The sequence below is a fragment of the Acinetobacter lwoffii genome (genome assembly GCF_024129735.1).
GTDB classification, from domain to species: Bacteria; Pseudomonadota; Gammaproteobacteria; order Pseudomonadales; family Moraxellaceae; genus Acinetobacter; species Acinetobacter lwoffii_H.
In genome coordinates this window covers 1-52,768 of sequence record NZ_JAMXXK010000020.1, presented here as the reverse complement: position 1 = coordinate 52,768, position 52,768 = coordinate 1, and the positions used below count along the sequence as shown (strand labels likewise).

At 42.9% G+C, this 52,768-nt stretch carries 51 protein-coding genes, 2 tRNA genes and 3 pseudogenes; 26 read left to right on the top strand and 30 right to left on the bottom strand.

What is annotated here, in order from left to right; all coding sequences use genetic code 11:
* Positions 1 to 673 precede the first annotated feature (673 nt).
* From NI469_RS07665 to def, 3 genes are all read right to left on the bottom strand, one after another.
* A complete protein-coding gene (locus tag NI469_RS07665; protein WP_253174767.1) occupies positions 674 to 2,689 on the bottom strand; it encodes a TonB-dependent copper receptor in 2,016 nt (671 codons plus the stop codon).
* A 72-nt stretch (positions 2,690 to 2,761) separates the two neighbouring features.
* Positions 2,762 to 3,172: a DUF2946 family protein gene (locus tag NI469_RS07660; protein WP_253174766.1), complete on the bottom strand. Its 411-nt coding sequence runs from the start codon at positions 3,170 to 3,172 to the stop codon at positions 2,762 to 2,764.
* A gap of 92 nt (positions 3,173 to 3,264) precedes the next feature.
* On the bottom strand, positions 3,265 to 3,795 hold the full coding sequence (gene def / locus NI469_RS07655) for a peptide deformylase (RefSeq protein ID WP_004644875.1): 531 nt from the start codon (positions 3,793 to 3,795) through the stop codon (positions 3,265 to 3,267).
* A 120-nt stretch (positions 3,796 to 3,915) separates the two neighbouring features.
* On the opposite strand from def, the gene NI469_RS07650 reads away from it, so the two are divergent.
* From NI469_RS07650 to tsaC, 3 genes are read left to right on the top strand one after another with little or no spacing between them, the layout of a single operon-like run.
* Positions 3,916 to 5,070 (top strand): LysM peptidoglycan-binding domain-containing protein, encoded by a 1,155-nt coding sequence (locus NI469_RS07650; protein ID WP_253174765.1) that lies wholly within the window; start codon positions 3,916 to 3,918, stop codon positions 5,068 to 5,070.
* 55 nt (positions 5,071 to 5,125) lie between these two features.
* A complete protein-coding gene (dprA, locus tag NI469_RS07645; protein ID WP_253174764.1) occupies positions 5,126 to 6,265 on the top strand; it encodes a DNA-processing protein DprA in 1,140 nt (379 codons plus the stop codon).
* A gap of 41 nt (positions 6,266 to 6,306) precedes the next feature.
* The gene (gene tsaC / locus NI469_RS07640; protein ID WP_005108415.1) at positions 6,307 to 6,876 is read left to right on the top strand and encodes an L-threonylcarbamoyladenylate synthase type 1 TsaC; all 570 of its coding nucleotides are present in this window, start codon (positions 6,307 to 6,309) and stop codon (positions 6,874 to 6,876) included.
* Between the two features lie 445 nt (positions 6,877 to 7,321).
* On the opposite strand, the gene NI469_RS07635 is transcribed toward tsaC, so the two are convergent.
* Positions 7,322 to 8,218: a DMT family transporter gene (locus NI469_RS07635; RefSeq protein WP_004644871.1), complete on the bottom strand. Its 897-nt coding sequence runs from the start codon at positions 8,216 to 8,218 to the stop codon at positions 7,322 to 7,324.
* Between the two features lie 190 nt (positions 8,219 to 8,408).
* On the opposite strand from NI469_RS07635, the gene NI469_RS07630 reads away from it, so the two are divergent.
* From NI469_RS07630 to NI469_RS07620, 3 genes and pseudogenes are all read left to right on the top strand, one after another.
* Entirely contained in the window at positions 8,409 to 8,954 is a 546-nt protein-coding gene (locus tag NI469_RS07630) for a glutathione peroxidase (protein ID WP_148334824.1), read from the top strand.
* Positions 8,955 to 9,282: 328 nt separating this feature from the next.
* Positions 9,283 to 9,882 (top strand): hypothetical protein, encoded by a 600-nt coding sequence (locus NI469_RS07625; RefSeq protein ID WP_253174763.1) that lies wholly within the window; start codon positions 9,283 to 9,285, stop codon positions 9,880 to 9,882.
* Positions 9,883 to 10,011: 129 nt separating this feature from the next.
* Positions 10,012 to 11,011, top strand: a pseudogene (locus NI469_RS07620) (pirin family protein).
* Between the two features lie 24 nt (positions 11,012 to 11,035).
* Here the strand turns inward: NI469_RS07620 and NI469_RS07615 are convergent.
* Positions 11,036 to 12,412 carry an NAD-dependent succinate-semialdehyde dehydrogenase gene (locus NI469_RS07615; protein ID WP_253174762.1) on the bottom strand — a complete coding sequence of 459 codons (1,377 nt, stop codon included), beginning with the start codon at positions 12,410 to 12,412 and terminating at the stop codon, positions 11,036 to 11,038.
* A gap of 362 nt (positions 12,413 to 12,774) precedes the next feature.
* On the opposite strand from NI469_RS07615, the gene NI469_RS07610 reads away from it, so the two are divergent.
* Positions 12,775 to 12,945 (top strand): hypothetical protein, encoded by a 171-nt coding sequence (locus NI469_RS07610; RefSeq protein ID WP_253174761.1) that lies wholly within the window; start codon positions 12,775 to 12,777, stop codon positions 12,943 to 12,945.
* 517 nt (positions 12,946 to 13,462) lie between these two features.
* On the opposite strand, the gene NI469_RS07605 is transcribed toward NI469_RS07610, so the two are convergent.
* From NI469_RS07605 to NI469_RS07560, 10 genes are all read right to left on the bottom strand, one after another.
* Positions 13,463 to 13,882 carry a F0F1 ATP synthase subunit epsilon gene (locus NI469_RS07605; RefSeq protein WP_004644865.1) on the bottom strand — a complete coding sequence of 140 codons (420 nt, stop codon included), beginning with the start codon at positions 13,880 to 13,882 and terminating at the stop codon, positions 13,463 to 13,465.
* A 27-nt stretch (positions 13,883 to 13,909) separates the two neighbouring features.
* A complete protein-coding gene (atpD, locus tag NI469_RS07600) occupies positions 13,910 to 15,304 on the bottom strand; it encodes a F0F1 ATP synthase subunit beta (protein WP_004644863.1) in 1,395 nt (464 codons plus the stop codon).
* A 26-nt stretch (positions 15,305 to 15,330) separates the two neighbouring features.
* On the bottom strand, positions 15,331 to 16,200 hold the full coding sequence (atpG, locus tag NI469_RS07595; RefSeq protein WP_004644862.1) for a F0F1 ATP synthase subunit gamma: 870 nt from the start codon (positions 16,198 to 16,200) through the stop codon (positions 15,331 to 15,333).
* Positions 16,201 to 16,289: 89 nt separating this feature from the next.
* Complete coding sequence (gene atpA / locus NI469_RS07590) at positions 16,290 to 17,834, bottom strand: F0F1 ATP synthase subunit alpha (RefSeq protein ID WP_004644861.1); 1,545 nt, start codon at positions 17,832 to 17,834, stop codon at positions 16,290 to 16,292.
* Between the two features lie 45 nt (positions 17,835 to 17,879).
* Positions 17,880 to 18,416, bottom strand: coding sequence for a F0F1 ATP synthase subunit delta (locus NI469_RS07585; protein ID WP_004644860.1), 537 nt, complete (start codon positions 18,414 to 18,416; stop codon positions 17,880 to 17,882).
* A 12-nt stretch (positions 18,417 to 18,428) separates the two neighbouring features.
* Positions 18,429 to 18,899: a F0F1 ATP synthase subunit B gene (locus tag NI469_RS07580; protein ID WP_004280990.1), complete on the bottom strand. Its 471-nt coding sequence runs from the start codon at positions 18,897 to 18,899 to the stop codon at positions 18,429 to 18,431.
* Between the two features lie 39 nt (positions 18,900 to 18,938).
* A complete protein-coding gene (gene atpE / locus NI469_RS07575) occupies positions 18,939 to 19,184 on the bottom strand; it encodes a F0F1 ATP synthase subunit C (RefSeq protein ID WP_000424060.1) in 246 nt (81 codons plus the stop codon).
* A gap of 85 nt (positions 19,185 to 19,269) precedes the next feature.
* Complete coding sequence (gene atpB / locus NI469_RS07570) at positions 19,270 to 20,145, bottom strand: F0F1 ATP synthase subunit A (protein WP_004644859.1); 876 nt, start codon at positions 20,143 to 20,145, stop codon at positions 19,270 to 19,272.
* Positions 20,146 to 20,255: 110 nt separating this feature from the next.
* Complete coding sequence (locus tag NI469_RS07565; protein ID WP_004280982.1) at positions 20,256 to 20,648, bottom strand: ATP synthase subunit I; 393 nt, start codon at positions 20,646 to 20,648, stop codon at positions 20,256 to 20,258.
* A 174-nt stretch (positions 20,649 to 20,822) separates the two neighbouring features.
* Complete coding sequence (locus NI469_RS07560) at positions 20,823 to 21,659, bottom strand: metal ABC transporter solute-binding protein, Zn/Mn family (RefSeq protein WP_253146606.1); 837 nt, start codon at positions 21,657 to 21,659, stop codon at positions 20,823 to 20,825.
* Between the two features lie 146 nt (positions 21,660 to 21,805).
* Here NI469_RS07560 and NI469_RS07555 point away from each other — a divergent pair, with 146 nt between their 5' ends.
* From NI469_RS07555 to znuB, 3 genes are read left to right on the top strand one after another with little or no spacing between them, the layout of a single operon-like run.
* A complete protein-coding gene (locus NI469_RS07555) occupies positions 21,806 to 22,303 on the top strand; it encodes a transcriptional repressor (RefSeq protein WP_004280980.1) in 498 nt (165 codons plus the stop codon).
* Positions 22,285 to 23,067 (top strand): zinc ABC transporter ATP-binding protein ZnuC, encoded by a 783-nt coding sequence (gene znuC, locus NI469_RS07550; RefSeq protein WP_004644858.1) that lies wholly within the window; start codon positions 22,285 to 22,287, stop codon positions 23,065 to 23,067. The genes NI469_RS07555 and znuC overlap by 19 nt, the downstream gene beginning before the upstream one ends.
* 3 nt (positions 23,068 to 23,070) lie before the next feature.
* Entirely contained in the window at positions 23,071 to 23,871 is an 801-nt protein-coding gene (gene znuB, locus NI469_RS07545) for a zinc ABC transporter permease subunit ZnuB (protein WP_004644857.1), read from the top strand.
* Positions 23,872 to 23,945: 74 nt separating this feature from the next.
* On the opposite strand, the gene NI469_RS07540 is transcribed toward znuB, so the two are convergent.
* On the bottom strand, positions 23,946 to 24,566 hold the full coding sequence (locus NI469_RS07540) for a LysE family transporter (protein WP_253174760.1): 621 nt from the start codon (positions 24,564 to 24,566) through the stop codon (positions 23,946 to 23,948).
* Positions 24,567 to 24,727: 161 nt separating this feature from the next.
* Between NI469_RS07540 and NI469_RS07535 the strand changes: the two genes are divergently transcribed.
* The gene (locus NI469_RS07535) at positions 24,728 to 25,648 is read left to right on the top strand and encodes a Dyp-type peroxidase (RefSeq protein ID WP_253174759.1); all 921 of its coding nucleotides are present in this window, start codon (positions 24,728 to 24,730) and stop codon (positions 25,646 to 25,648) included.
* Positions 25,649 to 25,691: 43 nt separating this feature from the next.
* Here the strand turns inward: NI469_RS07535 and NI469_RS07530 are convergent, their stop codons facing one another.
* The 3 genes from NI469_RS07530 to NI469_RS07520 are packed head-to-tail and all read right to left on the bottom strand — an operon-like array spanning position 25,692 to position 30,503.
* Positions 25,692 to 26,090, bottom strand: coding sequence for a lysozyme inhibitor LprI family protein (locus NI469_RS07530; RefSeq protein ID WP_222110670.1), 399 nt, complete (start codon positions 26,088 to 26,090; stop codon positions 25,692 to 25,694).
* Positions 26,074 to 27,642, bottom strand: coding sequence for a pesticin C-terminus-like muramidase (locus NI469_RS07525; protein WP_253174758.1), 1,569 nt, complete (start codon positions 27,640 to 27,642; stop codon positions 26,074 to 26,076). Before NI469_RS07525 ends, NI469_RS07530 begins: the two co-directional genes overlap by 17 nt.
* The gene (locus NI469_RS07520) at positions 27,642 to 30,503 is read right to left on the bottom strand and encodes a type VI secretion system Vgr family protein (protein ID WP_253174757.1); all 2,862 of its coding nucleotides are present in this window, start codon (positions 30,501 to 30,503) and stop codon (positions 27,642 to 27,644) included. The genes NI469_RS07525 and NI469_RS07520 overlap by 1 nt, the downstream gene beginning before the upstream one ends.
* A gap of 246 nt (positions 30,504 to 30,749) precedes the next feature.
* Between NI469_RS07520 and NI469_RS07515 the strand changes: the two genes are divergently transcribed.
* Together NI469_RS07515 and NI469_RS07510 are read left to right on the top strand one after the other, a co-directional pair.
* A complete protein-coding gene (locus tag NI469_RS07515) occupies positions 30,750 to 31,904 on the top strand; it encodes a methionine aminotransferase (protein WP_253174756.1) in 1,155 nt (384 codons plus the stop codon).
* A 128-nt stretch (positions 31,905 to 32,032) separates the two neighbouring features.
* Positions 32,033 to 33,397 carry an MATE family efflux transporter gene (locus NI469_RS07510; protein ID WP_253174755.1) on the top strand — a complete coding sequence of 455 codons (1,365 nt, stop codon included), beginning with the start codon at positions 32,033 to 32,035 and terminating at the stop codon, positions 33,395 to 33,397.
* Between the two features lie 115 nt (positions 33,398 to 33,512).
* Here NI469_RS07510 and NI469_RS07505 read toward each other — a convergent pair whose 3' ends face one another.
* Positions 33,513 to 34,361 carry an SDR family NAD(P)-dependent oxidoreductase gene (locus tag NI469_RS07505; protein ID WP_253174754.1) on the bottom strand — a complete coding sequence of 283 codons (849 nt, stop codon included), beginning with the start codon at positions 34,359 to 34,361 and terminating at the stop codon, positions 33,513 to 33,515.
* A gap of 223 nt (positions 34,362 to 34,584) precedes the next feature.
* Between NI469_RS07505 and NI469_RS07500 the strand changes: the two genes are divergently transcribed.
* From NI469_RS07500 to phoR, 3 genes are all read left to right on the top strand, one after another.
* The gene (locus NI469_RS07500; RefSeq protein WP_004732638.1) at positions 34,585 to 35,262 is read left to right on the top strand and encodes a TetR/AcrR family transcriptional regulator; all 678 of its coding nucleotides are present in this window, start codon (positions 34,585 to 34,587) and stop codon (positions 35,260 to 35,262) included.
* Positions 35,263 to 35,511: 249 nt separating this feature from the next.
* Entirely contained in the window at positions 35,512 to 36,222 is a 711-nt protein-coding gene (phoB, locus tag NI469_RS07495) for a phosphate regulon transcriptional regulator PhoB (RefSeq protein WP_004280972.1), read from the top strand.
* Positions 36,223 to 36,247: 25 nt separating this feature from the next.
* Positions 36,248 to 37,606 carry a phosphate regulon sensor histidine kinase PhoR gene (gene phoR, locus NI469_RS07490; RefSeq protein ID WP_004732640.1) on the top strand — a complete coding sequence of 453 codons (1,359 nt, stop codon included), beginning with the start codon at positions 36,248 to 36,250 and terminating at the stop codon, positions 37,604 to 37,606.
* Between the two features lie 48 nt (positions 37,607 to 37,654).
* On the opposite strand, the gene NI469_RS07485 is transcribed toward phoR, so the two are convergent.
* Positions 37,655 to 38,305 (bottom strand): glutathione S-transferase family protein, encoded by a 651-nt coding sequence (locus NI469_RS07485; RefSeq protein ID WP_005265446.1) that lies wholly within the window; start codon positions 38,303 to 38,305, stop codon positions 37,655 to 37,657.
* A 160-nt stretch (positions 38,306 to 38,465) separates the two neighbouring features.
* Positions 38,466 to 39,414: pseudogene (locus tag NI469_RS07480) on the bottom strand (pirin family protein).
* Positions 39,415 to 39,917: 503 nt separating this feature from the next.
* Between NI469_RS07480 and NI469_RS07475 the strand changes: the two are divergent.
* On the top strand, positions 39,918 to 41,240 hold the full coding sequence (locus NI469_RS07475) for a GGDEF domain-containing protein (protein WP_148334841.1): 1,323 nt from the start codon (positions 39,918 to 39,920) through the stop codon (positions 41,238 to 41,240).
* A gap of 190 nt (positions 41,241 to 41,430) precedes the next feature.
* A complete protein-coding gene (locus tag NI469_RS07470; RefSeq protein ID WP_253146598.1) occupies positions 41,431 to 42,654 on the top strand; it encodes a GGDEF domain-containing protein in 1,224 nt (407 codons plus the stop codon).
* Between the two features lie 8 nt (positions 42,655 to 42,662).
* Here the strand turns inward: NI469_RS07470 and NI469_RS07465 are convergent, their stop codons facing one another.
* Positions 42,663 to 43,595 carry a restriction endonuclease gene (locus NI469_RS07465; protein WP_004280964.1) on the bottom strand — a complete coding sequence of 311 codons (933 nt, stop codon included), beginning with the start codon at positions 43,593 to 43,595 and terminating at the stop codon, positions 42,663 to 42,665.
* A 159-nt stretch (positions 43,596 to 43,754) separates the two neighbouring features.
* Positions 43,755 to 45,323, bottom strand: coding sequence for a glutamine-hydrolyzing GMP synthase (gene guaA / locus NI469_RS07460; protein ID WP_005245345.1), 1,569 nt, complete (start codon positions 45,321 to 45,323; stop codon positions 43,755 to 43,757).
* Positions 45,324 to 45,667: 344 nt separating this feature from the next.
* Here guaA and NI469_RS07455 point away from each other — a divergent pair, with 344 nt between their 5' ends.
* A complete protein-coding gene (locus NI469_RS07455; RefSeq protein ID WP_004644839.1) occupies positions 45,668 to 46,306 on the top strand; it encodes a DedA family protein in 639 nt (212 codons plus the stop codon).
* 38 nt (positions 46,307 to 46,344) lie between these two features.
* On the opposite strand, the gene NI469_RS07450 is transcribed toward NI469_RS07455, so the two are convergent.
* From NI469_RS07450 to NI469_RS07430, 5 genes are all read right to left on the bottom strand, one after another.
* Complete coding sequence (locus NI469_RS07450; RefSeq protein ID WP_005249589.1) at positions 46,345 to 46,938, bottom strand: hypothetical protein; 594 nt, start codon at positions 46,936 to 46,938, stop codon at positions 46,345 to 46,347.
* A gap of 197 nt (positions 46,939 to 47,135) precedes the next feature.
* Complete coding sequence (locus NI469_RS07445; protein WP_005249588.1) at positions 47,136 to 47,528, bottom strand: hypothetical protein; 393 nt, start codon at positions 47,526 to 47,528, stop codon at positions 47,136 to 47,138.
* 13 nt (positions 47,529 to 47,541) lie between these two features.
* The gene (locus NI469_RS07440) at positions 47,542 to 48,378 is read right to left on the bottom strand and encodes a ParA family protein (protein ID WP_219307696.1); all 837 of its coding nucleotides are present in this window, start codon (positions 48,376 to 48,378) and stop codon (positions 47,542 to 47,544) included.
* 96 nt (positions 48,379 to 48,474) lie between these two features.
* Positions 48,475 to 48,867 (bottom strand): SirB2 family protein, encoded by a 393-nt coding sequence (locus tag NI469_RS07435; RefSeq protein ID WP_005245348.1) that lies wholly within the window; start codon positions 48,865 to 48,867, stop codon positions 48,475 to 48,477.
* 9 nt (positions 48,868 to 48,876) lie between these two features.
* Positions 48,877 to 49,185 (bottom strand): BolA family protein, encoded by a 309-nt coding sequence (locus NI469_RS07430; protein WP_004280957.1) that lies wholly within the window; start codon positions 49,183 to 49,185, stop codon positions 48,877 to 48,879.
* A gap of 233 nt (positions 49,186 to 49,418) precedes the next feature.
* On the opposite strand from NI469_RS07430, the gene NI469_RS07425 reads away from it, so the two are divergent.
* Together NI469_RS07425 and NI469_RS07420 are read left to right on the top strand one after the other, a co-directional pair.
* Positions 49,419 to 49,491 (top strand) — tRNA-Gly (locus tag NI469_RS07425).
* A gap of 48 nt (positions 49,492 to 49,539) precedes the next feature.
* Positions 49,540 to 49,615 (top strand) — tRNA-Gly (locus NI469_RS07420).
* 388 nt (positions 49,616 to 50,003) lie between these two features.
* On the opposite strand, the gene NI469_RS07415 is transcribed toward NI469_RS07420, so the two are convergent.
* A complete protein-coding gene (locus tag NI469_RS07415) occupies positions 50,004 to 50,222 on the bottom strand; it encodes a helix-turn-helix domain-containing protein (protein ID WP_010588955.1) in 219 nt (72 codons plus the stop codon).
* Between the two features lie 110 nt (positions 50,223 to 50,332).
* Here NI469_RS07415 and NI469_RS07410 point away from each other — a divergent pair, with 110 nt between their 5' ends.
* The 5 genes and pseudogenes from NI469_RS07410 to NI469_RS07390 form a co-directional block, all read left to right on the top strand.
* A complete protein-coding gene (locus NI469_RS07410; protein WP_129717387.1) occupies positions 50,333 to 50,548 on the top strand; it encodes a hypothetical protein in 216 nt (71 codons plus the stop codon).
* Positions 50,549 to 50,561: 13 nt separating this feature from the next.
* A complete protein-coding gene (locus NI469_RS07405; protein ID WP_253174753.1) occupies positions 50,562 to 51,743 on the top strand; it encodes a site-specific integrase in 1,182 nt (393 codons plus the stop codon).
* Entirely contained in the window at positions 51,736 to 51,987 is a 252-nt protein-coding gene (locus NI469_RS07400; protein ID WP_004835501.1) for a hypothetical protein, read from the top strand. Before NI469_RS07405 ends, NI469_RS07400 begins: the two co-directional genes overlap by 8 nt.
* A 65-nt stretch (positions 51,988 to 52,052) precedes the next feature.
* Positions 52,053 to 52,601, top strand: a complete 549-nt coding sequence (locus NI469_RS07395) for a DUF1376 domain-containing protein (protein ID WP_253174752.1) — start codon at positions 52,053 to 52,055, stop codon at positions 52,599 to 52,601.
* Between the two features lie 10 nt (positions 52,602 to 52,611).
* Positions 52,612 to 52,768, top strand: a pseudogene (locus NI469_RS07390) (ATP-binding protein); the annotation flags it as partial.

The window sequence follows — 52,768 nt, the reverse complement described above, 5'->3', positions numbered from 1 at the left end:
TTCTACCATCAATCAATGAAAATAATTTCGATCAATCAACCAGTAAAAATCCACACAAGTTGTTCTTCATAATCTCTTAATGATCTTCTTGTTGGTTCGTCACCAGCAAGCTAGGTCGGCTATATTACTCTCTATCTCTAGAAAGTCAACCAGTAATTTAGATTATTTCTGAACTTTCTTTCTAAAACTCAACTCAATCAAATTCAACTAAGTTACTGTTTTATCAGAAGTTTTAATCTTCATCACCGCCGATGGATGTGCATTCTACAGCATTTCAGAGCCCGTGCAACACTTCTTGCAAAGATTTTTTATCGTGTGTTTATTTTTCAAACCAATGAAAACATAAGACACTGTTATATATAGTTAATTTATTTTCATTATTTTTAAATTTTATTGAGCACATCCAACGAAACCAACCTGTAAATACCATAAGATATTGTTTTATTTGAATTTAAATTATAATAATCTTTATCACATGACTTATATCGTTCAATTCACATTCTATTCTTGTTTGATTTTTCATCAACCTGGCGTTTATATACACAAAACTTGTTTTATCCGGTCTTCTTCCAAGATACATAGGCCCTATTTAAATATGGAAAAATTGATTGCAACGCTAAAAATTAAAAAGCCATCGCTATTGAGCAATGGCTTTTGGAGTACTGAGTAACAATTAGAATTTCATACTGACACGTGCCCAGTAATTACGTCCCATATTATTAAACTGCTCGGTTGTTGGTAAACCTGTCCCGGAAGCACCCATTTTATTTAAGTGCTCGGTATAAGTCCGGTCTAGGACATTATCGACTCCGACTGATATATCCACGCTATCCATGACATGGTAGCTACCGTTTAAAGACAAAGTGCCAAAGCCTGCGCTCTGCTTATTGTCATAACCCACAATATTACCTTCGTTAAGACTGATCCGGTTTTGACCATCTACTACACGCCATAGCAATCCAAAATTATATTTGTCTTGAACATAGCGCAAGTTAACACGGGCTTCTAAAGGAGAGATTTGTGGTAACGGCGTATTATCTGTGGTGTTTTCACCCCAGGCATACATGGCGCTGATATCGGCCTGCAGGCGGTCAGTAAACTGGTAACCAATTCCAGCTTCTGCACCAGCGATAGTGGCATCGACATTACGGGTATGTGCTTCAAGCATTCCCATCATGCCAGTAGGTTTATAGGTTGTTAACACATAATCATTAATCAAACCTGCGTATGCGGATGCCCATGAGTTGAAATGACCATGCTCATGTTGATAACCAAAATCAAACTGTAATGTCTTTTCAATATCAATATTGGCAAAAGTATTAACGTTATCATTTCCCGTTTTAGGACTAAACAATTCCCAGTAATCCGGCATACGCTCGACATAACCCAGACCAATATAGGTCTTGCCATCGTCATGATCGGGATGATGATTTTCAAAACGAATAAAGGCACTCGGTAAAGTCTCTTTACGATCAATACCACGCTTAACTGAATCAATATTGACTTGATCAATACGCAAGCCTGAAACGACTTTATTATCATCTCCTAGATCATAGCTCAATTCACCAAAACCACCAATGGATTGAAACTCCATATCTGTTGTTACATGAGAGTTCATCATGGGTTTAGTCGAATGGTACATACCGCCCGCATGTTTATTTAATTGAGAATCTACACCACTGACTAACTGTAGCTTATCCCACTCATGAGTCATTGATAGTCGTGAATTTAAAGTTCGACGTGTAACGGTCATGGCTTTATTAGGTTCATCAACTTGACGTAAGCTAAAATTATCCATGACATGGTCATTAAAATTGTAGTTGACCTGCGCTTCTACTTTCTTAAGTATCTCTGTTAGGTTTTGTTTTTGTACACGCAAACCTAAACTTTCACGTGCAAATTGAGAGCCATCCATCGTACGGCCAGCATAAACTGCTTCACCATCTGCCTTACCGCCACTTAGCTCGACCCAAGTATCTTCATCTGGTGTCCAGCCAATCGCCAAATCAGTATTCCAGCGTTCCCAGTCTGAAGGAACTGTATTTCCATCCCCATCTTGATAACTATTCGATACCGAACGATTGGTATTCAGACGGATATATTTCTGTTCATCGCCTGCTGCGACTTCGACATTATGATCAAGGCGCCCGAAAGATCCCATCAAGACACTGGCCTGACCGTGATAGTTTTGATCTTGATCAAACTGTTCCGGTGTACGTTCGAAAATCACTGTGGCCGCAGAGCCAGTATTGGCATACTGAACCGTTTGCGGTCCTTTAATCACCGAAATACGGTCATAGCTTTCCGGAGAAATATAAGAGGTCGGCGAATCCATACGACTTGGACAGGCGCCCAGGTTTTCGGTGCCATCAGTTAGGATCTTAATTCGTGAACCAAACATGCCGCGGAACGTCACATCACCATTGGTGCCGGCACCGCTATTGATCGAACTAAAGCCGACAATACTTTGCAAATAATCCGCACCATCACTGGCAGGAATCGGTTGAATCGGCTGTTTTGGATCAGCGCGGACAATCAGCCCATTGGCATCATTACCTGATGCTGACGTCACCACAATCGGGGCAAATGTCTGAACCGGCAGGGCGTCATTGGCCATCACTATCGAAGAATAACAAGCAACACAAATCGCAGCCGCAAGTGGCTGTAAAGAAAATTTAGGCTGAGCCATTTCTCTATCTCACTAAATACATAAATTAGGCATGGCTTGAGTCAATAACAACCCAAGCTGAAAAATGCAGATTTATGCAGGCAGTGGTGGCGCTCGCCCCTGAGGAATTAAGAAGAGTTGCTGAAGGACAAACCAGACATGCTTAAAGGTTTTTTGATAAGCAATTAAACGCACATGAATCCGGTCAACTACCTGTTTGATGTCCAGATCAGGCGGTAAGACTAAATTGGCATGAACCTTACAGTACTGACACTGATGATTGGCATCATGATGATCATGTTGAAGATGATCAGATTGGATAAGGTGACTATGCTCGCCAGCGCTATGCTGCGCATGAGCATCTGTGGCAATAAAAAGCGCACGCGTGATGGTTTCACAGACCGGAGCAACCTGATATTGCTTCGGTAATAAAGGCTGTAAAAATACAGCAATCTGTAGAAACACAGCTGCAAATGCAAATAGCAGCCCCGCGCGTAAAAACACAGGCTATTCCTAAAACATGCTTATGTTGATTATAACAAAGCCCAATCAGAATTGGGCTTTGCTAGACCATTTAAATAAACTTTAAAATGATCCTAGCGTTTCACTGCCACCTTGTCTTTATTACGCTGGCGAACCAGTTTTTCCACTTTTTCACGTGCACGTTGACGTTTTAATGGCGATAAATAATCGACAAATAATTTGCCATTTAAGTGATCCATTTCATGTTGGATACACACAGCGAGAAGTCCGTCAGCATCGAGCTCAAATGCTTGACCTTCCAGATTAATTGCCTCAATTTTTACGCGTGACGGACGATCAACTTTATCGTATATTTGAGGAACTGATAGACAGCCTTCTTCGTAAGGCTGCGTTTCTTCAGTCAATGGTGTGATTTTGGGGTTAATAAACACCATCGGTTGATCTTTATTTTCAGACAGATCCATAACAATCAGCTGAATATGACGATCCACCTGAGTCGCGGCAAGTCCGATACCTGGTGCTTCATACATGGTTTCAAACATATCCGCAGCGAGCTGACGAATTTCATCAGTCACTTCTTCGACAGGTTGTGCAATGGTACGAAGACGGGGATCCGGGAAACTTAAAATAGGTAATAAGGCCATACTGCGTCCTCAATTATGCCATTGATCAAAAAACCAAATGAAGGGAATGCTTCATCAAAAAAATGTGTGTAAGATCGTTATTATAACGCAACTACGCACATAATTTTAGGAATTATGATAATGAAAAAGGTTTTGAAGGGCATGCCATTTTTTAGTGCCTTGGGGTTTAAAAATCAGATGCTGGCACTTGCCGTCTGTGTTGGCGTCAGTATGGGGACCATTCATTCTGCCGAGGCAGCACCTGCACGCAACGTCAATCCACCGGCATTAAAAGCCAATGCACCGAATGTTTATGTGGTGAAAAAAGGCGATACACTTTGGGATATCTCGAAACGCTTCCTGAAAAATCCGGTACGTTGGCCGGAAATCTGGGCGAGTAATAAGCACGTGAAAAATCCACACTGGATTTTCCCGGGTGACCGCCTGTTGATGTGTGATTACCAGGGCCGTCCAATTATTGGTAAAGACGAAGGTGATGGCTGTGAAGGTATTATCAGCCGCTATCTTGGCAGTACTTCTCTGCAACCTCAGATTCGCGTTGAATCTTTAAATAACACCATTCCAGTAATTCCGCTTGAGCATATCAAGCAGTGGCTGGAACGCTATACCCTTCTGGCACCAGATTCAGTTCAGGGCACACCCTACATTCTTGGAACTGCAGATCAGCGCGTACTGGCTGGCAAAGGCCAGAAAGTCTATGCACGTGGTCACGGTCTGGTAGTGGGTCAGCGCTATGCGGTGTATCGTGAAGCGGAACCGTATGTCTTTACGGATGCGAATGGCAAGAAATATACCGCTGCACTTGAGCTGCAACAGGTGGCCTCTGGTATTGCAGTTCGTGGCGAAGGTGATGTGACCACACTTGAACTGACAGATAGTTACAATGCTGAAGTCCGTCGCGGTGACCGCGTCTTACCTGAATACGATCCAATGTTACCGACCCTGTTCTATCCGACCAATGCAGAAAATATTGCTGCCGGTGGCCAGATTGTGCGTGTATTGGGGTCGATTGGTACAGCAGCACGTCATAGTGTGGTCACCATTGACCGTGGTACGGCACATGGGGTTCAGACGGGTCATGTCTTTAGTGTGAATCAAAAAGGTGAAGTCGTGACTGATCCTAAAACTAAAGAACGTGTGCAATTGCCGGGTGAGCACATTGGACAAGTGATGGTATTTAAAACCTTCGATCAATTAAGCTATGCCTATGTGCTGGAAAGTGAATTACCCATCAAGATGGGTGCAGGGATTCAAGCGCCCCTTTTAGATGAATAAATATTTATCTAAGTAAAAAACTTAATAATAAGAAGACAACCCTATAGGTCTCAATATGCTGAATCCGTTATCACGCGCGCAACTGGAAACAATTACGTTATGGTATCTGGTTCAGCATTCCCTTTCGAGTTTCTATAAAATCAGTCAACATTATGCTGAACTGGCCCATGCCCTTCAGCCGGATCAGGTCCCTGTCTGGCAAGCACTGGGTATTCATGCCAATCATGTACAGCGCTTAAAAGAGTTCCATCTACCAGAAGCGCAACAGAAATTTCAGTGTTGTCTGCAGCAGATCCAGCAGGATAGCGATTTTATTTTGCTGCACAGTGACCCGCATTATCCGCAACAATTACATCCTTATGCAGATAAACCCCCAATCATTTTTGGTCAAGGCAGGCCTGACACCTTGCTTCAGGCACAGATTGCCATTGTGGGCAGCCGCAAGCCGAGTCCACACGGCCGGCAAGTGGCTTACGATTTTGCTTTTTATTTGAGTGAACAGGGTTTTTATATCAATAGCGGTCTGGCACACGGTATTGATGAAGCAGCACATCGGGCTGCCTTACAACATCAAGGGACGATAGCAGTGATGGCGACTGGACTGGATCAAACCTATCCAGCACAACATCAGTCACTACGTCAGCAAATCATTGAGCATGGCGGTGCCGTCATCAGTGAGTTTCTGCCAGATACATTGCCTTTGCAACACCATTTTCCACGGCGTAACCGAATCGTCAGTGGTTTAAGCCTAGGTGTCATTGTGGCAGAGGCTGCTTTAAAAAGCGGCTCCCTCATTACGGCTAAACTGGCAGCCGAGCAAGGCAAAACCGTTTTTGCCATTCCGGGACATATTTACAGTGAACATCACCAGGGCTGTCACCAACTGATTCGTGAAGGTGCGATTCTGATTGACCATCCACAGCAGGTCATCGAAGAACTGGCGCTGGCCACGCAATGGCAAGCTTTGGAAAACACCACCAAAACGAAAGTTACTGAAGCAACATCACAGCAAATTCCACCGCATCTGCTCAGTCTGTATAATCAGCTGGACTGGGTGGGACAGAGTTTGGATCAACTGGGAACGCAGGTTCAGCAAGAGGTATCTGCTTTGACCAGCCAACTCATGGAACTGGAGTTACTCGGTTTTTGTACCCAGCAAGCCGGCCTCTATCTACGTTGTCGGATTCTCAAATAAGGTTCACAATAGCGCTTTGTTGTTTGATATAAGGTATCCACATGATCACTACCTCTGTTGCCGAAGCAGCAGCATGGCTTAAAGATGGACAAGTCTTGGCATATCCTACAGAGGCTGTTTGGGGCTTGGGTTGCGACCCCTATAATGAACAGGCATTTCATCAGATTTTAGAATTAAAACAGCGCCCGATTGAAAAAGGCGTGATTCTGCTGGCAGCTCATCTTTCACAGGTAGAACATCTGTTGCAGGATTTAAGCGAAGAAATGCGTGAAAAAGTGATTGAATCCTGGAACCATGACAGACCTGCTGATCGCGCGACCACCTGGTTACTTCCTGCAAATAAAGACATTCCTGACTGGATTAAAGGTCATCATCCTAAAGTAGCCGTCCGCGTGACCACTCACCCGCTCTGTGTCGCATTGTGTCAGGCCTTTGGCGGTTTTATCGTTTCTACCAGTGCCAACCCTGCCGGTATGGAACCTGCCCGCTCACTGCAGGATGCGATCCGCTATTTTGACCAGAATCTAAATTATCTGAATGGTGACCTCGGTTTAAGTCAGCAACCAAGCCGGATCATTGATGCAGTGACTGGCGCAATTATTCGTGACTGAGTCCTGTCTGATTTAGTCGGGACACTCAAGCCCGACTAAAGTTTTAAGACAAAAAAAAGCTCAGCCATATAGGGATGGCTGAGCATAAAAAAGGATGTGCATAAATCACATCCAGAGGGTTCATAAAATCTCTGGGAGTCTGATAAAACAAGGATTTTCTTGCTTGATCATTCTCGATGGGCGCATTATGAAAGAAACTGAATACAACGACAAGTACAATAAAACAATCAAACAATACATATTTTCTATTAATAGCAAACAATTTTTGACCAATATTCAAAATATCTTGCTCTTTCTATTCTCTTTTTAAAATAAAACGATATTTTTCTATTTGTTTTAACATTTGAAAATTAGCATTTAAAAGGGGATTTCAATTAAAAAAGTTTTGATCAACCGCTCAATATTTAATCAGACAAAATTCTTAATTAGCTCTTTTAATTCCTGATTAAGCGGATCTTCCGGGATATTGAGCCCAGAGGATTCCAAGTAAAATGATGCCACCGCCGATACTGTGATACATGGTCCACGCTTCACCCAGCCACAAATATGCGACTACTGCAGTAAAAACCGGCATCAGATTCATAAAAATACTGCTGCGATTGGGACCAAGTTGCTGCACAGCCATCATCCAGAATAACGGCGCGGCAATGGATGGGAAAATTCCGGCATAGATAATGCTGGCTGCATTAGCGTGATTGATGCTGTCCAGACCTAAAATCAATACCAAAGGAATATGATATAGAAAGGCCATAAAAATCTGAATATACAGGCTCACTAAGAGTGGAATCTGAATCTGCCATTTTTTCAGAAACACGCCATAACAGGCATAGAAAAATACTGCGATCAACATCAACAGATCGCCAATATAACTTTCACCAACAGTTAAAAACTGCAGGCCCTGCCCTTGTGCCATGACATACATCAAGCCAATAAAAGACAGAAGACTCCCCAGCACTGCAGCCTGTGTTGGGCGAATCCTTAAAACAAAAATACCCACGATAATGGTAAAAATAGGAATAAAGGCATTGATCAGGCCCATATTGGTTGCAGTGGTATAGTGTGCCGAACTATAAGCCAACCCCTGATAAAGCACCATTCCCAGCGCACTCAAAACAGCAAAATGCCCGAGATATGGACGGATCTCCGGCCACGCTGCTTTGACTTTGGGCAACATGAATGGAGTTAAAATCAGTAAGGCCAAGGCCCAGCGGTAGAAACTGATACTGATGGGAGAAATATAATCTGCCACATAGCGGGTGACAGTCATATTCAGAGACCAAATCAAAACTGCGGCCAGTGGTAAGGCCATGGCCCACCAGACTGCCTTTTGTTGCTGTGTCATACTTTCATCCATGAGTCGCTGGTCTTGTTATTAAGCTATGCGTATTCGCGCATCCTAGCATAATAGATTTTTCACATAATATTGAGGCAATTTGCAGCTTTAAGTAACTGAGCTCACCTGTTTTTACTTGTACTGAAAGCGAATACCCGTTAAAACAAATACCGTTCAGTCGCAATAAACAGGAAATCTAATGACTCGCTCTGTATATGACATTCCAGTCAAAACCATTGAAGGAACAGAAACCACTTTAAACCAGTACCAAGGTAAGGTTTTGCTGGTGGTTAACGTCGCATCTAAATGTGGCCTGACGCCGCAATATGAAGGCTTACAAAAACTGTATCAGGAAAAAAAAGCGGAAGGTCTGGAAATTCTAGGCTTCCCTGCCAATAACTTTTTGGAACAGGAACCGGGTAGCGAAGCCGAGATTCAGGAATTCTGTTCAGTGAATTATAAAGTCGACTTCCCTCTATTTGCTAAAATCTCTGTTGCGGGCAAAGACAAGCATCCTTTATATGCCACCCTTACGCAAGCGATCCCGGAACGCATCGGTGAAGGCCCTTGGTGGAAAGATCTGGTCGATTATGGCCTAACGCCAAACCAGCCACCAGAAGTACTCTGGAACTTTGAAAAATTCCTGATCAATAAAAATGGCGAAGTAGTGGCACGTTTTGCACCAGACCTCACTGCGGATGATCCACGGATTGTTGATGCAGTGAATGCAGAACTTGCAAAATAATTCTCGATTATTCTCATAAGCCTCAAGCTTGAAATAAGTATCTATTTTCTTGATAGATACTTATTTTTTTATTTAAAAACGGTTGTTTAATTGCATTGAAATTCACCTAAAATATTTTCAAAATGATTGCAGGCCAAAAAAGCCAATTCGGTGAGAACAAAGTACTTCTTTACTAGCTTTTAATAACCTATTTCCTATTTTTAAATAAGGAAACATTCGGAACCCAGAAGAATTGTTATGAGTTTGCAACAATCTTTTTTATCTCCATAGTTTGTCCTTATATTAGATACTAATAAAATTCCATCACCTGTATCGAGACCCTGATTCCATGTCCAAGATTCTTGCCAATGCTGTCCTTCCTTTCGCATTATTTAGCTCGGGAATTTTACTGATGGGCTGTGAACAGGCCGTCGAAGCACCGGCTGAACAGGCAGATACCACGACCTCAGATCTGGAACCAGCCTCTCAGCAACAGAGCTCAACAGCGCAAACCGAGCTTAAATCGGGCAATATGTTTTATATGGTTCGTGATGTCGCCGACTTGCAGCTCAAGGCCGGCAGTTATGTGGAACAGTTAAAACACACCCAGACCGAACTGCAAACGGCGGTCGAAGCCAAGGATACCCAGCAACTGCAGTCCACTGCGACCCAGCTTCAACAGCAACTCAACAGTTTTAATCAGGTGTTGGGCAACCTGAACTTGAAAAGTCAGGAAATTGACCAGATTCGTGACAACATTATGACCGCTAATCAGCAAGTTCTGGCTTCTCCCCTCTTAAATGGTCAGGTGGATTTCAGCCAGATCGACCTGAAAAAAATTGAATCGCAAATGGTCAATGTACAAGCTGAAATGGTCAAACTGGCGGGTCTGCTGATCCAGAATCCGGAACAAAAATCAAACAGCCAGACTGAGCAGGAAAATACCTAAACTCTCATTCAGGGCGATTGATCGGAAAGTTTCTTCCTCAATCGCCTTTCTCGCTTTACACTGTTATTTATTATAAAAATCAATTTAAATTAAAAACTTATATTTAAAAAAGTGATCAGGAGTTCAACCATGTCGAATTCAGTACTCTATGCTATTGTTCCGGTCGAATCCCGACTTGACCTGAAAGATCCTTTTATTTTTACCGCACATCATCAGGATCATTATCCGCAGGGCAATTCCGAATTAGGGCCTGTGACACCGCCGCATCAGCATGAATATGACATGTATTATGGCGAAAGTATTCCCGGCTTTCCCGAACATCCACATACCGGTTTTGAAACCATCACCATTGTCGAACGCGGTTATGTCGATCATTTTGACTCGCTTGGAAATTCGGGCCGTTATGCCGCGGGTGATGTGCAATGGAGTACAGCACTGCGAGATGTTCCCATTGGTTCATCAAGATCAGGACAATCCGCTGGAGCTGTTTCAAATCTGGCTCAATTCCTCACCGGAACAGAAAAAACAGCCTGCCGATTATAAAATGTTGTGGCGTGAACAGATTCCACATGTATTTTCAGCCGATGCGGCCGGACGTAAAGCAGATATTCGGGTCATTTCAGGGCAGTTTAAAACAACTGAAGCACTGGACCGTCCAGCACATTCCTGGGCAGCACCCGTTGAAAACAGGGTTAATATTTATATGATCACGCTTGCGCCTGAGGCAGAGCTGATTATTCCGGCAAGCACTGCGAGTGCAACGCGGTTTTGTTATTTCTATCAAGGCAAAAGTCTGGAGCTGGAAGGACAAAAAATACAGGTCAAGCATCTGGTAGAACTGAAACCAGATCAGGATATCCACCTCAAAGGCGGCCTACTAGAATCGCATATTTTATGGCTGGAAGGTGAACCAATTGGTGCACCTGTGGCAATGCACGGACCCTTTGTATTAAATACTCCGCAGGAACTGGATGCTGCTTTTCGCCGTTATCGCGAAACCCAGTTTGGTGGCTGGCCTTGGCCAAATGCTGAACCATCATTTCCACCAGAACATCCACGTTTTGCCAGTTATGAAGGCGGCAAACGTGAAGAATATCCCGACCAACCAGTCAAAGAAGCCACCGAATAGTGGCTTCTTTGACATCAGATCGTATTATTTTTTCGGGCTTTTGACGACGACCAGTTTCTTCTGCACAAATTCTCTGAAACCATCAATCGACAGTTCATGTCCATAACCGGAATTTTTGATTCCACCAAATGGTAACTCAGGCGTGGTATCGGTATACCAGTTAATCCAGATCATGCCCGTTTCGACACGTGAAGCCAGCTTTTTCGCCCGCTCGATATCTTGTGAATGAATCACACCACCCAGACCATAATTGGAATCATTGGCAATCGAGACAATCTCATCATCATTCTTCGCCACATAAATCTGGGCAACCGGACCAAAAAATTCTTCATACCAGGCCGGATTATCTCGGCTGATGTTTTCCAAAATCGTCGGCTGATAGAAATTGCCTGCATGCTCATACGGCTTGCCCCCAGTGACCACTTTCGCACCTTGTGCTACGGCCTTTTCGACCTGCTTGCTGAGTTTTTCCAGTGCGTCTTTTGAAGACAGCGGTCCTAAAGTGGTTTCAGGATCGAGCGGATCACCCAGTTTTAACTGTTCAAAAGCTTTCAGCATGCCGGCCTTGAATTGTTCGGCAATTTTTTCATGCAAGATAAATCGCTTCGCTGCTGTACATACCTGCCCGGCATTATTGACACGCGCCTGACAGCCTAACTTGATCGCGCGTTCCAGATCTGCATCATCGACTACGATAAATACATCATTACCGCCCAGTTCCAGTGTGGATTTTTTAAGATGTTTGCCCGCCTGTTCAGCGACTGCACTGCCCGCACCTTCTGAACCTGTGAGTGCCACACCACGCACACGCTTGTCTGCAATTACTTCCGCGACCTGATCACTGCTGATAAACAGATTGGTCCAGACACCTTTGGGTGCGCCTGCATCCAAGACCAGTTGCTCAAAGGCTTCGGCACATTGCGGCACAATGCCGGCATGTTTTGCCAGAACCGGATTACCAATCGCACAGTTCGGCGCAAAGACCCGCATCAGTTGATAAAACGGGAAATTCCACGGTTCTACCGCCATGATAATACCCAGTGGATGATGCTCAACCCAGGCTTCTCCCAGTTCCGTTTCATAGGACACGGGTGCTAAAAATTCTTTGGCATGATCAGCATAGTATTCTGCGATTTTGGCACAGGTTTCGATTTCACCTTCACCCTGCTTGATCAGTTTCCCCATATCCAGCGTCATGAGCTTAGCCAGTTCAGACTTTTGCTCTCGCATACTGCTGGCTAATTTTCGCAGTACTTCAATACGGGTATCGACCTGTTGTGACCAGTCTGACTTTAGGATTTGTTCTGCAGTATCGAGGGCATTTTGAATATCTTGATCGTTATGGGATGGGTAGTCTTTCAATTTTTGATTGGTAAATGGATTAATAGATTGATAAGCCATGATTTTCCCTTTTTCAATTATAAGTTTTGCCTGTTCAAAACCCAATTGCATCAAGTTATAACAAGCGTGTATCTATTCGAATTATTTAACTTATCACTGATTTTTTTATCGCGTGTGTCTGCTTACAGATTGGTTCAAAACATTACTGAGAGCAGGTAAAAGTTATATCGAGTGGTACAAAATGAAATTTATTTAAGAATCGGAAATGTAAAACTAACACTCTCAAGATCAATACTTGCAAAAATTCTAAGCTAAAACAAATAATCTAAATCAGCTGTTTTAAGGTGATGTTAAAAAATATAAATTTCAAATTTTCAGGTGTGTAGTACATTATCTATATATTTGAAAAAAGAAAATTTATCATGAGTCAAATAAAATCTAATATCATTCAAACAGCAGAAAACTATTTTGATAATACAGTTTTAGAAACGACTGATACTATTTTTCAAGAAATTTTAAAAGCTTTTCCAATAGCATCATCAGGTTTAGCTATTTATCAAGTTTTTAGGAACTATAACGAAAAGCAAAACTGAAAAATATCCTGGAATTTATAAAAGAAGGTGAAAAGTTAGCATCAGGAACATTACTGAAAATCTTCAAGGATCAAAATAACTTAGAAATAGGTGGTGAATTACTCAATGCTTTAGATAAAGCCTATTTAATACATCAATCTAAAATGCTCGCTCGTTTAGCTCTTTTATATGATGCGAAAGAAATAAATCGTGAAACTTTTTTAAGATATGCTCATATTATTCCTCAATTTACATCGTTTTTATTAGAAGGGTTATAAAAAGCCTACTTATCATTTGAAATGAACAAATCCAAGAAGGATTACCACCTTAAGAATAATGAATGTAACTTTTCAGCATCTGAATTAGAAAAGTTTGGTTTTTTGTACGTAGTAGCTACATTTGGTTCTGGCAATAATTATGGCAGAGAAAAAGACTTAATCTTTTTTTATGAACACATATATAAAAACAAACATGATAAGAACCTATGAACCAAAAAAAACCACCCTTTCGGGTGGCTTTTTCAATCTCAAACCGTCTCTTATTGAGCGCGGTTTTTGATTTTGCGGATCGTTTCCAGCTGAGCAGCAGTTTCTGCAAGAGCAGCCAAAGCAGCAGCAGAGTCCAAATCGCTCTTTTGATTCGCAAGCAATGCTTCAGCGTGTTTACGCGCTTCAACAATAGCTGCTTCATCTAAGTTTTCTGCACGGACTGCAGTATCTGCAAGAACCGTAACAACATGCGGTTGAACTTCTAGAACACCACCAGATACATAGATCAACTCTTCTGTACCGTTTTCCAAAATAACGCGGATCGCGCCAGGTTGGAGCAAAGTTACCAACGGAGCATGGCCAGGCATAATACCCAACTCACCGCCAGCACCTTTTGCAATTAGCATAGTTATAGTGCCTGAGTACAAAGACTCCTGAACACTTACAACATCACATTGCATAGTCGCCATGAGAATCTCCTAAATTAGAGTAGCTAATTAAAGTTTCTCGGCTTTAGCAATCACTTCGTCAATACCACCAACCATGTAGAACGCTTGTTCTGGGATGTGATCGTATTCACCAGCTAGAAGACCTTTAAAGCCACGAATCGTTTCTTTAAGAGATACTAATTTACCAGGAGCACCAGTAAATACTTCAGCTACGTGGAACGGTTGAGAGAAGAAACGCTGGATTTTACGCGCACGGTAAACAACCAGTTTATCTTCTTCAGCAAGCTCGTCCATACCAAGAATCGCGATGATGTCTTTAAGCTCTTTATAACGTTGCAATACGTTCTGTACAGAACGTGCAATTTCATAATGCTCTTGACCAACAACTAACGGATCTAACTGGCGTGAAGTTGAGTCTAGTGGATCGATCGCTGGGTAAATACCAGAAGATGCGATGTCACGGCTCAATACAACAGTTGCGTCTAAGTGAGCAAACGTTGTAGCAGGCGATGGATCTGTTAAGTCATCGGCAGGTACGTATACCGCTTGGATTGACGTAATAGAACCAGACTTAGTCGATGTAATACGTTCTTGAAGAACACCCATCTCTTCTGCAAGTGTAGGCTGGTAACCTACTGCAGATGGCATACGACCTAGAAGTGCTGATACTTCAGTACCCGCTAGTGTATAACGATAGATGTTATCTACGAACAATAGTACGTCACGGCCTTTACCGTTTTCGTCTTTCTCGTCACGGAAATATTCAGCCATAGTAAGACCAGTCAACGCTACGCGTAAACGGTTACCCGGTGGCTCGTTCATCTGACCGTAAACCATTGCTACTTTGTCTAGAACGTTAGAATCTTTCATTTCGTGATAGAAGTCGTTACCTTCACGAGTACGCTCACCAACACCAGCAAACACAGATAAACCTGAGTGAGCTTTCGCGATGTTGTTGATCAACTCCATCATGTTTACAGTTTTACCAACACCGGCACCACCGAACAGACCAACTTTACCACCTTTCGCAAACGGGCAAAGTAAGTCAATGACTTTAATACCAGTTTCTAAAAGGTCAGTAGAAGCCGCTTGTTCTGCATAAGAAGGCGCTTGACGGTGAATTGGTAAACGCGCTTCAGTCGCAACAGGACCAGCTTCGTCGATCGGGCGACCAAGAACGTCCATGATACGGCCTAGAGTCGCTGTACCTACTGGTACAGAAATCGGCGCGTTAGTGTTAGTTACGTTCAAACCACGCTTAAGGCCTTCAGTAGAACCCATTGCAATAGTACGAACTACGCCATCACCAAGCTGTTGCTGAACTTCTAAAGTAGTTTCAGTACCATCTACTTGGAGAGCGTCATAGATCTTAGGAACGCTGTTGCGTTCAAACTCGACGTCGATAACCGCGCCGATGATCTGAATGATACGACCGCTATTCATTGCTGTCTCCTCAATTCAAAATAATGTTAAACGGCAGCGGCACCACCAACGATCTCAGAAATTTCCTGAGTAATCGCGGCTTGACGCAGCTTGTTATAAATAAGTTGCAGGCTCTTAATGATCTCGCCTGCGTTGTCTGTCGCTGCTTTCATAGCGACCATACGTGCAGACTGCTCACATGCGATGTTTTCAATCACACCTTGATACACCACAGACTCGATATAGCGAACCAACAAGCCATTTAAAAGCTCTTCAGCTTCAGGCTCGTAGATGTAATCCCAACCGTATTGACGGTTCAGATTCTTGTCTTCTTCAGCAGCAGCCAAAGGAACAAGTTGTTCGATTTTTTGATTTTGAGTCATGGCATTGACAAAGCCGTTTGACACTAGATAAATACGATCTAACTCGCCTTTATCATAAGCGTCCAACATCACCTGTACAGAACCAGATAACTGCTCAAGACTTGGGGCATCGCCGACTTGCGTCGTCGCACCAAGCACTTTACCGCCGTAGTTTTTAAAAAACGAAACCGCTTTTTGACCAATTAAAGCAAATTGAACTTCAATTGACTGCTCTTGTTGCTGTTGAACGTGTTTAACCACTTTCTTGAACAGGTTAATGTTCAAACCACCAGCAAGGCCACGATCTGAAGACACAATGATATAGCCAACGCGCTTAACCGGGCGTTCAACCATATAACGGTGTTTGTATTCAGGATTCGCTTGGACCAAATGAGCAATTACACGGTGCATATTTTCGGCATACGGACGGCCTTGAGCCATGCGCTCTTGCGCACGACGCATCTTAGAAGCTGCTACCATTTGCATCGCTCGAGTAATCTTCTGCGTGCTCTTGATACTAGCTACTTTGGCGCGAATTTCTTTTAAATTTGCCATACGCTTAACCTAGTATTCGAAAGCCCTTGCGAGCTTCCGAAGGTTGATTCCGTGAACCAAACCGACACTAAATTCAACACGGGTTGAAATTAGTAAGTTTGAGTCGCTTTAAAGCTTTCAATACCTGCTTTGATTGCAGCTTCGATGTCTTTGTTGTAATCACCAGAGGCATCGATTTGTTGCATTAACGCAGCATGTTCTGAACGGAAGTAAGAAATCAACGCAGCATCAAAGTCTACGATTTTCTTAACGTCTACGTCAGCCATGTAGCCTTCGTTAGATGCATAAATTGAAACAGCCTGGTCAGCAATTGAGTATGGCGCATATTGTTTTTGCTTCATTAACTCAGTTACACGTTGACCATGTTCAAGTTGCTTACGAGTTGCTTCGTCAAGATCAGAAGCGAACTGAGCAAATGCTGCCAATTCACGGTATTGCGCCAAAGCAGTACGGATACCACCAGACAATTTCTTGATGATCTTAGTTTGCGCTGAACCACCAACACGAGATACAGAGATACCCGCGTTCACAGCAGGACGAATACCTGCGTTGAATAATGATGTTTCAAGGAAGATCTGACCATCAGTAATCGAAATTACGTTGGTTGGTACGAATGCAGATACGTCACCCGCTTGAGTTTCAATAATCGGCAATGCAGTTAAAGAACCAGTTTGGCCTTTCACTTCACCGTTAGTGAATTTCTCAACGTAGTCAGCAGATACACGAGAAGCACGTTCAAGTAGACGCGAGTGTAGATAGAACACGTCACCTGGATACGCTTCACGACCTGGTGGACGGCGTAAAAGCAATGAAATTTGACGGTAAGCAACAGCTTGCTTAGACAAGTCATCATAAATGATTAACGCATCTTCACCGCGGTCACGGAAGTATTCGCCCATTGTACAGCCAGAATACGGAGCTAGATACAGCATTGCTGCTGGATCAGCTGCAGCTGCAGCTACAACAGTTGTATACGCCATAGCGCCAGTTTCTTCTAGCTTGCGTACCACGTTAGCGATAGTCGATTGTTTTTGACCGATTGCTACGTATACACATTTAATGCCAGAGTTTTTCTGAGCGATGATCGCGTCGATCGCCATTGCTGTTTTACCAGTTTGACGGTCACCAATGATCAACTCACGTTGACCACGGCCTACAGGGATCATTGTATCTACTGATTTATAACCAGTTTGTACAGGTTGATCCACTGATTGACGCCAAATTACGCCTGGTGCTACTTTTTCAACAGCATCAGTTAATTTTGCATCAATAGGGCCTTTACCATCAATCGGGTTACCCAAAGCATCTACTACACGGCCTAAAAGTTCTGGACCAACCGGAACTTCTAATACACGACCTGTGCAACGCGCTTTTTGACCTTCTTGAAGGCTTAAGTAGTTACCTAAAACAACGACGCCCACTGAATCCTGTTCTAGGTTCAGTGCCATACCGTAAAGGCCGCCGTCGAATTCGATCATTTCACCGTACATAGCGTCAGCTAAGCCGTGAATACGCACAATACCGTCGGAAACCATAACAATGGTTCCTTCGTTCTTAGCGGTTGCGCTGGTGTCCAGATCGCCGATACGCTGTTTAATGAGCGCACTGATCTCGGATGGATTCAGTTGTTGCATTGCGCTATACCTCAATCTTTTTAAAGTTCAGTCTTCTAAATGCAATTAAGCAAGAAGACGAGTACGCATTTTTTCAAGCTTGTTAAGCGCAGAATCATCTATCACTTGGTCGCCTGCACGAATAACTACACCAGCAATCAGCGCTGGGTTAACTTCTACAGAAACATTTACCGCCGCTTCGAATTTTTTCTCTAATGCGTGAGTAAGAAGTTGTTCCTGTACAGAAGTCAATGGGAATGCTGATTCAATCACAACATCCACAGTATTGTTATTCTGTGATTTAAGCTGCTCATATTCTGCTGCAATCTCAGGAAGAAGAACCAAACGGTTATTCTCTGCAAGCAATGTCAGGAAGTTAGACACTGCTGCAGTTTGGTCTTCACCTAAAACTTTCGCAAAAAGAGCCACCTGCTCAGCAGGTGTAAGCTCAGGGCGATTTAGATAAGCTGAAAATGCTTCGTCTTGCACCGCAGCACTGAGCAATTCAAGTGCTGTTGACCAAGAGTCAGTTGCACTTTGCTCAGAAGCGTAAGCAAATGCTGCTTTAGCGTATGGGCGTGCCAACGTCAAGAGTTCAGCCATAATCCGCCTCTCTTAAAGTTTAGCAGCCAGCTGAGTCAGCATGGCATTGTGAGCTTCTGCATCAACTTGCTGGCTAAGAATTTTCTCAGCACCAGTTACTGCAAGAGCAGCCACTTGTTGACGCAATTCTTCGCGAGCAGCATTGATTTCAGTATCAACAGCTTCTTTAGCCTGTTGACGAATACGCTCACCTTCAGCCGCAGCTTGGGTACGCGCTTCTTCGATCAATTGTGCACCACGACGGTTCGCTTGTTCGATCAATTGAGCCGCTTGTGCTTTTGCCGCGTCTAACTCAGCTTTCACTTGTGCTTGCGCATCTGCAAGGTCAGCCTTCGCTTTTTCAGCAGCATTTAAGCCATCAGCGATTTTACGCTGACGTTCACTAATCGCATTGATTAGTGGTGGCCATACAAACTTCATGCAGAATGCGACAAAAATCGCAAACGCAATCGCTTGGCCAAACAATGTGAGGTTGATATTCATTGCAAATTCCTCAAATAGTGAATTTCGGAATTAAGCTGATTAACCTACAAATGGATTAGCGAAGATGAAGAACAAGCCAATACCAACACCGATCATAGGCACAGCATCAAGAAGACCCGCGATTAAGAACATACGAGTTTGAAGTTGTGGAGCCAATTCTGGTTGACGAGCTACAGCTTCAAGGAAACGGCCGCCTAGAAGACCAAAACCAATCGCAGTACCTAAAGCACCGAAAGCGATCAAGATAGCAGATGCAATTGCAACTAGACCTAAAGTGAGTTCCATGATAATTCCTCAGAGGTTAGGTTTTATACCAAATTAAGTTAAAAAATTGTGTGCCCAACCATCCGTTGACAGTTAGGCAATACCATTAATGCTTTTCGCTTGCCATACTCATGTACACGATAGTCAACATCATGAAAATGAATGCTTGTAGCGTAATAATCAAAATGTGGAAAATCGCCCAAGGCACAGACAACGCCCACTGGATCCAGAACGGTAATAACGCGATAAGAATGAAGATTAACTCACCCGCATACATGTTACCGAACAGTCGTAGAGCCAATGAAACTGGTCGCGCCAAGAAAGTAGTCAATTCCAACAATAAGTTGAATGGAATTAAAAGCACTTTAGCAACTGGATTACTTGGGTTAAATGGGTTCAGTGCTAACTCACCAACGAAGCCGCCAACACCTTTCTCACGAATACTATAGAAAATAATTAAGAAGAATACAGAAATAGACATACCGAGGGTAATGTTTGGATCTGTAGTCGGAACAATTTTAAAGTAAACCTGATGAGGGTCTACACCCAGCATAGAAGCAATCGCGTGTTGAGCTACATAAGGAATAAAGTCAACAGGGATCAAATCCATCAAGTTCATGAGGAAAATCCACACGAAAATGGTTAATGCTAAGGGTGCAATTAATCGAGACTTCCCGTGGAAGGTATCACGTACACTTGAATCTACAAACTCGATAATCATTTCAATTGCAGACTGGAACTTGGTAGGAACACCAGCATTAGCCGCTTTCGCAACCAACCAGAACAACAAACAGAAAATCAGACCCAGTCCGATAGACCAACCCATTGAATCCAAGTGAATAGCAGTGAACCCCATCTGTTGAGCTTCAGCACCGCTCTCGGCCAATTTCCACGTACCGTCCGGCATTTTGCCATAGGTCATGTTGGTCAAGTGATGCTTGATATACTCGGTCGAAGTAAGGGCATGTTCTTCAGCAGCCATAAATCACACCTGGTCAATGTCAAAAAACTAATAGAACAAACGAATATCGCGTGCTGCTTGATATCTCGCCTGCTCCTGAAAAACTTTTCAATTTCTTGTTGTGCTTATACTCATTTTTGTAGACGTGACGCCCAAAACGGAGCGACCCACGACATGGCTTGAACAAGTATAAAACCACAAAACAACGCCACCGCTGACAACGGTTTAACATTGCTTAAAATTAAAATGAAACCAACAATCACAATGGCAAACTTTCCCATCAAGCCTTTATACATGTTCGAAAGAACTTGTTTAGACGCGCGGGCTCCTGCTGCTCGAAACGATTGCCACGAAAAATAACAAGTCGCGAGCCAACATACCAGTGCACCTAATGCTGCACTCAAGGCTGCGGTTGAGTCTTTCACGACCCAGCCGATCAAGGCTGAAACAGGGATCATACAGGCTTGCAGGAGGACCAAAGCTTTCGCTAATCGTCGGTCAATCAAGCGACTAGTTCGGCTCATTATTTATTCACTCACAGCAATCATGCTTGACAAGTTTAACAGGTGATTATTTTTAATCGCAGGCATTATAGAGTTACACCCCTGAACATGCAATCTTTTCCCGACCTTAGTCGTGTTTTTTTAAATCGGGTCACTGCTGTTAAACTAATCAAAATCTGTCTATTTTTTAAATCATTAGCGTGCATTTAGTACACATTTCTGGGTTTCTGTGGCCAATTGCTGCCAAGCCTGCACAAAGTCCCCTGCCCCGCTCATGCTTTCATCGACATGCTGGAACAGTACCGGATTGAGTTTGCGGTACTGGTTTTCACTGGCATGACCTTCGGCCAGCAGGCACATTTTGCGTTGTGGACGATGATCCTGTAAAAACTTGATTTGCGCCACGGTTGGCGAAACATGCGGATCATCGGTCAGCGCACCCATGAATTTTAAATTGAGTGGGCGTTCCAGATACTGATAGGCATCGTGATAAGACCAATAGGATTTGGCTTTGTTGCTTGAACTATAAAGCTGGGCCGTAGCAAACATGTTTTGTGCAAAGTCACGGGCATTTTTCCAGTAGCGTTCACGATGCTCCGGCAGTTGCTGCGAACGTAGCGCCGCAATAAAGAAACCTATCCGTACCGCATTATTCGGATCGAGCCAGACATGCGTGTCTACCGTATTTTTTAAGGCCTCGCCACGCGGATTACGCATCGGCAAGGTGGTCAATATCCCCGAGTCTAACAGTGCAATGCCTTTATTACTTTCATTCAGCACTTTGGCCAAGGGTGCTTCATGCGCCTGACCCAGCCAGATCACCAGACCTGCATTCTGAATAGTTTTTCGATGCGCCGGAGTCAGACTCACATCATGTCCACTTTGGTTGGCCAGCAATAAAGTCGGCTGTTCCACACCTTGGGTAATTTTCTTGGCAATCAGATAGATCGGCTGCGTAGACACCACCAGACTTTGTGACCAACTGAGTGTACTGAACAATGCCAGCAGACTGATTGCAAGGAGACGGAACATGAGTAGAAATCACTTAAAAACGATAAAATCAGGAAGTGTTATAATATAACAAAAATACAAAAATACCTATGCCTAATCGAAACTCAGAACGCTTCATGTTAAGATTTGAAATCTATTAATTTTCAGTTTCGCACTTGAGGTGAACTATGGGTTCCTGTTCGCACGAACACCACAACGCATTGCACGGCGTGCACGACCATCCCAATGTCGCACAACGTCTTGCTGAAGCGGAAAGTCTTTGTGCAGCAAGCGGCGCACGCCTTACACCTTTACGTAAAGAAGTGCTGGAACTCATTCTAAATGCGCATGGCCCGATGGGCGCCTATGATCTGCTGGCACAAATGAAAAATGCCAGTGATCGTCCTGCAGCCCCACCAACGGTGTATCGCACTCTGGATTTTTTATTAAGCAAAGGGCTGATTCATCGCCTGACCTCGATCAATGCCTATATCCCCTGTTGCCATCCGCGTGAAGGTCATCAGGCTGCTTTTTTAATCTGCACCGAATGTAAAGCCGTGAAAGAAGCGTCGGCTCAGGGCTTACTCGATCAACTCGATGCACTGGCCAGCTCGGACGACTTCACGGCACATCACAGCATTATCGAAATTTCAGGAATTTGTCAGCAGTGCCGCAACAAAGCTTAAGTGCCTCTCCCTTGATTCAGCTTTCCAAGATCTGGGTCAAAATCGATGAGCGCGATATCTTAAAAGCCATTGATTTCTCGTTACAAGAGAAAGAAATTGTCACACTGATTGGTCCCAATGGTGCTGGTAAATCGACCTTAATTAAAGTCATGCTGGGCATTTTGAAACCGCAATCAGGTGAGATCAAGACTGCGCGCAAACTCAAATTCTCTTATGTGCCACAGAAATTCAATCCCTCACATAGCTTGCCGCTACGGGTGAAAGATTTATTGGCACTAGAAAAGTGTCCGTCCGAGATTAAAACCGAAATTATTCGCGATACCGGCATTAGTAAACTGCAAGATTCTAAAGTGCAGCAGTTGTCTGGCGGTGAACGTCAACGGGTGCTACTGGCCCGCGCCTTATTACGCCAGCCGGATATTTTAGTCCTCGATGAACCAATGCAGGGTCTAGACATCCAGTCCGAAGCTGAACTGTATGAATATGTGCGTAACTTGCCGGAAAAATATGGCTGTGCCGTACTGATGGTTTCACATGACCTGCAATGGGTGATGCAAGGTACGACTCGGGTCGTGTGCCTGAACAAGCATATCTGCTGTAGTGGCCTGCCGGAAAGCGTGCAGCAACATCCCGAATATCAGGCGATTTTTGGCACCAATCGGGTGTTCTATCAACATCATCATGATCATTGCGCGCACGGCGATTCTGCCACCCCCTGTCAGCATGATTCACGCCCTCATATTCACCCCGAGCCGGAAGCTTAAACCATGATGGATTGGTTACAACTCCTTTTACCTGCATGGATCATGGGAACGCTATTGGTATTTCTGACTGCACCGCTGGGCTGTCTCATGCTCTGGCGGCGTATGTCATTTTTTGCCGATACCATGGCACACGGTACTTTGCTCGGTGTTGCCATCGCTGGGGCTTTAAGTTTACCTCTCTGGATGGGAGTCACTTTTATTGCCTTATTATTGGTAGGGGTTTTGTGGGTGCTGCATGATCCGCGCCTGCCGAATGATGCCTTGCTGGCGCTGTGTTCAGCAACACTGCTTTGCTCAGGTCTATTGTTCATTCAGCATTTACCGAGTTTAAGACCGGAACTTCTCAGCTATCTATTTGGTGATCTACTGACGATTTCTTGGACGGACTTACCCACCTTTGCTATCGTGATTATTCTGGCCTTAGCCGTCCTCTATAAGAGCTGGCAAGCGCAGATTCAAATCGCGATTGATCCGGACATGGCGGTCAGTGAAGGTGTAAATGCCAAATGGCAACGCCTGATCTTTATGTTGTTATTGGCATTGTTTACCGTGCTTGCCCTGAAAGCAGTGGGTTCATTACTCATGGGGGCATTACTGGTGATCCCTGCTCTGACTGCACGACTCCTTGCACATTCACCAAAACAAATGGTGATCTGGGCATTCGTGATTGCGCAAATTGGGGTGACCGTGGGCCTATGGTCGAGTGCAGGTCTCAATACTTCGACAGGTTTAACCATTGTCCTGACCATGGCGGTGCTATTTGCACTGATCTTCTGTGTGCAGAAGTTTAAAAAGCTGAATTAATCTTTCTGTTAAATCATGATGATTTTCTAATGATCTATTCAGCCTCTCTCCTTTAAGGAGAGAGCAAACACTCGTTATTGATGCACCAAACTCAATAAAAATGCAGCACCTGCAAATAAACCGGCAAAAGTCCGGTTCATGACTTTTTGTTGTTTCGGTGATTTTAGTAGCCTTAAAACTTTAGCAGCCAATCCGGTATAACCCGCCATCACAATCAGATCAATCGTCACCATTGTTGCAGCCATAATCAAATACTGAATCCATTGTGGTTTGGACAAATCCAGAAATTGCGGCAAGACGGCCAGTAAAAATACGATGGCTTTAGGATTAGTGATATTAACCAAGAAACCATGCAGTACCAGTTTTCCTCTCGATTTTCGCGTCAATTCATGTTTAATTTCGATGTTCTGTGCAGGTGCTTTCCATTGCAAAACTGCCAAATATAACAGGTAGCCAACACCAAACCATTTCACCACTAAAAATGCCCATGGGGTTGTCGCAAACAAAACTCCCACGCCTGCTGCAACCACTGCAATCTGTACCAGTAAAGCCAGTTGCAGACCCAGCGCATTCCAGTAACCATGCCGAAAACCATAATTCAATCCGCTCGACATCGATGCAATTGCACCAGCACCCGGAGAGACACTAATCACCCAGCAGGCCAACATATAGGCAAACCATATTTGATAGGACATGAATATTTAACTCAGCAAAACTTGCCCAATATTATATGAATTTTCCAATAAAATCAGGCTAAAAACTTGCTTAAATATAAGGCACTGCACTATTCACTCTGTCTGGCTTCAGGCACAATATGTACATTAAAAAACAGGATCTATCCTTACAGGAGCCATGAATGACAGCCCAATCGGTAATCTTGCCTCTCCCTTCAGATCATGCTCGCTTTATTGTTTTACGTCTTAAAGATTTGAGTATTGAAAAATTAAAAGAACAACTTGAACATCTGTTTACTTCACGTGATCGTCTGATTACGCAACATCCTCAAGCACAAATTAAAACGGCAGTGGCTTTCGGTCCTGAGCTTTGGTCAAGACTTTATTCACAAAGTCCGGCAGGTTTTAAACAGCTTGAACCCATTCATGGTTCATTTGAAATGCCGGTTGTTCCAGCAGATGTACTGATTCATATTGCCAGTGCTCGGGCTGATATCTGCTTTGCACTCAGTCAGGCTTTTTTTGAAGGCATTCAGGATCAGGTTCAAGTACTGGATGAGCGGGTTTGCTTCCGCTATTTTGATGGTCGTGACATAACCGGATTTATTGATGGAACTGAAAATCCGCAATTCCCGGATAATCGTGCTGAAGTCGCATTATTAGGTGAAAATTCAGGTATTTTCCAAGATGGTTCATTTATTTTTGCTCAGCGTTATGCGCATAACCTGGAAAAATGGAAAAAGCTAAAAGTTGATACTCAAGAAAAGGTTATGGGTCGCACCAAACTTGAATCTATTGAATTGGATGATGAAGTCAAACCTGAAAATGCGCACGTAGCACGTACTGTAGTTGAAGATGAAGAAGGCGAAGAAATGGAAATTCTGCGTCATTCTCTACCTTATGGTGACGGACGTGGTGACCAGGGTTTATTCTTTATTGCATATACCAAAGATCTAAAAATTATTGATGCTATGTTAGAACGTATGTTTGGTACGTCTGGTGATGGGATTCATGACCGCCTGCTGCACTTCGTAACTCCGCTGGATGGCGCATATTACTTTGCACCGAGTGAGGAGTTGCTGGAAGAAGTTTTGGAAGGGTAAAAGAAAAAAGCAGCTAAAAAATAGCTGCTTTTCTATTTTTAAATTATTTATAATTTTTTATAAATCTAACTCTTTGATAATTTTCTTGAGCATAACAATCTATTAAATAAATCGGTGCTTCACGCCCTTCCTCTGCAGCTGCATATTCAGAGTTACATTTATTTTTTCTATTCTTTAACCACAATCTTTGACTCGCTAGTAATTTTTCTTTTTTAATTCCTTTTAATATTTTCATTCTTTTTCTATATTCTATATTTAATTTTTTATCTGACTCTAAATAACTTCTTGAAACACAATACATTAAATCCTCTTGCATAGGACTTCCTTCTTTACACTGTATTTTCAAAGCATCCTGATATAAAAAGTCTTCAGGAGACACTGCATAAGAGTTTAAAGAAATAAATAAAATATTCAGAATAAAAAGTTTACTTATAGCATTCACATTTTAATCCTTTTTCAAAAATTTTTGCTTCATCTTCCCGTCTAGCCTGTAATCCTCTATTAGCTTTTGTAGTCCATAGTCGTTTCATACTTCTTAAGAATAAAGGAACCTTTTTTCCATTCTTTTTAAGATCATCTTGAATTTCTTTCATTTCTTTACGACGATCTCCTTTCAAACCTATATATCTGTTATATACAAGCGATAAAATAGCTCCTTGGCAATGAGGATGATATTTTAAAATATCTGGATAAACTTTTAATGTATCCTCCGCATACCTTTTTTTTACTATCATCACCATCTGATAAGCTTTATCTTTATTTATAATAATATCAGAAAGGCTGTTTACTAATGCTTGTGCTGCCAAACCTCTTTTTCCTTGAGCTTTTAATAAACGTTGAATTTGACTCGAAGTATAATAAAAAATTAAATCCTTTTTAATTTGTTCAAGACTTTGATGTCCTAAATCGTAACCATATCCTAATGTTACACCACTTTTACCATCTTTTCCCTTACTAGGTACATAAGGTTTAGATTCGTATTTCTCCCATTTTAAAATTGAATCAAGAGATTCTTTTGAAATAACCATTGTTCCTAAAGAAGTTTCAAAAGTATATGTTTCTACGATACATTCTGCTGTACAGAGTTTCTCTATATTCTTATCTAGGGTCGGCTTATTCTGTTCGGTACCACCCTTAATAATATCTACATCTAATTTCAATTTTATGGAATCTTCTTTAATCCTTTTTACCACATGAGTTTTCGGTTCCAAGGGATTACCATCAGGTTTAAATACCGTGATCTGTATTTTTTCCCCAATCATACTTGGAAATGAAAATTTCCCATTAGAGGTATTTGAAATTTTTGTTATCTTATTTCCCAAATAAAGTATTTCGATCTTTGTATTTTCAACGATATAACTATTTCCTTCTCTATCTAGAAGTTGGATATTTGATTCACTTTTAAAGTTTTCATAGGGTTCATCTAGTTTAATTATTTTTGGTATTTGAGAGCCATGCTCAGAGTTAACAGCACCTTTTAGAGCAAACTCATCATTTGAAGTCAAAACTAGAATTTCAATATCTCGATTAGGTGAAGATACCACCTCTACAATGCCTTGCTCATTGGTATGACGTTCAAATGAACTTTGTTTTCCTTTAGGGCGAGATTTTACCGGGAAACTCGTTAATATTTTCTCATTGCAGTCTATTATTTTAAATAAAGTCGTAACTATACCTTTTGTAGTAGGCATCACTTTTTCTTTATGATACTCCTCTATACTTTTAGGCAAGGATACTTTTACAGGATTCTTTCTAGAAGAAATGATTGAAGAATCAATCGTTTTAATAACGATATAATCTTCCACATTAGGTGGCTTAGCTAAAATTTCCACAGTTCGATTTGGTGAACCCTGAAATATAAATAAACCATCTTTATCTGTTTTATTTGTATTTTCTCTCGATGAACCTTTATAGCGTGATTTAACTTTTAAATTAATGACATATTTTCCTGAAGCATCATAAATTTTTGATGTTATGGTAACTAAATTGCTCATCATTCGACATCCTCTTCAGTATATACATCATCCTCTAAATCCCTTTCTTCTATCTCATTCAATAGTTCATCAATACTTTCATTATCTAAGTCTTGAATGAGATGAGTTTGTAAAGAATTAAATCCTAAAGCCACGAAATCTGTGGGTTGAGAGGTATAGAATCTTAAAGTACTTAATTGATTATTTTCATTTAATACAGACTTCTTAGTTTTAATTAAGTTCCCATCCAACTTATTTAGAATAAAAATTTCTTTTTCTCCTGCAGACTGGTTAGTCCACTGATAGTTAATTTTATTACTGAATAATGTTTTCATTTTTGGAAGATTTATTTTTTGTTCAATAATATTTTGACCTTTCGTAAACAGATGCTGCCCGGCCTTACACTCAAATTTCCCACCAGTTGTGACCACCACTCCACCACCATTGATCTTAATTTGAGACCCTCCAGCGGTCAGTACAATCTCTTTCGGACTGGTGATTTCGATCTTGTCTTCAGTCGAAATAAGCTTGATTACCTTGCGGGCAATCGCTTCAATCGCATCATCTTGGGCTTGTAGTTCAATTTTTCCTTGAGCAGCATAGAGACTCGCACCCTCTTGAGCAGCAAATAAACTGATCTTGTCCTGTGCATGAGCAACTAAAGATTTCTGTGTGGATAAATGAATATTATTCCCGGCACTCTGATTGATTTGCTGATCAGCGGATAAATGAATATTTTCATTTGTGCTCAGTGCAATCGTTTGGGGGGCAGTTAATAACATCACGGCCTGTTTAAATGCGATGGCCTTGGCTTGATCTTCAGCTTCAATCTGACTCAGAAACTGTTTTAAACTATCAAAAAATTGCAGCGGATCAGTCTGCTGTTGTTCAGCAATATCACTCAAGGCTTTACTATGATCGAGATTCGATTCAATCTGCTCTTTGGCACGACTCGCATCCAGGTGATTGCCTGCTGCTGAATCTTGCCGATAAGTGGAAATTAGCAAGCCTTTTCCTGCACGTATGGCACCCCACTGGTCTGTCCTTAGTTCAAAACCTTCTCCTCGACCTTCGCTGCTTTCACTTTCTTTAGGATGGCTTAGATTTCCCAGATTGAGCTGACTGGCTGCATGACTACTTTGCAGCTGCGCACTAATCTGTTCAGGGGTATCATCGAAACGCAACTGGTTAAAGCCATCCCCATCGACCTCCTGAGAACGGATGCCACTGAGTTTTTTGGTCGCAGGAAGTTCTCCTTTTGCATCAAACATGGTCGGATGCCGTTCTGCTTCATGAATCCGTCCCACCACAAAGGGCCGGTCGATATCACCTTCAAAGAAGTCAATCACTACAATTTCGCCAATTCGCGGATGCAACCTGATGCCATAACCCTCACCCGCCCAAGGGGTCAAAACATCCACCCAAGCAGAATCGCTATCATTGTCATTGCTACCTGCGCCGCCATCATGCTGATGATCCTCACTCCGGGTAAACAGAAAACGAACTTTCACCCGCCCCCATGCATCGACATGAATCGTTTCACCTTCAGGTCCGACCACTCGAGCCCGTTGCGGATATGCAGCAGGCCGATGAATGAAGGGGTGGTACTCAGGAACAACCTGGATTTCACGGCGCACCATCTGTAGTTCATTGGCCTGTCGTTCCTCCTGTGTCATCTGCCAGCCGCTCTTCTCAAGCAAACTGTCCAGCTGCGATAAAATATCTTTGGGTAAATTGTTCTGGTTATAAAACCGCTTAGCTAAAATCAGAAATTCACGTTGATGGGCAGGATGCTGATCAATCTCAGGATGCTGTTGCAGTTCAAACCAGTATCCAACCTGAGCATCTCGTACGCTGCTACTGGCTTTAAAATATTTAGACTGCAAAGCATGATAGTCACTGAGCTGCTGATTGAGTCGATCCAGTTGGGCTATACCAGATACTGTCACCTGATCCTCATGATTTAAGTCGCCGGTCCAAGCCGGACTGATGTTCCACGCATCTTCAAGCTGAAGAGTGGCATTTGCATGGATATCACTTTGCTGATGATTACTGAATAATGGCTGGCTTTGATCCTGGGCAAGTTGCTGGGCATGCCAACGCTGGGTCTGGGTACTATTCGGATTGAGCTGACGTACCGCAATCAGACTGTTCAGCGTGTCGAGCTGTTCGGTGGCATGACTGCGATGAAACCGGATGGAGCGGCGTTTTAAAGCTGAAAAATATTGGGAATGATCTACCAGTTTTAAAAGCTGATCTTGAATCTCGCTGGCTGATACAGGCACAGTTAATTGCCTTTCATCAATCAGCCAGTTAATTCCTTCGCTACGCCATAAACGGGTCAGAAAATCATAATCCGATTCATTCGACTGCATTACAAAAGGTCGGACATCATAGTCCCGGCTGAGTCCTGTCAAATCCAGGCTGAGACTGGCCGCGAATAATACACTTCTGTTTTGCCATTCACTGAACAGGATTTCACTGATCTCGCGCACCGTCTTGTTCATAAAAACCCGACTGTTACGGCGCTTCTGCCAGAGTGCAGTCGCGTCATTTAGCGTCAGTTTATACAGGGTCAAAGCTCCATCATTCTGTCCTTGGCTGGCTGCAGTAATAATGCCCGTAGTCCGGAAAAGTTCACCACGGTCTGTGACCTGATCAATGGCCACCCGACAGCCGATAAATTGTTTCAAGGCAATATGAGCATGAGTGGAAAGACAGATCAGTTCGGCCTGCAGACCTTGATTGATCTGATGCTGACCCTCAATCCGCTGAATCAAAACCTGATGATTTAAAGGAAGATGTGAAAACTGTAAATGTAGCGCACGATGCTGTCGCTTAAGCCCGAGCTGCTCCACCAGCATATGGATAGGTTTTGGCATTTTATAGTTATAATTTTAAGCTTTATTATTGTGCGGCAGATTTTAGGAAAAGTTATCCATTTCGTCCAGTTCACGATGCATTTCACATAATTAGGCCTTTAATTTATGACCCTTCAATTAAAAATCTTAAATTGCATGTGGTACATCTTAATTAAAAATATTGCCCAATATTCCCTATTTTTCTGATTATCCTATACGGAACTTGCTGCTACACTCATTCATATCTCATTCTTCAAGGCCAAGGACATGCTGGAACTCCCTTCTAAATTACCTGATTTGGGCGTGACCATTTTTAGTACCATGTCGGCCTTGGCACAAAAACTCGGGGCCTTGAATCTTTCTCAAGGATTTCCGGACTTTGCAGCGCCTCCTGCCTTGATTGAAGCTTTAAACCGGGCCAGCCAGAATGGATTTAACCAGTACGCTCCGGGAGATGGTCTGCCAGTCTTGCGAGGTCTAGTGGCAGATCTCTATCAGCAGCGTGATCAACTGATCATTGATCCTGTCGAGGAAATCACGATTACGCCTGGGGCGACAATTGCGATTTTTTGTGCCATTCAAGCCACGGTGTGCGCCGGGGAAGAAGTGATTATTTTCGATCCAAGCTACGACAGTTATGGACCTGCGGTACAACTGGTCGGGGCAAAGCCAGTGCATATTGCTTTACAGCATCCTGATTTTTCTGTGGACTGGAATCAGGTCAAAGATACCATTAATGACCGTACCCGCGTGATTGTGGTGAATACTCCGCATAATCCGAGTGGGAGTGTGTGGTCCAAGGCAGACTGGCAACAGCTGATCGAGCTGATTCGCGAGCGCAATATTGTGGTGCTGTCCGATGAAGTCTATGAACATCTGGTTTTTGACGGCGTTCAGCACTATTCGGCCTGGTCATTTCCAGAACTTCGTGAGCGGAGTTTTGTGATTGGTTCTTTTGGTAAAACCTTCCATGTCACTGGCTGGAAAACCGGATTTTGTATTGCTGCACCCGCACTGATGAAAATGTTCAGACAGATTTATCAGTTTGCCAGTTTCTGTGGTGTGACGCCCGTTCAGGTTGCCTTGGCGGAATATATGCAACTGCATCCTGAGCATATACCTGAACTGTCCTCTTTCTATCAAAACAAACGGGATTTATTTAACTCATCCATTGAAACGTCACGCTTTAAATGGACACCTTCTCAAGGGACTTATTTCCAGAACTTAGATTATTCAGAGATTCGGCCTGAGCTCGATGATTTATCCATGTGCCATTTTCTGGCAGAACAACATGGGATTGTCGCGATTCCAGTCTCTGCGTTCTACCAGCATCCTCCTACAGATTTACGCTTGCTCAGGTTTTGCTTTGCAAAAAAAGAACAAACATTGATCCAGGCAGGTCAAATTCTTTCAAAGGTTTAACTCATTTTTTAACTAAAAATCTCATAAAATAAATGCCTTAGTTACTTAAAAGCTAAGGCTTTTTCTTATATTCTGCCGAATAATAGCTGCATCAACAAATAGATGATAATTCAATCACAGGATGTCGCATGGCACAGCACTCACTGATTCATCAACAGAATTTATGGAAAGCCTTTCTGGTATTTCTGTTGCCATTAATTGCGACCAATATCCTGCAAAGTCTCTCCGGCACGATCAATACGGTTTTTGTGGGACAAATGCTCGGAGTGAATGCGATTGCTGCTGTTGCCGTTTTTTTCCCGATCCTGTTTTGTCTGATGGCCTTTGTGATTGGTTTATCGGCCGGCTCTACCGTATTGATTGGCCAGGCTTGGGGCGGGAAAAATATAGAAAAAGTGCGCTGTGTGGTCGGTTCAACTTTATTTATGACCTTGATTGGCGGCAGCTTGATTGCACTTTTTGGGGTAATTTTTGCTGAGAATATTCTCTTGGCGCTTGGCACAGATCCGGATGTGATGCATTTATCCTTGCCCTATGTGCAATGGATGCTGGCGGGTAGCCCCTTAATCTTTATCTATATTATTTATACTTCCATCTTGCGCGGTGTTGGGGATAGTACCACCCCCCTGTTTGCTTCCGCACTTACCATTGGGGTCGGGTTGGTGGTGACACCGGTCCTGATTGCCGGTTATTTTGGCTTTCCTAAAATGGGTATTATCTCGCCGGCGATTGCCACCATTCTGGGAAATCTGGCAGTCCTGTTGTTTTTAATCCTGTATTTGAATTATAGGCAACATCCGCTCAAACTGGACTGGGCTTTATTAAAAAATATTCGTCATCAGCCACAGTTAAGCAGAATGATCTTGAAACTGGGGGTTCCTACTGGTGTGCAAATGGTCACGACTTCAGTTGCCGGACTGGTGATTGTCAGACTGGTCAACCGCTATGGTGCAGAAGCAACAGCGGCCTATGGCGCGGTCAATCAGGTCTTAAATTATATTCAATTTCCCGCTTTGTCGATTGCGATTGCCGCATCTGTATTTGGTGCTCAAGCGATTGGCGCAGGTAAATCAGATCTGCTGAATAAAGTCACCCGGACTGCGCTGAGTATGAATATCCTGTTTACCGGCGGTCTGGTGATTCTGGCCTATCTGTTCTCCAAATATCTGATGGCGCTGTTTATTACCGATCCTAAGGTTGTAGTATTGGGACAACAACTGCTGTTTATTGTATTGTGGTCAATTCTGTTTTTTGGTGCCAGTGCCATTTTTGCTTCAATCATGCGCTCGAGTGGTACGGTGACCGTGCCAATGCTGATCAACATTTTTGCCATTCTCTGTATTGAAGTTCCTGCAGCTTATCTGTTTAGCCAGTGGTGGGGTCTAGAAGGTATCTGGTATGCCTATGCGTTGGCCTTTGTCAGCCTGTGTATTTTGCAGGGACTGTATTATCAGTTTGTCTGGAAGAAAAAAACGGTTGAAGCGTTGATTTAGATGCAGGATTTTGTATGCCTACAGCATTACAGTATCTAACACTCTCATTTGCAAAAAATTAGACCCTATTACAGCGATAAAAAAACCCGCTTTCACGGGTCTGTTTTGCAATTTTTTAAGCAGATTTTTTCTTCTTTTTGCCAAACTGGGTCGCCAGTGCAGTGACATGCTGATAACCGGTTGGCAAGATCCGCTGAATCAGGTCAATCGCTTTGGCATCATTACCGATCAGCAGACGGCGTTTGTCTTTTTGTACCGCCTCCAGAATTTGACGAGCGGCTTCTGCAGGTGGACAACGCAATAATTTATTAAAATTACGGGCCGATTTTTCCGGATTCATACCTAAAGTGAGCAGACTGTTATTCATTTTTGCGGCATTGGCAATGTTGGTACGGATCCCGCCCGGATGTACACACAGTGCACTGACTCCGCAATTTTCCATATCCAGTTCCTGACGTAAAGATTCGGTAAAACCACGCACGGCAAACTTGGTCGCATTATAAGCAGATTGGGTCGGTTGAGCAGTCAGACCAAACAGGCTGGAAATATTGATGATATGACCATCGCCAGTTTTCTTGATCAACGGCAGAAATTCTTTGGTACCATACACCACACCCCAGAAATTGATTCCGACAATCCATTCCAGTTCTTCATAAGATGCCCCTTCCACAGTCGAACCTAATGCGACGCCAGCATTGTTAAAGATCATATTGATACTGCCATGATCCTGTTCAACCTGTGCTGCCCAGTTACGCACCTGTTCCAGTTCAGCCACATTCACTTTCTGGATAGTCACACGAACATCAGTCCCTTGGAGTAATTCCACGGTTTGCGCCAGACCCTGTTCATTGATATCACTCAGTGCCAGATGACAACCCTGCTGAGCCAGTAATACTGCCAGTTGCTGACCAATACCTGAACCGGCGCCGGTAATTGCAGCGACTTTATTTTTAAAATTTTTCATTCAATTTCCTTATGTAAAGAACTGCCATTCCATGACAGCAGGATCTTGTTCTGTTGTTTCAGGAGCTAGCACAGACCCTCAATATAGTTTTGACAATATAGATTGTCAATAATTATCCCATGTCCTTAAAGGTCAAATTTCAGGGCAGCATTTCTATATAGGTCTAAGCGTGATTTATTGCTAAGATATTCAAAATCTTCATGCAGATGAGCACACAGGCCTTATGACCGATTCAATCGACTCAGCAGCAAAATCACGACCCTCCAAAACCAAGGAGCGTCAGTTTAAAGGCCTGTCGATGGCTGAACGGCAGCAGGCACGTCGTGAAAAGCTGATCGAAGCCGGGATTGAAGCCTATGGCAGTTATGGTTTTTTTTCAGTTACCGTCAAAGATATCTGCAATGAAGCCAAACTGACCGAGCGCTATTTTTACGAATCCTTCAAGAAAAGCGAGCATCTGTTTCAGACCATCTTTTTAAAACTGATTGATGAGCTGCAACAGAATGTCATGCAGGCCATGATGCAGGCATCGAGTGATCCGAAAAAAATGATCGAAGCGGGTCTGACTGCCCTGCTCACTACCTTGCGTGACAATCCACGTATGGCACGGATCATTTATATCGATGCCATGCTGGTGCAGGAACTGCATAATCAGGCCACCATTCATGAAACCATGTCACGTTTCGACCGCATGATTCACGCCTTTGTCATGTTGATGATGCCGCAGTTAAATCGCAGTGAGCAGGAAATTTCACTGGTGTCGACCGGTTTAAATGGTTATGTCACCCAAATTGCCATTCGTTGGGTGATGAGCGGTTTTAAGCATTCGCTTGAGGAAGTTTTATCGTCTTGTAGTGTGGTTTTTTTGGCGCTGCTCGAGTCATTTTCAGAGAAAAAATAGCTGTTAAATCCTGTGCTTAATAGGCTTTTCTGCATTTACCAGTCAGTTGAATATTTATGCTGTACTGCGGAAATGAGTAAAATTAATTTATGATTTTTTAACAAGTTTCTGCGCTAGATTTGTCACAAATCTTTTCGAATTTCAGCAGTTTTTCCCTTTCTGCAATGATACTGTCATAATTAGTCTTTGTAATAAGCCTGTCATAAATATAAAACGGTTCACCGTTTACATGAAATAGGGTATTGCGTTGTGAAAGATGACTACATATTAATCGTCGATGACGAGCTCCCGATTCGGGAAATGATCCATACCTCTCTGGATATGGCCGGTTTTCAGTGCTTACAGGCAGAAGATGCCAAGCAGGCGCATCAGATGATTGTGGATCAGCGTCCGGCACTGATTTTGCTGGACTGGATGATGCCGGGTGGTGTCAGCGGTGTAGATCTGTGTCGTCGTCTGAAACGTGATGAAAGCCTCTCGGAAATTCCGGTGATCATGCTCACAGCGCGCGGTGAAGAAGACCATAAGGTACAAGGTCTGGATGCCGGTGCCGATGACTACATGACCAAGCCATTCTCGACTAGGGAACTGGTCTCCCGGATTAAGGCGGTGCTTCGCCGCGCCAATGCCCTGAGCGGTGAAAAAACCATTGATGCCAATGGTCTGATTCTGGATCCGGTCAGCCAGCGGGTGAATTTTGGCAATAACATTCTGGAAATGGGGCCGACTGAATACCGTTTGCTGGCATTCTTTATGACCCATCCGGAACGTGCCTATACCCGTGCGCAATTGCTGGATCAGGTGTGGGGCGGTAACGTTTATATTGAAGACCGGACCATCGACGTGCATATCCGCCGTTTGCGTAAAGTGCTGGAACCTTATGGTGTAGACCGTTTTGTACAGACCGTTCGCGGAACAGGCTATCGCTTTTCGACCCGTTCAGATGTCGCTTTAGGTTAATATCTTTTAAGGTAAATCTTGTTTTATGTATGAACCCTACCCTGTCCCCGAACTGGCACGCGAACACAAAAGAATCCGTTACAGCAGTTTATGGGATTTTGCGAAGCAGGATTTACGCCTACTGGCTTTTTTCCTAATTATCGCCAGCTTTATCGGTTTTGGGATTGGGTATTTCTGGATTTGTATCGTAATTGCCTTCGTGGCATTCTTTGCGACCCAAATGCGTTCCTTATATCTGGTCAATGAATGGATTTCCAATCGCCCTTATGATGTTCCACCGAATATTGGCGGGATTTGGGGTGCGCTACTTTTCAATGTTTATCGCGCCCAACGTCAGGAACGGATTGTTCAGGCGGAAATGGTCGAACTGATTGATCGTGCACAATCTTCGCTGGTGGCCTTGCAAGAAGCTGTGGTGCTGCTTGATGAAAACCAGCAGATTGAATGGTGGAATCCGGCGGCTGAACGTCTGCTCGGAATCTCCAGTGATGACCGTCGCCGTAATATCCTGACCTTGTTACGCCAACCGAGCTTTATCGAATACTATCACCATATTGATGAATCTCCCGACGGCCTGAAAATGCGTTCTTCGCTGTTTGAAGACCACTATGTGCAGGTTAAAATGACCCGTTTTGGCGGAGAAAGTCGGGTACTGGTCGCTTATGATGTGACCCGGATGCACAATCTGGAACAGATGCGAAAGGATTTCGTCGACAATATTTCCCATGAACTGCGCACTCCTTTGACCGTACTCAGTGGCTATATTGAAACCTTTACCGATCAGGAAGATATCAATCCACGCTGGAAACGCGCTTTTGATCAAATGCAGTCGCAAACCCGACGCATGAATGCACTGGTCAACGACCTGCTGCTGCTGTCACGTCTGGAAAATGATAAGAATATTGCCAAAAACCAGATCATTGAAATGCCGAGTCTGATGAACCAGCTATTCGATGATGCCCAGGCCTATAATATTGATTATGGTCATACCCTGAATCTGGACATTGACAGTCATTGCGATCTGATCGGTTCAGATATGGAACTGGCCAGCGCCTTTAGCAACCTGATCACCAATGCCATCAAGTACACGCCTAAAGGCGGCACCATCACCATCGGCTGGCATGATGATGGTGAATCTGCCTATTTTGTGGTGCAAGATAACGGCATCGGCATTGATCCCAAACATCTGCCACGTCTGACCGAGCGTTTTTACCGAATCGATTCAGACCGCAGCCGCCGTACTGGCGGTACCGGTTTGGGACTAGCGATTGTCAAACATGTGCTGATGCAACATCAGGCACATCTGGAAATTGAGTCCAAGGAAAACCAAGGTTCTACTTTTAAGGTAGTTTTCCCCAAAGAACGTCTCAGCTTTCCGGACTAATCTCACAAAATCAAAAAAGGTACCATCGGCACCTTTTCTTTTAAGCGTTTAAGAGCTGATCTGTTTTTCTTTGGACAGTGCACGCGCATAGGCAGCACGTTGCGACACCCGTTTAAGATAGGCTTGAATCGCTGGATAGCTTTGACCCGTCCGGCTCTGCATGGCCTCCAAAGGAAAACTCATCTGAATATCGGCAAAACTGAAATGCCCGGCAAAATAATCATGCTCACTCAAATAGCTTTCCAGAAACTGGATATGATCTTTTAAACGGCTCTGTACAAATTGCTTTTTCACCCCATCACAGATTTTCTTGGCCACAGGTCGAATCAGCAAAGGCGTATGTTTAGGCACTGTGGTCATTACCAGTTGCATCACCAGCAGCGGCATTAACGAGCCTTCCGCATAATGCATCCAGTAACGGTACTGAGCCTTGTCGGCAATATCTTCTGGGCGAAACTGCTGCTTTTCATCATAAGTTTCCTGCAAATATTCCAGGATCGCCGCAGATTCTGCCAGTACCTGACCCTGATCGACCAGAATCGGAGCTTTGCCCAACGGATGGATCTGTTTTAAGGCCGGTGGCGCAGAAAGGTTGGGCTGACGTTTATAGTATTTAACCTCGTAATCCAGTCCTAATTCTTCCATGGCCCACAGGATACGAAATGATCGTGATTGTTCGAGATGATGTAAAACACGCATATTAGACTCATGATTTTATTGTTTTTGCCCACTGAGCATAGCAAAAAGCAGCAGACTCTAGCTCATTTTTTGATGACTGTAATGATATGTATCCTATGTTGCAGATTCACTATTTCAGTTCAATTCAGACAGCACTCCATATTCCCATCATTTTTAGCATTTATCGGGAAGCACGCATCTGGTCTGGAAATGCAGGCGCTTCTAAACGTGGTCCATCATAGGCAGGAATGGAACCAAAACGTTCATGACCTTCAATCCATTGTTCCCGCGCAATTTTAAGTTCCTCTGTCGTACGCCCGACCAAATTCCACCACAGTAAAATCGGGCTTTCAAATGGTTCCCCACCAATCAATAGCACCCGGCTCCCGGCATGAATTTCAGCATTGACCTGCTGTAACCCCGGCTCAAGGATCAGCATATTGTCCTCTGTCAGTTCATGTCCATTGATGCTGGCCGTACCTTCAAGCACCATAAAGCCATATTCAAATTTTGGATTCAGCGGCAAGCGCGCACTGGTACTTTGAGCTGCGTACAGATCTACTCCGAGCAGTTCGCTATGCACTTTAACTGGTGATCTCGTTTTTAAATATTCTCCAACCAGCACGGTAAACTCGATGCCTTGCTCATTTATGACCGGCAATTCAGGATAATGTTCAAAACCCGGTGCCATATTGATCTTGTCATCCGGCAAGGCAATCCATAACTGCGCTGCATGCATATGCGTTTCGCTCTCGGGAGAGACTTCGGTATGTGAAATGCCATAGCCCGAGGTCATCAGATTGACCTGCTTGGGACGAATCAATTGCTGATTTCCCAGACTGTCATTGTGCATCATGCTGCCTTCGATCATCCAGGTAAAGGTCTGCAGACCAATGTGCGGATGTGGTCCGATATCCAGACCATCTCCTTGCGGGAAAATGGCCGGACCCGCATGATCCAGAAAACACCAAAGCACCTATCATGCGCTTATGTCTGCTTGGCAAGGCACGTTTAATCACGGTGCCCTGTCCGATTTCCGCGCGACGTAAAGGAAACTCCTGAATAAACTGATTCACATACTTTTCACAATCATCAGAATTCGACAGTTCAATATCACTATTATTCGACATGGCTGAGCTTACCTCGGCATTTTCATTCTACTTTTTGAGTGGGTGAGACATGTATTTGACCGATTCAAGATGCCTCTCTGTTCAGGACAATGTACAGGGTCTATGGGCAAAATCTATCCCTGGAAATATTTAGATACGTATAAAACGCCTCACTAGTCCCATCAATTTAAATTCTGAAAAGCTGATGAGATTTATATTCAAAGCCCCAAACTTGAGTTTTAACAAGTCAATCATGATTTAGGTACATGGCGTTATGAGTTTAAATAAACTGAAGATCAACGAATGTCATTAGTCCATGTTTCACGTGAAACGGAGCAACAACAACCAAAGATCCCAATGAATAAGATGATTATTCATGTATTTCAATCACTTTCAATTTTACAAAACACAAATTTTGTTACGTTTTAGCTTTAAAAACTTCCCGGATACCCAATTTTTGGGAGGTTATTTTTTACTCAATCACGGCATAATAGGCACCTATAAAAATAATACTGGACCAGGACATGTCTGCTCAGAATGAGAATATATATTCAACGGCGAATGTATCTTTTCAAAATTCGACGACCGATAAATCACTGAAATTATCTGAATGTGATCTGCAGAACCGTCAGCTGATTGAACAGGCGCTGACAGATCCTCATGCCCGTATTCCTGCCCCGTTTCAGCAGTATTTTCATGATTATGTTTATACGCATAGTCATCATAACTTGCGTCAAATTAACTATCTGGCACAAATTGCCTTTTTACTGTATTTCTTTGCCGATATTCTGATTATTCCAGACATGTTTTTTATTTCTGGTCTGATGCGCGTCGTTCTGGTTCTGGGCGCGATGTTTTGCTGTTATTACCTGTTTAAAAAACATAAAAATATTCAGATTCTGGACAGAATCTTGCCGATAGGCACCACTGTAGCTGCAGCGGCCTGGATTGGCTTACTCGCGCTTTCAACCAGTCCCCATGTTGCCACCTATATTTATGCCTCTGCGATCTTTATTCTCATCGCCAATCTCTGTGTGCAGACCCAGTTTAAAGTCGCAGTCTATTGCTCCATCTTGATTGCCCTATTTATCATGCTTGGGATATCCCAGTTCATGAGTGCTTCTCAAGCCTTTATTTTTAGTGTGGTCTTTAGTCCACTCTGGTTTTTTAGCATTTATATTAACTGGAATAATATTCTGAATATACGGCGTTCTTTTCTGCGCTCCCTACTTGATGAATGGAACTATCAAACCTTAAAGAATCTGGCACATACCGATGATTTGACCCAGCTCTACAACCGTCGCCATTTTGTCGATATGGCTGAACGCTCTATTCATCAATGGCCTAAACATGCCAGTAGCTGCCTGCTGATGTTTGATGTGGATCATTTTAAAAATATTAATGATAGCTATGGGCATGATGTTGGTGATCGGGTACTACAACTGATTGCTGAAGTGACCCGTAAAGAAATGCGGCATAGCGATGTACTGGCACGTTTTGGTGGGGAGGAATTTATCGCCCTCCTAGAAGATACTCAGCTGCAAGACAGCTGGGTGATTGCAGAACGAATTCGTTGTGCAATTCAAAAGCAGTACATTTATGTCGAACCCAATCATGCCATCCGGTTCACCATTTCGATCGGTGTAGCAGAACTGGAATCCCATACCCAACCCCTGGAAGACCTGATCAAACAAGCCGATATTGCCTTGTATCAGGCCAAGAAGTCTGGCCGAAACCGGATTGAGGTCTATCATCCAGATATGCTGAATAAGCCCAAGCCTGCGACAGAAAATCCCTGGAATGTATTTAAGCCAGACACTCAACCAGCCCAGTCAACGGCGAATTAAAGCTGGATCATTAGTCTGTTCTATAAGCTAGGATCATCCTTAGAATGCACTAATCGGGGATTTCATTTTATAAAATAAATTTGATTCTTCCACTTTTAAAATATCCAACAAAAGAATAGAATATTTTTTATACAACTATATATAAATTTCATCTTATTCATTTTTATATATTTTAATTTGGGAAGGCTGCATGCCGCATGATAACGAAAAAGAATCACGTACCCTGATTCAGGAGGCTCTTCAAGATCCGCTTGTTCGTATTCCTGCGCCTCTAAAACCGGCCTACTATGCCCATCAAAAGAAGCTCACTTTAAAATACCTATTACAGGTCAATTTATTCGCACAGCTGGCATATGCCTCTTATACCCTCGCCGATATTCTGGTGCTGCATGATATTCTCAATTTGCTCATTTTGACCAAAATTAGCTATACCATTCTGATCGTACTGATCACGATCTGGATGTATCACTCTTACCGCAATTTACCTGTGTTTGATTTACTCTTACCTACCTCAATTATTGGCGCAAGTGCCATCTGGTTTTTTAACCTAAATCAGTCTGGAAGTGCTTATACCCTCATTTATCAATATGCCTCCTTGGTTTTTATTGTGTTGGCCAATTTATGTGTGCAGATCCGGTTCTGGCCGTCTTTGATTACTTCGAGTCTGATTACTTTGATGATTTACATCGGTGTATATTTCAATACTCGATCTGACCTGTACCAGATGTTTTTATTTTCCCTGATTTATCTGCCAGTATTGACCTTCAGTCTATATATTAGCTGGAGCTCGACCTTAAAATCACGCATGGTATTTTTGCAGCATACCCTGAATGAATATAATCGGCAGGCCTTTGAAAATATGGCTCATACCGACTCACTCACTGGCCTGAATAACCGTCGCTGTTTTGAATATCTCGCGCAACAACTGGTACAACAGAATTTTGATCAACCGGTGCCTATGAGTTTACTGGTCTTTGATGTCGATCATTTTAAGCAGATTAATGATCGTTATGGTCATGATATCGGAGATCAGGTCTTACAGACGATTGCTCTAAATACACACAGCGAAATGCGGCAGCATGATATTTTGGCACGCTATGGCGGTGAGGAATTTATTGCATTTTTACCTGAAACCTCTCTGGATGAAGCGCTAAAAGTTGCCGAGCGTTTAAGGCATAAAATTGAAAATATTGTGATCGATCTGGACAGCCAACATCGTTTCAGTTTTAGCATTTCGATTGGTGCTGCCATTCTGGAAAGCTGTGAAACAGATTTAATGACCCTGATTAAACAGGCCGATATTGCCTTATATCAGGCTAAAGCCAATGGACGGAATCGGGTTGAAGCTTATGATCCAGATCTGGAGCAAAGTTTAGCTGGGGAGCTGCAAAACTGGCAGGTTAAACCGGCTTAAATTACCCGTTAAAAATTATCTTCATCAAAACGATCTTGGTCGATTTTATAGATATGAAAACTACGTTCTATTTGTACACCTAAACCAAATTCAATCATTAAAGACGTCAGCTTATCGCCATCAATTAAAACAATACCGGATTTTCTTGCCGACTCAATGGCCTCTTTACTGAAACTTGACGTAGTAATGAATACACCCTTCTTAGCAACTTGATCGGCCAAAGCACCTTTAAACTGTTGAATGTCGGGACGACCAACAGTATCTTTCCAACGTTTCGCTTGGATGTAAATTTTATCTAGCCCTAATCGATCTTCACTAATTACACCATCAATTCCACCATCGTTGGTTTTACCAATCGCTTGAGCTGCATCTTGATGTGAACCGCCGTAGCCCATTGCCACCAGAAGATCGACAACCAGTCTTTCAAAAAATGAAGGAGATTTATCTTTTACCATCTGAAGCAAATCACTTTTCAAATCAGATTTTAATAATTCCGTTGTGTTCTGGATTGTTTCTTCTGGAGTCTGAGTTTCTTGGTAACTATTTAGGCTTTCAATAACTTGTAGATTCCCGATCCCAAACTCATCTTTATTTTTCTTTCCTAATTTAAAATCTGAAAATCCGTTGAACTGTGCTAAATATTCATTTGTTATAGCATCTAAACTTTTTAAATCAACCTGTCTACCCAAGCTACTAATCTCACAATATGCTCTCTTCGGTTGTTGAACTAAGCCCGCCTTAACTAAGTAGGTCTTTGCCCATGCCACTCTATCTTTAAATATATTTTTCCCGCTCGGAAGAATTTTATTTAAATCCTCTTCGTGTAAATTGGAACGTTCAGCTAGGATATTCGCAGCATCCGAAATTTTTATTGGCTCATTTAATTCTGATAATAATTTCATTAAAGGCAGCATTAATTGATCATAAGTAGGTAAAGGCATTTTTTAGCTTTTAAAGGTTTATTTTTATTCAGTATAAATCAAAAAAAGAGCGCCGAAGCGCTCTTTTTTATTAGGTTATATCTGATAAACCAGATACTGCCACGCGCATAGCGCTTGGCGTAATTTAGGCGGACAGCAGTGCTGTCCGAAACCCCTAAATTACTCCCATTCAATTGTTGCTGGTGGTTTAGACGATACGTCATACACAACACGAGAAACTTCAGCAATTTCATTCATGATACGGGTCGAGATCTTATCGACTAAATCATAAGGAAGATGCGCGAAACGAGCCGTCATAAAGTCCACGGTTTCTACCGCACGCAGTGCAATCACCCATGCATAACGACGGCCATCACCGACTACACCCACCGATTTTACTGGCTGGAATACTGCAAATGCTTGAGCAGTCTTGTCATACCAGCCGCTGGCACGCAGTTCCTGCATGAAAATGTCATCCGCAAGACGTAAAATGTCTGCATATTCTTTTTTCACTTCACCCAGGATACGCACACCAAGACCTGGGCCCGGGAATGGATGACGGTAGATCATGCTGTGTGGCAAGCCTAAAGTCGTACCCAATTTACGTACTTCATCTTTAAATAAGTCACGTAATGGTTCAACCAGTTCAAACGCTAGATCTGCTGGTAAACCACCCACATTATGGTGTGATTTAATCACATGCGCCTTACCCTGCTTGCTTGCAGCAGATTCAATCACGTCTGGATAAATCGTACCTTGTGCAAGGAATTTTACGCCATCTAATTTACGTGCTTCTTCAGCGAAGACAGCAATAAATTCACGGCCAATAATTTTACGTTTTGCTTCAGGATCAACTTCACCTGCAAGCGCAGTCAAGAAACGCTCTTCAGCATCAGCACGAATCACGCGGATACCCATGTTATCAGCAAACATTTGCATCACTTGATCGCCTTCGTTCAAACGAAGCAAACCGTTGTCTACAAATACACAGGTCAGCTGATCACCGATCGCTTTATGCAACAGCGCTGCCACTACAGATGAATCCACACCACCAGAAAGTCCTAGTAATACTTTTTCATCACCAATCTGTTGGCGAAGCTGTTCTACACGTAGATCAATAATGTGTTCTGGCGTCCACAGACCGCGACAGCCACAAATTTGATGCACGAAGTTCGACAGTAATTCTGCACCTTTAGAAGTATGTGTCACTTCAGGATGGAACTGAATACCATAGAAACGGCGAGTTTCGTCAGAAACCATCGCAATTGGACAGCTTGGCGTCTGTGCAGTGATCTGGAAGCCTTCTGGAATACGGGCAACCTTGTCACCATGACTCATCCAGACATGCAGCTGGTTTTCACGGTCCTGTAAATTACCGATCAGCTTGTCACGTACAACAATATCTACTTCTGCATAGCCAAACTCATGCACAGTACCTGGCTCAACTTTACCGCCAAGTTGTTCGCACATGGTTTGCAGGCCATAACAAATACCCAATACCGGCACACCCAGCTCGAATACCACTTGCGGCGCACGCGGGCTGCCCTCAAGGTGAACGCTCTCAGGTCCACCAGACAAAATGATACCGTTTGGATTAAATGCACGAATGTCTTCTTCAGACATATCATAGGCATACATTTCAGAATATACACCAGCTTCACGGACACGACGTGCGATGAGCTGACTATATTGAGAACCGAAATCCAGAATCAGGATACGATCTTCAGTAATTTGAGTATTGGTAGTCATGACGAACAACTATGAAAGGCAAACGAAAGATAAGCGCCGTATTCTAACATTTTTCAGCGCATTAAGCACACAATTCGCATGAGGTATGCATTTAGTTGATTGCATTATATTTCTAGCACAACAAAGCATCCCTTCGGATGCCTTGTTTGATCTGTCATTTTTATATTTTTAAGCTCAAGATTTAATCCAACTAAGCATGTTTTTATAAAAATCTGAAGATAATATGTAAGAGAAATTTTTGCTCAATTGAAGATGGATGGAGCGTTAATTATTTTACTTTCTGGTACTGACTTTCATGCCCCGGGCTGTTAGGATTTGACCACACTTTTGCTTGTACTGGGCTCATGGAACTGATTGATTTTATCTTGCATGTTGATGATCACTTGCTTGAATTTATCACCAATTACGGGATCTGGATTTATGCCATTCTTTTCCTGATTATCTTTGTAGAAACAGGTTTGGTGGTGATGCCGTTCCTGCCCGGCGACAGCTTGCTATTTGCAGCAGGTGCACTGGCAGCTTCTACAGGTGCGATGGATCCATGGGTGCTGATTCCACTCTTGTTTGTGGCGGCAGTATTGGGCGACACCCTGAATTACCATATTGGTAAATATATTGGTCCTCGGGTTTTCGAGATCGAATCGCGCTTCATCAATAAAAAACACTTATTGGCAACTCAACAATTCTTTGCCAGACATGGTGGTAAAACCATTATTTTTGCGCGTTTTGTTCCTTTTGCCCGTACTTTCGCACCCTTTGTCGCCGGTGCTGGCAGCATGAATTACAAATATTTTCTGACCTATAATGTGGTAGGTGCATTCGCCTGGATTAGCTCATTTGTCATTTTGGGCTATATGTTTGGCAATATGCCGATCGTCAAAGACAACTTCACCTATCTAATTTTTGGCATCATTATTTTAAGTGTATTGCCAGGTGTGATTGGCTTTATTCAACAAAAGCTCAAAAAAAGTAAAACAGCTTAAGAACTTTTTACATTAAGATTCTTTTACAGCCTGTGCGTTTAATCCCAGAGCTTGATCAGGAGTGGGATCAGACAAAGCAGAACAAATAAAGCCGCGCCTTTATAAATGAGGCCGGCTTTTATTTTTTCAGATGGACTGGTGAGAATTGCCTGACCAAAGACCATCCAGAAAATCCCGACCGGAACGGTACTCAAGCTAAAGGCAGCAAAAACCAGAACGAAGTTGGTCGGGCTTTGCCAGGTTTCCATCGGTAAAATTCCAGAGGCCAACAATGCTGCTTTAGGATTTTTTAAGGTAGTGGTAAACATTTGCCAGGGGCGAATCTGCGGATGGGTCTTGCTGTAACGTTCTAACTGCTGAGCCTTATATAAATGCAAGGTCATCCAGCCCACACAGATGGTACTCAGTACATAGACCAAGCCTTTAAAATTTGGCCAGATCGGTGACGCCAGATGAATCAACAAGGCCCAGACATTAATGGCATAAAAATAGCCGAGTAAAATAGCAGGAAGATAGAGACTGGTTCTGGCTTGCCCCTGCTGATGAGCAGAACTGGCCACCAAGGCATTGGCGGGCCCTGGAACCATTAATACAGCAATGAGTCCTAAAACAAATAACCAATTTTCAATCATCGCAATGAACTTTTCCGGGCCAAGGTTGTAGCTTAATCAATATGGAAGTGGGATAACAAGCTTATAAATTTCAGATTTATATACAGTCTGGTCAATTTCCAGTGAGTTTTATCTTAATGTAAACCGCCCTATTCTTGGTGAAAGCAATAAAAAATGCCGACCCGAAGTCAGCATTTATCCGTTTAATGTTGAATGATTTATTTAGGCGTCGCCTGCCGAACGATGATCGAACAGTTCTTATAACGCGCGGCCTGTACAATCGCTTCCTGCTCGCCTAAAAGCCTTGCCAGTTCGGTTCTTTTGGTATCGGATGACTGTCCCATATTGACTGAAACACTCGGGCCAATACCCCATCCACCGCGACTACCCCAACCACCGCCAAGACCAACGCCCACACCGACGCCAGTACGTTTCGGTGGTTCAACGCCATTGTCGATATACTGCTGAATACGATTATATTCACCCTGTAATTGCGAACAACCCAAAGTCTGATAGAGGGTGGGCGACACATAAGTCGGTTTTACCGGCGTTGCACAGGCACTCAGTAATGCCAGTGCAGCAATACTCAGGCTTACTTTCACAAGTTTCATAGCTAACTCGATCTTAATTCTGCTCTATCTCATTGAACAACGATTGATAGGCCTGAGTCAATTTATGATCAGTAGCCAAATGAATCAAAGGCTGATTTTTCTGATGAGATTCTTTCATCAAGATCGAGGGTGGCAACATACTGTCGAGGACCGGTAAGCCTTCATCTTTGAGCTGTTGTACCACTTCACGCGGTAATTTGGCCTGTGCCTGAAACTGGTTCACGACAATCCCTTCGATTTCCAGCCCTTCATTATGGTCATCCTGGGTTTCAATGACATTTTCAATCAGGGTCTGTAGGGCACGTTTAGAAAATACATCACAGTCAAATGGAATCAGCACGCGGTTCGCCGCAATGAGAGCAGAGAGGGTAAAGAAATTGAATGCAGGCGGTGTATCAATAAATACCCGGTCATAATGCCCCGACAGTTGTTGCAAGGCATCTCGTAGCTTATAAATCTTGTGCTTGGACTCCAGTGCATGGGCCAATGCACCCAGTGTTGGGCTAGCCGGAATAACATCCAGATGTTTAAAAGAAGATTGATGCACATAGCTTTCCAGACCTTTGCTACGACTTTTTAAAATCGAGCCAATCGCATTACCAAGCAAGCCCTTGCTTTGCTGATTACCGAGTACATCTTCAAAATAGTTTTCGATATTCGGTTCGAGTGCCGGCTTATCACTAGAATACGTCGCATCATCACCCAGCACATACTGGCTAGAGTTGGCCTGCGGATCCAGGTCAATCAATAAGGTTTTTAAACCCTGATATGCACTGATCGCTGCCAGATTGACAGTAATACTCGACTTGCCTACCCCACCCTTTTGATTAAATACCACACGTGTACGCATGTCCCCCTCCTCACATTTTTAATTACTTTTACAACATTTGTATTTTCTAATTATTTGCATGGACTGGCTGTGCTGATCATCACAGCCAGCCTGCTTTTAGCCAAAATTCGGCTTGATCATCACCAAAGCCAGAATAGACACCAATGAAACTACAGCAATAACTAAGCCAGCCCGACGCTGCGACAACAAGATCGAATCATCTTTTTTATAGGCTTTGCCTAGCGAGGATACCAGCACCAAAAATAAAATGACTTTGGCATAGAACCAAGGCTGTACATCAAAGTCTTTCAGGACGAGCGATACTATACCGGTCAGTGCAATCACCGTGATAGCTAAATGCTGTAAAGCGACTAGCGCTGTACGTGCTACCGGATTAGGCATATTTCCCTGTGTGCCGACAAACAAGGTCAAGGCACGGGCAAGAATGGCGACAATCGCCAGTCCTGCTACCGACATATGGATAATCTTGACTAAAAGTTGGGTTTCCATCATTTCCTCTTAGTTTTTAGGTGCGTGTGCACAAGCAGGACTGGTCGTATCCTGACCTGCCCATTCTTCAGGCAAAAATGCATGAATGGCCAGCGCATGAATCTTGTCTTTTGACAGCAGATCACCCGCAGCAGCATAAACTTTCTGATGACGCTGGACGGGGCGCAAACCGGCAAATGCCTGACTCACAATCACGGTTTTAAAATGCGATTCTTTTCCCGGGAAATAACCACCATGACCCGAAGACTCATTCACCACTTCCAAATGGGTTGGGGATAATTGCGCCAAACGATCTTTCAGTTGTTGTTCTAAGCTCATGGCCTGACTCCAATCTTCAAAAATATGGTCTCAGTATACCTTGTTCTGCCGAGTATTTCGGTAATCTGTTCAGATGCAATCCGTTGATTGTGGCGAAAATTTATTGATTTTTATATGAATATTGGTTATTTATTGTCTGGTCTACAGCATTTTGCTTTTATTTTATGCAATTGATGCAAGATTTTTAACAAAGGTGTTGACCACATTTTTGCATGCTGTATTATACACGGCATGCGGGAATAGCTCAGTTGGTAGAGCATAACCTTGCCAAGGTTGGGGTCGGGAGTTCGAGTCTCCTTTCCCGCTCAAAATTTTTTCATTTAGTTTTTTCATTTAAAAAACTTTATAGACTCCGCGGGAATAGCTCAGTTGGTAGAGCATAACCTTGCCAAGGTTGGGGTCGGGAGTTCGAGTCTCCTTTCCCGCTCCAGATTCAAAAAGCCCTCATCGAAAGATGGGGGCTTTTTTATTGTTGATTATTAATAATATTTTTTCTAAAACCTCTCTGTTCCAGCTTTGGAAGAAGTTCTAAAATTTTTAGACAACGTGTTTTTTGAAGCTGGTGCGTGACCAAAAGTGCCCTAAACGTGCCTTCCCTTTATCATATACAAATCAACACATTCACTATTTTGGTATTTTTTTAATCAATTTCATTATAAATAATCAGAACACCTCCCCCATACACTTGATTTCTATTTTTTCCATCAATTTTAGTATTTTTTATTTTATTAATTTTTATGGTGACCAAATTTGGTCACCAAAAATACATAATTAAAACATTTACTTATGATAAAAAACTCAATTTTATTCTCTTTCAATCAATCATTTTGCTCTTCATTTTTCTTAAATTTTAATAAATCACCCACTTCAACATTAAGCAATACACACAATTTCTCTAACGTTTCAAAATCTATTCGAGTCGATTGACCATTATATAACTTATGTAATGTTGTCTTACTCATTCCAGTCGCCCGCACTACATCAGCTACTTTCATTCTTCGTTCTGCCAAAAGTACTGGCAAGTTACAAACTATCATTAATTACCACCATTGTGTAATAAAGTACTTGCATGGTGTCTTAAATGCATCTATTATTGCATTGTGACCTTAAATAACACTATTGTGATACTTTATAAAAGGATACAGACATGAATCTTATTTATATTACTACAAAAGAACTGGCGGAACGAATCCATTACAACGAGCGTACCATCCGTAATCAGTTGAAGGACAGTGTTCTAATCGAAGGCATTCATTACATCCGCCCTTTTGGTGGACGCAAAATTTTATATGTATGGGAGCGTATTGAAGAAGATATGACTAAAACCACTTTAGGCTCGCTACACAGCCTACAACTTCAATAAGGAGGATATTATTATGGCTGCCATCCGTACCAGATACGGTAAGTTATGTGTCGATTTTCGATACTTAAACATCCGTTGTCGTGAAACAACAGCTCTTGAAGACAATGCTCCAAATCGCAAAAAGCTTGAAAAAGTGATTGAGCGAATGGAAGCGGAAATCTTATTGGGTATTTTTGACTATGCTAAGTACTTTCCAAAAAGTTCTCGTTTGAAAGAAATCAAAAATGCAGAAAACAGAGTAAATGAAATCAGCTCTAAAACACCTCTATTTTCAAAGTTCTGTGAAATCTGGTTCACTGATAAAGAAATAGAGTGGCGTACAAGCTATAAGGAGAAAATTCAAATTGTAATCAAAAAGTACTTGATCCCTTTTTTTGGCGCAATTCCTGTTATTAATATTAAAAAGTCAGACATTCTTGGATTCCGTTCATCCCTCGCCAAAGTGACTCACGGAAAAAACCAAGAATGCCTTTCACCATCAAGAATCAACCAGATTATGATAGTGCTTCGCATGATACTCGATAGTGCTGCCGAACGATATGAATTTGATAGCCCTTATAAAAATATCAAGAACTTAAAGCAAGGAAAGATTGAAGTAACACCTTTTTCATTAAAGGAAGTACACGCAATCCTTGCCACAGTTCGTGATGATTTTAAGCCTTATTATACTGTTCGATTTTTCACAGGTATGCGCACCAGTGAGATCGATGGCTTGCAATGGAAAAATGTGGACTTACAACGTCGGGAAATCCACATTCGTGAAGCATTGGTGAATGGTATTCTTGGTGGAACCAAAACGTATGGTTCTGACCGCACGATCCAGATGAATGACCGGGTATACCAAGCCTTTCTACAACAGAAAAGCCTCAACAACGGAAAATCGGACTTCGTCTTCTGTAACCGTGATGGCGGTCCTCTAGACTACCGTTTAGTTAATAAGCGTGTATGGCACCCTATCCTGCGCTTTTTAGGATTAACGCCTCGTCGTGCTTATCAGACACGTCATACAGCAGCAACGCTCTGGCTGGCGGCAGGTGAAAATCCAGAATGGGTCGCTCGCCAATTGGGGCATTCAACCACTGAAATGTTGTTGCGGGTCTATAGCCGCTACATTCCGAATGTTACCCGTCGCGATGGCAGTGCTTTTGAAGCCATGCTGGAGAGACTCACTACAGAGGAGCTTGCACATGAATAGTAAAGCTTTCTTTGGTGGTGTGGTGATCAGCCCTGAAGCAGATATGGTCGCTCGTGAATTAATCCATGAGCTACACATTCCGAAACTGCACAATCTGGCCTTTTTGCTGGAAATCAATAAATGCTTCGATGATCACCAGGCGTTGAGACTTTGGCTACAGCGAATGCTGGATGAAGGGCAAGCTCATTACGATGACTTGGCTCAACAGGCCCGTGTCCGCTTAATGAGTCTCGCTCACTCATAAAACAAACATAAAAGGTCATCTAATTGATGACCTCAGCCCCTTTATACCTATAAAAAGGTGAACACATGCATAAAGATATTTCAATTTGGATGCCACTCTATATTGGCGACCTACAGGCGAAATTTGCACGAATGACAGCAGAACAAATTGGTGCGGCACTGCTGTTAATGATGGATTTCTGGAAAAATGGTGACATTCCTCACGACCTAGCTACTGTATGTAGCATCACGAAATTACCGCAGCACACCAAGGCTAAAACTTTGTTAAATACTCTGATGGCCCTAGAATTGTTTGAAGTCGAGTCTGAGCAGATTCATTCAAATTTCTTAAGCAGTTTAAAAAGCCAGGCATTGCAAAATCAGCAAATGAAATCTGATAAAGCTAAAAATGCAGCTCAAGTACGTTGGGGGAAATCCGCAAGTAATGCTCAAGCATCAGCCAAGCAACGAAAAGTAAATGCTCAAGCAGCTCCTGAGAAGAACCCGAGTATTACTCAAGTCATGCTTGAACCATGCCCTTCATCTTCATCTTCATCTTCATCTTCATCTTCATCTTCATCTTCAAATTTTGAAGAAAAAAATGAGGATTTTTTAGAAAATTCCAAATGGATTTAGGAGAGTGATCATGAATACCATGCTTAAAACGCTCCAGTTTCGCACAGAAACAACGGAAACACTTTGCCCTACCCATCATATACCCCTGATGGAAATCGCCGGTCACAGGCTCTGTAAATTGTGTGCCAAAGAAACCGTCCATCACTCACATGCAGCCTATGCAGATG

Coding starts and splice junctions, on each gene's coding strand:
- NI469_RS07665 (WP_253174767.1), bottom strand. CDS start 2,689: ATGGCTCAGCCTAAATTTTCTTTACAGCCACTTGCGGCTGCGATTTGT.
- def (WP_004644875.1), bottom strand. CDS start 3,795: ATGGCCTTATTACCTATTTTAAGTTTCCCGGATCCCCGTCTTCGTACC.
- NI469_RS07650 (WP_253174765.1), top strand. CDS start 3,916: ATGAAAAAGGTTTTGAAGGGCATGCCATTTTTTAGTGCCTTGGGGTTT.
- dprA (WP_253174764.1), top strand. CDS start 5,126: ATGCTGAATCCGTTATCACGCGCGCAACTGGAAACAATTACGTTATGG.
- tsaC (WP_005108415.1), top strand. CDS start 6,307: ATGATCACTACCTCTGTTGCCGAAGCAGCAGCATGGCTTAAAGATGGA.
- NI469_RS07635 (WP_004644871.1), bottom strand. CDS start 8,218: ATGACACAGCAACAAAAGGCAGTCTGGTGGGCCATGGCCTTACCACTG.
- NI469_RS07630 (WP_148334824.1), top strand. CDS start 8,409: ATGACTCGCTCTGTATATGACATTCCAGTCAAAACCATTGAAGGAACA.
- NI469_RS07625 (WP_253174763.1), top strand. CDS start 9,283: ATGTCCAAGATTCTTGCCAATGCTGTCCTTCCTTTCGCATTATTTAGC.
- NI469_RS07615 (WP_253174762.1), bottom strand. CDS start 12,412: ATGGCTTATCAATCTATTAATCCATTTACCAATCAAAAATTGAAAGAC.
- NI469_RS07610 (WP_253174761.1), top strand. CDS start 12,775: ATGAGTCAAATAAAATCTAATATCATTCAAACAGCAGAAAACTATTTT.
- NI469_RS07605 (WP_004644865.1), bottom strand. CDS start 13,882: ATGGCGACTATGCAATGTGATGTTGTAAGTGTTCAGGAGTCTTTGTAC.
- atpD (WP_004644863.1), bottom strand. CDS start 15,304: ATGAATAGCGGTCGTATCATTCAGATCATCGGCGCGGTTATCGACGTC.
- atpG (WP_004644862.1), bottom strand. CDS start 16,200: ATGGCAAATTTAAAAGAAATTCGCGCCAAAGTAGCTAGTATCAAGAGC.
- atpA (WP_004644861.1), bottom strand. CDS start 17,834: ATGCAACAACTGAATCCATCCGAGATCAGTGCGCTCATTAAACAGCGT.
- NI469_RS07585 (WP_004644860.1), bottom strand. CDS start 18,416: ATGGCTGAACTCTTGACGTTGGCACGCCCATACGCTAAAGCAGCATTT.
- NI469_RS07580 (WP_004280990.1), bottom strand. CDS start 18,899: ATGAATATCAACCTCACATTGTTTGGCCAAGCGATTGCGTTTGCGATT.
- atpE (WP_000424060.1), bottom strand. CDS start 19,184: ATGGAACTCACTTTAGGTCTAGTTGCAATTGCATCTGCTATCTTGATC.
- atpB (WP_004644859.1), bottom strand. CDS start 20,145: ATGGCTGCTGAAGAACATGCCCTTACTTCGACCGAGTATATCAAGCAT.
- NI469_RS07565 (WP_004280982.1), bottom strand. CDS start 20,648: ATGAGCCGAACTAGTCGCTTGATTGACCGACGATTAGCGAAAGCTTTG.
- NI469_RS07560 (WP_253146606.1), bottom strand. CDS start 21,659: ATGTTCCGTCTCCTTGCAATCAGTCTGCTGGCATTGTTCAGTACACTC.
- NI469_RS07555 (WP_004280980.1), top strand. CDS start 21,806: ATGGGTTCCTGTTCGCACGAACACCACAACGCATTGCACGGCGTGCAC.
- znuB (WP_004644857.1), top strand. CDS start 23,071: ATGATGGATTGGTTACAACTCCTTTTACCTGCATGGATCATGGGAACG.
- NI469_RS07540 (WP_253174760.1), bottom strand. CDS start 24,566: ATGTCCTATCAAATATGGTTTGCCTATATGTTGGCCTGCTGGGTGATT.
- NI469_RS07535 (WP_253174759.1), top strand. CDS start 24,728: ATGACAGCCCAATCGGTAATCTTGCCTCTCCCTTCAGATCATGCTCGC.
- NI469_RS07525 (WP_253174758.1), bottom strand. CDS start 27,642: ATGAGCAATTTAGTTACCATAACATCAAAAATTTATGATGCTTCAGGA.
- NI469_RS07520 (WP_253174757.1), bottom strand. CDS start 30,503: ATGCCAAAACCTATCCATATGCTGGTGGAGCAGCTCGGGCTTAAGCGA.
- NI469_RS07515 (WP_253174756.1), top strand. CDS start 30,750: ATGCTGGAACTCCCTTCTAAATTACCTGATTTGGGCGTGACCATTTTT.
- NI469_RS07510 (WP_253174755.1), top strand. CDS start 32,033: ATGGCACAGCACTCACTGATTCATCAACAGAATTTATGGAAAGCCTTT.
- NI469_RS07505 (WP_253174754.1), bottom strand. CDS start 34,361: ATGAAAAATTTTAAAAATAAAGTCGCTGCAATTACCGGCGCCGGTTCA.
- NI469_RS07500 (WP_004732638.1), top strand. CDS start 34,585: ATGACCGATTCAATCGACTCAGCAGCAAAATCACGACCCTCCAAAACC.
- phoR (WP_004732640.1), top strand. CDS start 36,248: ATGTATGAACCCTACCCTGTCCCCGAACTGGCACGCGAACACAAAAGA.
- NI469_RS07485 (WP_005265446.1), bottom strand. CDS start 38,305: ATGCGTGTTTTACATCATCTCGAACAATCACGATCATTTCGTATCCTG.
- NI469_RS07475 (WP_148334841.1), top strand. CDS start 39,918: ATGTCTGCTCAGAATGAGAATATATATTCAACGGCGAATGTATCTTTT.
- NI469_RS07470 (WP_253146598.1), top strand. CDS start 41,431: ATGCCGCATGATAACGAAAAAGAATCACGTACCCTGATTCAGGAGGCT.
- NI469_RS07465 (WP_004280964.1), bottom strand. CDS start 43,595: ATGCCTTTACCTACTTATGATCAATTAATGCTGCCTTTAATGAAATTA.
- guaA (WP_005245345.1), bottom strand. CDS start 45,323: ATGACTACCAATACTCAAATTACTGAAGATCGTATCCTGATTCTGGAT.
- NI469_RS07455 (WP_004644839.1), top strand. CDS start 45,668: ATGGAACTGATTGATTTTATCTTGCATGTTGATGATCACTTGCTTGAA.
- NI469_RS07450 (WP_005249589.1), bottom strand. CDS start 46,938: ATGATTGAAAATTGGTTATTTGTTTTAGGACTCATTGCTGTATTAATG.
- NI469_RS07445 (WP_005249588.1), bottom strand. CDS start 47,528: ATGAAACTTGTGAAAGTAAGCCTGAGTATTGCTGCACTGGCATTACTG.
- NI469_RS07440 (WP_219307696.1), bottom strand. CDS start 48,378: ATGCGTACACGTGTGGTATTTAATCAAAAGGGTGGGGTAGGCAAGTCG.
- NI469_RS07435 (WP_005245348.1), bottom strand. CDS start 48,867: ATGGAAACCCAACTTTTAGTCAAGATTATCCATATGTCGGTAGCAGGA.
- NI469_RS07430 (WP_004280957.1), bottom strand. CDS start 49,185: ATGAGCTTAGAACAACAACTGAAAGATCGTTTGGCGCAATTATCCCCA.
- NI469_RS07415 (WP_010588955.1), bottom strand. CDS start 50,222: ATGATAGTTTGTAACTTGCCAGTACTTTTGGCAGAACGAAGAATGAAA.
- NI469_RS07410 (WP_129717387.1), top strand. CDS start 50,333: ATGAATCTTATTTATATTACTACAAAAGAACTGGCGGAACGAATCCAT.
- NI469_RS07405 (WP_253174753.1), top strand. CDS start 50,562: ATGGCTGCCATCCGTACCAGATACGGTAAGTTATGTGTCGATTTTCGA.
- NI469_RS07400 (WP_004835501.1), top strand. CDS start 51,736: ATGAATAGTAAAGCTTTCTTTGGTGGTGTGGTGATCAGCCCTGAAGCA.
- NI469_RS07395 (WP_253174752.1), top strand. CDS start 52,053: ATGCATAAAGATATTTCAATTTGGATGCCACTCTATATTGGCGACCTA.